This is a genomic window from Streptomyces sp. NPDC000878, from assembly GCF_053599695.1.
The window spans coordinates 227,005-282,380 of record NZ_JBSFMT010000002.1 but is presented as its reverse complement, the minus strand read 5'-3'; the positions used below and the strand labels follow the sequence as shown (position 1 = coordinate 282,380).

Sequence of the window (55,376 nt, the reverse complement as noted above, 5' to 3'; positions counted from 1 at the left end):
GACCCGCTCGCCCTCGCTGTAGAAGACGGTGACGTAGTCGCCCTCGATGACCGTGCCCGGGCCGTGCGGTTCGTCGAAGCGGACGGTGCGGCCGTCGCGGGCGACGAACTCGTAGACGTGGTGCAGTGTCGTGTGCACGGAGGTGTCGCCGGAGCCGCCGCTCGTGGTCGTGTACGTCCGCAGGCAGCGCGCCTCGGCGGTCAGTCCGCTGTTCCAGGCGCGGCGCATCCGCAGCACCCGGCGGATCACGAACGTCGCCATCAGGACGGCCATCGCGATGATGAACGTCGGCCCCCCGTAGAACATCAAGTCCATAGTGGTTCCCCGTTTCTCGGTACTGCTCCCCGTACGCCTCACCTGGTCCTGTGGGCGTACGGGGAACGTACCCGTGGGGGGTCGGGGATTTACTCAAGGAATGCTCAGAACGTGACGTCCGAGCAGGCGTAGAAGGCGTTGGCCGTGTCCGCGATCGTCCACACCGCGACGATCACATGCCGGCCGCTGAGCCCGGACGGCACTGTGCCCGTGTGCGAGAGCGTGGACGGTGGGCGCTGGTTGTTGTAGGGGACCGTGAGGAACGGGGTGAGGTTGAGGTCCGAACGGGCGAGGGCGTGGTTCTGGTTCCAGCCCGACTTCGTGACGTAGTACTTGAAGTCGGTCGTGGCGTGCATGGCGGTGAACTGCCAGCGGAAGGTGTAGCTCTGACCGCCCGTCACCTTCGTCGCCGGCCAGGTGCCGCCGGACGGGGTCTTCGGCTGGTTGAGCGCGCCGAAGTTGGTGTGGTTGGCCGAGCAGATCTGACCGTCGGCGGGTCCGGCCGCCGGGAAGCCCTTGGGGCCCTCGACGCTCTGCGGCTCCCACTGGATGTCGCCGCAGCCCGTCACGGTGCCGTTCTGACAGAGCTTCTGCCTGCTGATGGGAAGGTCGGTGTAGCCGTGGCCGGTGGCGCCCCCGGTGGTGAGGACGAGGGCGCCGGTGGTGGCCAGGCCGACTACAGAGGCGTACACCTTGGTTTTCCTGGGATTCCTGGTCTTTTTGTGCATGCTGCCGCTCCTGCTGAACGTGGGGGAGGTTCATGTGAGGCGTGCAGGTCTAGACCAAGTCCCAGATTATTACCACCTCTTGAGCATGTCCAGACCAATCACGGCCCCGGCTCACTCCGCCCCGCGCAGAACGCGACCGTCAGGTCCTTCACCAGCGCCTTGCGTTCGTAGTCGTCCAGTTCGACCAGGCCCCGCATGGTCAGCCGGGTCACCGTGTCCTCCACCGAGTCGACGACCGAGGTGAGCGCGGCGGCCCGGTGCTGGGCGTCCAGGGCGGCGATACGGCGGCGGGTCATCGCGGCGGCGACCTCGGGGGCGTACTCGACCCGGACCGGCAGTACGGAGAACACCTCCAGGCCGACCGGCGCCGTGTCCGCCGCGACCACCCGGGTCAGCGCCTCCCCGGCCACCTCCATCGCCCGCCGGCCCGCGCCCGGCATCTCCACCGGCACCCGCACGAGCGCCGCCTCGACGCACTCGCGCAGATACGTCTCGTGGTCCTCGACGCCGAGCGTGGCCCGCGCGGTGTCCCGCACCCGCCACACCACCAGGACGACGACCCGCAGCGCGACCCCGCTCGCGTCGGCCGCCGGCATCGGCTCGCCGCGCCAGTGCCGCAGCCGTACGTCGACCCGGTTGCGCAGGAGCAGCGGGTTGACCCACAGCAGGCCGGTGCGCCGGACCGTTCCCCGGTAGCGGCCGAACAGGCCGAGCACCCAGGCCCGTCCGGTCCGCCCGCGCGCCAGCCCGCCGAAGCCGAACAGCCCGAGAGCGCCCGCTCCGGCGTACGCCGCCCACTGGGCGGGACCGGGACCGGCGCCCGCGTAGGTCGTCGGCAGCCGCAGCGCCTCCACCGCGAGGGGCGGCAGCGCGCCCGCCCACCAGGAGGTGAGCACGCCCCCGGCCACCCCGGTGACGCCGGCGAGCACGCCCACCGCGCCCGGCAGCACCCGCGCCGGGCGCTCCACCAGGTCGGGGTCGACCGCCGGAACCGCCGGGCGCGGTCTGGCCGGTGCGGGTCTGCGGACGCGCGGCTGCTCGCCCGTACCCTGTCTGCGGCCCACGACGGCCGGCCGCAGCGGCATCGACACCGGGTCGGGTTCGTCGCGGAACAGCAGGTGGACGGGGATCTCGGTGGTGGCCTCGTTCTGGATGAGCCGGGCGGGCCGGGGGCCGTGGGGGCCGTTGTCCGGGGGTCCCTCGGGTTCCGGTGTGTGTTCGGTCGTCGTACTCATTTGTGCCTCCAGCCTCCGCGCCAGATGCGTTTCATGCGTTGCTTCATGCGCTGCCGCATGCGTCGCCGCGTCACGACAGTGGTTACCGGCCAACCCCGTATATGCCGGGGCAGGTGTCACAAGGAGAAGAGGCGGCGCCAGGTCTCCGGGCCCGGGTAGCCGTCGGCCGCGCCGCCCCGCCAGCCCTGGGCGCGCTGGAAGGCCTGCACCGCGCGCCGGTCCGCCTCGCTCCAGCGGGTGCTGGGTTTGCTCGGGTAGTACCGGCCGTACCCCTTCTTCACCAGCTGTTTTCCGAGCTGGACGACGTACGGGCTGCTGGAGCCCGGCCGGAACACGCCCCGCCCGGGGAACACGGGGACCGCCTTGCCGGCGGCGGGCGGGCCGGGCGTGCCGACCGTCCCGGGGACCGGTTCCGGGGCCGCGGGAGCCGCGCCGCCCCCGACGATGTCCCGGCCTGTTCCGCTCACCAGCAGCGCCCAGGTGCGCGGGCCCGGGAGGCCGTCCGCCGCCGAGCCCTTCCAGCCCTGGGCCTGCTGGAAAGCCCTGGTCGCCCGGCGGTCCGCGTCCGACCAGCGCGGGCCGGGACCCGAGCTGTAGAAGCGGGAACCGCCGCGCTCCATGAGCATTCTGCCCAGTTGTGTGACGTACGTGTTGCTGGCGCCGGGGCCGAAGAACCCCGCACCCGGGAACCTGCTCGCCACGTCAGGGGCGGCGCCGGGCGCCGCGCCCGTCGTGCCGCCCGTGTCACCCGTACCCCCCGTACTCCCCGTACCGCCGGAGTCGCTCCCGTCTCCGGTGCCGCCGGTGTTCGCGGCGAGGCCCTTGTAGCGATAGGCCTGATAGCGGTCCGAGTGGCTCCAGTAGGCGTACGGAGTGGCCTGTCTGCGGGCGTGCGGGCGGGTCTCCTCGTAGGCGATGTAATAGGTGTGCGTGTAGTCCGTCCAGCCGCCGAAAATGACGACGTGCGAGCCCTTCTGGGGGTCCGACGGATTGTGGAACAGGAGAATGTCGCCGGGTTGCAGATCCTCCTTGGGAATCCGCACGCCGTACTTGTCGAGGCTGCCCGTCCATTCGTTCCCGGCGAGATTCCAGGCCATGGAGACGAAGCCCGAGCAGTCCTGCCGGTAACCGTCTCCCCAGTACGCGCCCATGCTGTACGGGACCCGCGCCGCGACCCAGGTCCTGGCCCGGTTGATGATCTCCGCGCGGGTGGTCGCCCGGAGCTTGTCCGGGGTCGGTTTCCCGGTCGGGCCGTGCAGCGGGGCCTTGCCGCCCTGCGGGGTCTCGGGCTCGTCACCTGCGGGTACGCCCGGACGGTGGGGGGCGTGCGGGGCCGCCGCGGCCGGCAGGGCGTGGCCGGCGCCGAGCACGGTGGAGGCCGCCGCGGCCACGACGAGGGTCCGTCTGACCGCCGTACGGGCGGGTCCTGAACCCGTTCCCGAGACCGGTCCGGAATACGGTCCGACGCCCCTCCAGTGAACACATCCGGGGCATTCGCAGTCGCTCGCGGGATCGAATTCCTCGAATACCGGAGTCGCCATGCGATTCCCCTCACACTCCAGGCGATGACTTGCGCGCTTCTGCACGTCCGCAGTTTCTCAACTGTCACCCGCTGTCGCATGTTGACGGTCCGAATGATGTACAGGACCGATACGCGGACCGGGGCCGGTCCTGACCACTCGCCGGTGTCGGGTAGGGTTGCCGACGTCACCGCGCGCCGCTAGCTCAGTTGGTTAGAGCAGCTGACTCTTAATCAGCGGGTCCGGGGTTCGAGTCCCTGGCGGCGCACAGACACACGGCAGGCCCTCCGCTCAGGCGGGGGGCCTGTTCGCATCGCCTTGGATTCCGCACGGACCAAGGAGTCGATACGGAAACACTCCGGCACCATCCGTGCACATCCGGTCCCAACCACACCAACCGGACTCAACAGCCGTCACAATAAGCGCGTATGACCGGTAAACACCGTGTTTCGCATCTTGCGATCTTGCTGAACGGCGTAGAACCTTGGGTTTCAAGATGCTGCGGATACGCGGCAGTTGGGGGCGGACCGGTTGCACTGGCGCGGGGATGGGGCCCCGCCCATGAACAGATGCCGAGGGGGGCATCATGCAACCGGAAGGGCACTGTTCCATGTCTATAGAGTGTGGACGATGTGGCGGCAGTGGTCCATTGCTGATGCGTTTGTGAAGGCCGAGGGGGGCCCAGCAGGCGTTAGGAACCGACAGACACGCGGTGATCTGCGTGTGGGGGGTATGACTCATGACGTCGACGCCGACGGGCGCCCGGCATAACTTCGACGCGTCACAGACGACCCAGCTCAGGGTGCCGTCACATCAGACCGGCGGATTCCGCCGTATCAAGAAGACCCTGCCGAAGTACGACTACGAGCACTACAGCCGGCTGGCCGGGCCCCTCACACAACCTGACCCGAACAAGCCCTACACGGTCAAGTACCGATCCCTGCTCTCGCAGGAGCCGCACCGTGTCCGGGCCGCGCTGATGCTGGGCGCCGCACCGCTGCTCTCCGTCGTCCTGCTCGTCTGGCTGCTCCAGCCCGCGCACTGGACCGAACGCGACTATCCGGCCTACGACTTCCTGCCCGCGCTCGACATCGTGATGCTCGTGTCGATCGGTCTGATCGAGCTGTTCCGCTGCCTGAACGTGCTGTCGAACGCGCACGCCACCCTGGTCGCCCGCGACCCGGTCCCGGTGGTGCCCGAGACCGGCACGAGAGTCGCCTTCCTCACCTCCTTCGTGCCCGGCAAGGAGCCGCTGGACATGGTGACGAAGACGCTCGAAGCCGCGGTGCGGATCCGGCACCGCGGCCTCATGCATGTCTGGCTGCTGGACGAGGGCGACGACGCCGATGTGAAGGCGGTCTGCGAGCGCCTCGGCGTGCACCACTTCTCCCGCAAGGGCATCGCGAAGTGGAACATGCCCAAGGGCCCGCACCGCGCCAAGACCAAGCACGGCAACTACAACGCCTGGCTCGACGCGCACGGCGACGACTACGACTTCTTCGCCTCCGTCGACACCGACCACGTGCCGCTGCCCAACTACCTGGAGCGGATGCTCGGCTTCTTCCGCGACCCGAACATCGGCTTCGTCATCGGCCCGCAGGTGTACGGGAACTACGACAACTTCGTCACCAAGGCCGCCGAGTCGCAGCAGTTCCTCTTCCACGCGCTGATCCAGCGGGCCGGCAACCGCTACGGCTCGCCGATGTTCGTGGGGACCAGCAACGCCGTACGCATCAAGGCGCTGAAGCAGATCGGCGGGCTGTACGACTCGATCACCGAGGACATGGCGACCGGCTTCGAGATCCACCGCCACAGGAACCCGGCGACGGGCAAGAAGTGGCGCTCGGTCTACACGCCGGACGTGCTCGCGGTCGGTGAGGGTCCCAGTGCCTGGACGGACTTCTTCACCCAGCAGATGCGCTGGTCGCGGGGGACGTACGAGACGATCCTCACGCAGTACTGGAAGGGCTTCTACTCGCTGCCGCCGAGCAAGCTCTTCAACTACACGATGATGATCATCTTCTACCCGATGTCCGCCCTCAACTGGATCCTGGCGGCGCTGAGCTGTGCGCTGTTCCTGGGCCTGGGCGCCTCGGGCGTGAACATCGACCCGACCGTGTGGCTGATGCTCTACGGCAACGCCTCGGCGCTGCAGATCGGCCTGTACATCTGGAACCGCCGGCACAACGTCTCCCCGCACGAGCCCGAGGGCTCCGGCGGTGTGGCGGGCATGGTCATGTCGGCACTGTCCGCACCGCTCTACGCGAAGGCCCTGATCGACTCGGCGCTGCGGCGCAAGAGCAAGTTCGTGGTCACGCCCAAGGGCGACTCGGCGAGCCCGGACCGCTGGTTCGGGACGTTCCGCTACCACTGGTACTTCATCCTGATCTTCGGCGGCTCGATCGGCGCCGGTTTCGCCTTCGGGCACTCGCACCCGGCGATGATCATCTGGGCGACGTTCGCGACGACGATCACCGCGACGCCGATCTTCGTCTGGCGGCACATGCTGCGCCAGGAGAAGAAGAAGCTCGCCGCCCGACCGGCCGAGCCGCAGGATGCCGCGCCCTCGCCGCAGCCGTTCGTGCCGTCCCAGCCGACGTCACAGGCGCCACACTCATCGCACGCCCCACACGCCCCCCACTCCACCCATGCGCCGCAGCACAAGCCCCAGTGGGCCGCATCCGGCGGGACGGGCGGGGGCAGCGTAGGGAGCGAGGGCAACGACCAGACCATGCAGATCGCCCTTGGTGGACTTGGGGGACGTAAGGAATGAAAGACCGTGCAGGCCACCGCCGCGCCCGTCGTCTCGCGATAGGCACGGCGGTGGTCCTCGCGTTGGCGGGGATGAACGGGCCGTGGGTCTACCGCTTCAGTAACGAGAAATACCACGACTACAAGATCAACAGACCGGAGTACAAGGCCGAGAACGGCAAGTGGGAGGTGGTGAACTTCCCGGAGGAGTACCGGCAGAACACCATCCACGCGGCCCTGCTGCACACCGGCAAGGTGCTGCTCGTCGCGGGCTCCGGCAACAACGCGGACAACTTCGACGCGAAGAAGTTCGACACCCGTATCTGGGACCCGGTCAAGGGCACGATCAAGAAGATCCCGACCCCTGCCGACCTGTTCTGCACCGGCCACACGCAGTTGTCCAACGGCAACCTGCTGATCGCGGGCGGCACGAAGCGGTACGAGAAGCTGAAGGGTGACGTCACCAAGGCCGGTGGCCTGATGGTGGTGCACAACGAGAACCCGGACAAGCCGATCACCCTGCCCGCGGGCACCAAGTTCACCGGCAAGGAGAACGGCAAGACGTTCGTGTCGAAGGACCCGGTCGTCGTCGAGCGGGCGACGAAGGTCTTCGACAAGGCGACGGGCCAGTTCCTGCGCAACGACCCGGGGCTCGGCCGGATCTACGTCGAGGCGCAGAAGAAGGGCGCCAAGTACGAGACCGGTACACAGGACAACTACCGCGTGCAGGGCCTGTCGGGCGCCGACTCCCGCAACACGTACGGCATCGCCGAGAAGATCGCCCTGGACAAGAAGGACTTCCAGGGCATCCGGGACGCCTACGAGTTCGACCCGGTCGCCGAGAAGTACATCAAGGTCGACCCGATGAACGAGGCCCGCTGGTACCCGACGCTCACCACCATGTCGGACGGCAAGATCCTCAGCCTCTCCGGCCTGGACGAGATCGGCCAGCTGGTGCCGGGCAAGAACGAGATGTACGACCCGAAGACCAAGAAGTGGACGTACACCAACGGCATCATGCAGTTCCCGACGTACCCGGCGATCTCCCTGATGCAGAACGGCAAGATGTTCTACTCGGGCGCGAACGCCGGCTACGGCCCGGCCGACAAGGGCCGTGACCCCGGCATCTGGGACGTGGCGACCAACAAGTTCACCAAGCTCAAGGGGCTGAGCGACGCCAACATGCTGGAGACCGCCGGCACGGTGCTGCTGCCGCCCGCGCAGGACGAGAAGTACATGGTGATCGGGGGCGGCGGGGTCGGCGAGTCGGAGCTGTCGAGCAAGAAGACCCGGCTGATCAACCTCCTCGCGCCCGACCCGAGCTTCACGGACGGCCCGTCCCTGGAGAAGGGCACGCGCTATCCGCAGTACTCGATCCTCCCGGACGACACGGTCCTGATCTCGGGCGGCTCGGAGGACTACCGGGGCCGTGGCGCCTCCAACATCCTCCAGGCCCATATGTACGACGCGAAGACCGGCAAGCTGGACAGGGTCGCCGATCCGCTGGTGGGCCGGAACTACCACTCGGGGTCGATCCTGCTGCCCGACGGCCGTGTGATGTTCTTCGGCTCGGACTCGCTGTACGCGGACAAGGCCAACACCAAGCCGGGCAAGTTCGAGCAGCGCATCGAGATCTACACGCCGCCGTACCTGTACCGCGACGCGCAGCCCTCGCTGACGGGGGGTCCGCAGACGATCGCCCGCGGCGCGTCCGGGACGTTCACGTCCCAGCACGCGGCCACGATCAAGTCGGCCCGCCTGATCCGCCCGAGCGCCTCGACGCACGTCACGGACGTCGACCAGCGGTCCATCGCCCTGGACCTGAAGAAGACGAAGGACAGCATCACGGTGACGGTCCCGAAGAACCGGAATCTGGTGGAGTCGGGGTGGTACATGCTGTTCGTGACGGATGACCAGGGGACGCCCAGTAAGGCGCAGTGGGTCAAGGTGCCTTGATCCAGGGGGTGGTGGTGGTGCGTTGTCGGCTGCGGGTGCGTCGTGGCTGGTCGCGCCCACGCGGCGGTAGCCGCAAATTCGATACAGCCCCGCGCCCCTAGGTGAGTTCTCGGCGCCCCTTGTTCAGAGGGGGCGCCGATCGTTTTTAGGGGCGCGGGGAACTGCGCGACCAGCCCCCACCGGCCCGCAGCCGACAACACACCGCCACCCCCAGCCCCTTAGTCGGGCCCAGGCACACACGGCAGCCGCACCGTGAACACCGCCCCGCTGCCAGGCGTACTCGCAACGGAGACAGTCCCCCCGTGCGCTTCGACAAACTGCCGCACGATGGACAGCCCGAGCCCACTACCCCCCGTACGCCTGCTGCGCGACTTCTCCGCGCGCCAGAACCGTTCGAAGACCTGGGGCAGGTCTTCAGGGGCGATCCCGGCCCCCGTGTCGCGCACGGTCAGGACCGCCTCGTCCGCCGTCTGCCGCGCGCCAAGCGTGACCGTACCCCCCGCCGGAGTGTGCCTCAGCGCGTTGGAGACAAGGTTGCCCAACACCTGCCGCATACGCACCGGGTCGGCGTCGATCCAGAGCCCGGGATCGGCATCCGCCCCCAGATACACAGCCCCCGCTTCGGCGCGGCTGCGATGCGCGGCGGCGACCTGGCCGAGCAACTCGTCCGCGGCCAGCGGCTCCCGGTGCAGCCGCAGGGTGCCGGCGTCGCCCGCGGAGAGGTCGCGCAGGTCGTCGATGATGTACTGGAGTTGCAGCGCCTCGTCGTGCAGGGAGGCGATGAGGCCGGGGTCGGGGTCGAGCAGTCCGTCGCGGGTGACTTCGAGCCACCCGCGGATATTGGTCAGCGGGGTGCGCAGTTCGTGGGCGATGTCGCTGACCATGGCCTTGCGCTGGGCCTCCAGCTGTTCCCGGCGCGCGGTCAGGTCGTTGAAGGCGGCGGCCAGGAAGCCCGTCTCGTCCTTGGTCGTGACGGCGACCCGTGCGTGCTGCTCGGGCGGCTGCCGGGCGGCGACGGTCAGGGCGCGCAGGGGGCGGACGAGCCGGACGGCGACGAGGGCGGTCAGCGCGATCGTGACGGCCAGGACAAGACCGGAGACTCCGACGATCTTGGCCTTGTTGGCGGGTGAGAGGTCGAAGCCCGACCGCTGTTGCTCGCGGTCGCCGAGGTAGAGGGTCGCCGGTGGGGCGACGTAGGGGTCGAGCTGGGTGCGGCGCGCCGTGTCGAGACAGTTCTGCGTCTGCTCGTCGACGACCGTCCTGTCGGACATCCCGGGAACGACGTCGTCGCCGAACAGTGCCTGCAAAGCGGGGTCCACCCTGGGCGGCTGCTCGAAGTCACCCTGGAGGCAGCCGGACATCAGCTTCCTGAGGGCCACCAGCGCCGTGCGCTCGCTGGGCATCACCGCCTTGTCCGTCTCGTCGGCGCACCGCGAGAACCCGGACTCCGGGCCGTCGTCGGTGATGACCACCGTACGGCCGCTGGGCATCCGGCTGGTACGGCCACTGCCGCCGAACGTGACCAGGCACTTCACCCGCCGCTGCGCCACCCTGCTCACCTGCTCCGCCTCGGCGCGGGACAGCCGAAAGGGCCCCACCGCCCGCGGGTCGATGCCGGCGAGCTGGGCACCGGGCTCGGTGTAGGTGTCCGTACGCAGCGGGTCGACGGTGGCCGAGGCGCGGGCGGGCAGCGCGGTGCCGGCTGCGGCGGAGTCGGCGATGAGCCGTCCGCCCGATGTGGTCAGGGCGATACGCCGGTCCAGGGTGCGCGACAGTGTGTGCACGGTGGACGCGATGCCGTCCCAGTCGGGATGGGCCGCGGCGTAGCCGCTGAGCCGGCGCAGGATGTCGGAGTCGTCGGAGAGCACCTGACCGCGTTCCTCCTGGATGGCCCGGGTGGTGAGCTGCACGGCCAGCCACGCGGTGGCGCCGACGGACAGTACGGCGATCGCCACGGAGGTGAGCAGCAGCCGTACCAGCAGACTCTTGTGCCAGGGGATGCGGGGAGCGGGCGTAACGCCGTCCGGGCGGGTCATGCGGGACCCTTTCCGTCTACGAGCTTGTAGCCGACCCCGAACACCGTCAGCAGCCGTGCGGGGGTGCGCGGGTCGGGCTCGATCTTCTTGCGCAGGTTGAGGATGTGCATGTCGATCGCGCGCTCGGTGGAGGCCCGGTCGTGACCGCGGGTGTGTTCCAGCAACTGGCGGCGCGAGAAGACCCGTTCGGGCTCGGCGACCATGGCGTTCAGGATGGCGAACTCACCCGGGGTGCAGCCGATCTCCGCGCCGTCGCAGGTGACCTCGTGCCGTACGGGATCGACCGTGATGCCCCCGACACGCAGTACGGGGGAGTCCTCGACGGGGTGCAGGGTGCGGCGCAGCACGATGCGGATGCGGGCCAGCAGCTCGCGGGGACTGTACGGCTTCGTCATGTAGTCGTCGGCGCCGAGGTCGAGGCCGAGCAGCAGATCGTCCTCGGCGGAGCGGGCCGTGAGCATCAGCACCGGGATGTCCGCGTCCCGGCGCAGCACACGGCAGACGCCGAAGCCGTCGAGGCCCGGCAGCATGACATCGAGGATCACCAGGTCGGGCCGGTGGTTGCGGGCCTCGTCGAGAGCGGCCCGTCCGTCGGAGACGACGACGGCCGTATGGCCTTCCCTGACCAGGAGCCGGCGGATCAACTCGGCCTGCATACCGTCGTCTTCGGCGACCAGAATATTTGCGCACACGCAGGTGACCTTAGGTGTGCAGAGGCGTCGTCAGCACGGTGGACGGCCCTCCTGCGGTCCTTCCCACACCCTGACCACTTCCTGATATCCGCACTCCACGCTGGCCCCATGCACAGCGGAGAATCCATACATCCCACGGGCCCGCCCCGCCGCGTCCCGCCCCGCCGCGTCCTCCCGGCCCGGTCCGCCCTGGTACTGCTGTCCGTCTCGGTGTGCCTGCTGGCCGGCTGCGCCACCGGGGCGTCGGACGCGAAGAACCCCGCCGGGGACCCGGTGAAGACGCCCGTGCGGGCCGCCGGGGCGGCGACGGGGCCCCGGCTGGACCTGCACGCCACCGACGGGCAGGAGCATGTCCCGGTCACCACCGGCGGCCGGGTCACGGCCGAAGGGGGCACGATCACCGAGGTGTCCCTGTCCACCGGGGACGGCCAGGCGGTGCCGGGTGAACGGTCCCAGGACAGGAGGAGCTGGGCTCCCTCGGCCGAACTGAAGCACGGGACGGCCTACCGGCTGACCGCAGAGGCCACCGGCGCCGACGGCCGACGGGTGAGCAGGACCGTGAAGTTCAGGACCCTTGCCGAGGCCGACCGGTTCACCGGCACGTACATCCCGGAGAACGGCTCCACGGTGGGCGTGGGCATGCCGGTCTCGTTCACCTTCGACAGAGCGATCACCGACAGGAAGGCCGTCGAGTCCGCCGTCGAGGTCGGTTCCGACAGCGGGCAGACCGTCGTGGGCCACTGGTTCGGCGGGCAGCGCCTCGACTTCCGGCCACGAGAGTACTGGAAGCCGAACTCGACGGTCACCGTCAGGATCCGCCTCGCCGGAGTGAAGGGGGCCGCCGACGCGTACGGCGAACAGGACCGGACGCTCCGGTTCAAGGTCGGGCGCGGTCAGGTCTCCACCGTGGACGCCGCCGCGCACACCATGAAGGTCGTCCGGGACGGCACCACCGTAAGGAACATACCGATCACCGCGGGCGCCGCCTCGTCGCCCACCTGGAACGGGCGGATGGTCATCTCCGAGAAGCTGATCTCGACGCGCATGAACGGCGCCACGGTCGGTTTCGCCGGCCAGTACAACATCCCCGACGTCCCGCACGCGATGCGGCTGTCCACCTCGGGCACCTTCATCCACGGCAACTACTGGGGGGACGACTCCGTCTTCGGCCGGTCCAACATCAGCCACGGCTGTGTGGGGCTCAACGACGCCAAGGGCGGCGGCGACTCCGGGCAGGACGCCGCATGGTTCTACGACAACTCCCTCATCGGCGACGTCGTCGTGGTGAAGAACTCCGACGACAAGGTGATCGCCCCCGACAACGGACTCAACGGCTGGAACATGCCGTGGAGCGAGTGGACGGCGGGGTCGGCGCGATGAGGCATGCGATACGGCACGAGACACGGCATGTGGTGAGGCCTCCGGGGAGGGAACTCGTCTCCGCCGTGGGCTCCCGTCTGCCGGTTCCCGCCGCGGTCCTGGCCCTGACCCTCGCCCTCGCCGGGTGCGGCGGCCCCGGCGCCGGGACGGCGGCGGGGGGCGTCCCCTCGGCCGCTGCCGCCGGTGCGCGGGATGTCCGGGCTGTCGCGCCCGGCACGGCCGACGCCGGATCCGGGCCGGGCGCGGCCGGCGAAAGGGGCACGGACACCCCGGCCCCGAGCGCTTCCGCGCCGGCCGGCCTGCCGGGCCTCGGCCCCCGGACGCTCGCCGAGATCCCCGACAACGCCCGGCAGGTCCTCGTCGTCACCGGGAAGGCCAAGAACTCCCCGAAGTCGCAGGTGGTGCTGTACCGGCGCACCGACGACAGCGGCTGGACCGCCGGGCGGACCTGGGACGCCCACAACGCGCTCAAGGGCTGGACCGACGACCATCACGCGGGCGATCTGCACTCACCCGTCGGTGTGTTCACCCTCAGCGACGCGGGCGGACTCCTCCCCGACCCGGGCACGAAGCTCCCCTACGACCAGTCCGGCAGCTTCACCATCGGCGGCACCGGATTCGAGGGCGAGCCGCTCGCCGGCTCCTTCGACTACGTGGTCGCGATCGACTACAACCGCCGGCCGGGCACGTCCCCGCTCGACTGGACCCGCCCGCTGGGCGCGGACCGAGGCGGCGGCATCTGGCTGCACGTCGACCACGGGGGACCCACCCACGGCTGCGTGAGCCTGACGGAGCAGCACATGAAGGAACTGCTGCGCACGCTCGACCCGGCGCTGCACCCGGTGGTCGTGATGGGGGACCGCACGTCCCTCGAACGGTGACGACCGGGTCTCGCCCGGGGCGGTGTTCGACCACCGCCCCGGGCGAGTTCCCGTCATTCGTGCCCCGGACAGACCCTAGTGGTCACCCGCTCGAGTGGTCACCCGCTCGCCTTCGCGAGCTTCAGCGCGTAGTCGACCCACCACTGCCCGGCCTTGGGCCCGCCCTTGCACTCCCCGTCGGACTCCCCGGGCCGCTTGACCCACAGATACGCGTCGACCAAGGGGTCCGCCGTCTTCACGGTCGGTGTCTCGCCCAGTGAACGCCCGGGCGGATTGCACCAGTTCTCGTCCGGCTTGCCCCCGGTGTAGGGGCCGTTCCCGTTGCGGGACGTGTCCACCACGAAGTGCTTGCCGTTGACCTTCGCCGACAACTCCTTGCCGTACGCGATGGATTCGGCCGTCGAGTAGAAGTTGGACACGTTGACGGAGAACCCGTCCGCCTTCTCGATCCCCGCCCACTGGAGCGGCTCGAAGATCTGGTCGGGATGGCCCCATCCCGCGTTCCCCGCGTCCAGATACACCTTCGTGTTCTTCAGCGCGGACAGCGTGTCGATCGCCCCGCTCAGCAGGTCGTACCGCTCCTCGTGGAACTCGTCCTGGGTGCAGCCGTCCACGAGGTGGAGGACCGCGTCCGGTTCGAGGATCACCGTGGCCGCGCGGTCGCCGATGCCCTTGGCGACGCCGTCGATCCAGGCGCGGTAGCTGTCGCCGTCGGCAGCACCTCCGCTGGAGTACTGGCCGCAGTCGCGGTGCGGGATGTTGTAGAGGACGAGGAGTGCGGAGCGGTCCGCCTTCTGCGCGGCCTCCGTGAAGCCACGGGCCTCCGCTTCCGGGTTCTCGGGGCTGATCCACTCCCCGGTCGGCTGCTCGGCGATCTTCCGGATCTGCTCGGCGTCCGTGGTCTTGTCCTGCTTGACGTACGCGGCGACCTGTTCCGCCGCGTTGCCGTCCGGGTTCACCCAGAACGGGTTGGTGCCCTTGGGCTGTTGGGTGATCAGTGCTTCCGGCTTCTTGGCCGGGTCGTCGTCGTCCCCGTCGTCGGAGGAGCCGGAACAACCGGTGAGCAGCAGTGCCGCCCCCAGCACCGCCATGGACGCCCTCCCCCAGGACGCCCCCTTACTGCCGAACATCGAACTCCCCCTCGGGTGCACTGTCCTGGTCCCCCCTGGATGCAGTGGCGTAAGCCTCAATCCTGACATACACGGCCGGGGCCCACGAGTTCACCAGTACCTTGTCGGCTACCTGTTACACCCTGTTCGGTCGGGGTGGAAACGCGACTGCCGAAGGCCTGGCCACCAGGGGCGGAGCAGGGCATAGAACTATCTACGACCTGCGTGGATAACTCAGAGCCACGGACCGGAACTTGGCGTCATTCCCCCTCTAGGCCTGGACGCACATCCGTTCTACAGTCATCACAGACGGCCCCAGCCCCCGGCCAGTGATTCACCGTCCGCAATGAGGGACGGCATCGAACCTCCCGCGCCGGTCGCCGGGTTACTCCCGCAGCCCGTGCGCGCGCGGTCGAGGCCTGCCCGGTCGACGGCTTTGGGGGGAGCGGGTCGTCGACCGGGCAGGGCAGGGAGGGCGGGGCAGGTGTATCGCGCCCCTTGAGGGGCGCGGGGAACTGCGCGACCAGCCACGGCGAACCCGCAGAGTCTCACCGCGCAGCCGGCGGAGCGCTTACGCGCCCGTGAGATACGCCGACACGACCACGTTGGCCGTGTAGGTGCGGGTGGCGTGGTCGAACGTACCGCCGCAGGTGATGAGCCGGAGTTCCGCGCGGCCCGACTGCCGTGTGCCGTACGCCTGTTGGGCGTCGAAGCTGTCGCGGTGCAGGACCCGTACGTCGTCGACGGTGAACTCGGCGACCTTGCCGTCGGCGCGGGTGACCCGGATCGTCGCGCCCGGGCGCAGGGTGCTGACCTTGTAGAAGACGGCGGGCCGGGTCTCGGTGTCGACGTGTCCGACGAGGAGAGCGGTGCCGGCGGCGCCGGGCCGGGTGCCGGAGCCGTACCAGCCCACGACGCCCGCCTGGTCGAAGGGCGGTGGGTCGATCGCGCCGAGCCGGTCGAGGCCACGGGCCACCACCGGGGCCTGCACGCCCAGTTCGGGTATGTCGACGCGCTGCGGCAGGGCGCCGCTCAACGGCTGGTGCGCGGGCGGGAGTTCGGGGTCCGGGGGGCGGCCGACCGCAGCGATGTCACCGGTGGTCGGCGCGGCTGTGCCATGGCGTACGTCGGTCACCTCGCGGCCCCACAGCCACAGCCCGAGGAGCAGCAGCGCCCAGGCCACGCCGGTGGTCAGGCGCCCGGTGCCGGAGGACCGTTCACGGTCGTCGGACATGGCGGCTAGTCCGTCCCACGGTCCCGGCGGACACTGCGCACCGCCACGACGACCGCCGCCACGCCCGCGAGGACCAGCCCGACCACGGCCTGCCGGGTACCGGGACCGGCGCCCCGCGCGTCGGCGGCCAGCTGTTCGGCCGCGCCACCGCCACCGGCGGGCACGGGGGCGACGGGCGAGGCGGGAACAGGAACGGGAGCCGAAGCGGCCTCGGAGGGCTTCTCGGGCGTCTTGGCCGCCTCAGGTCTGTCGGACTTCTCGGTGACGGTGATCGTGCCCTTCACCTTGCCGTTCCGCCCGTCGCAGCCGACGGTGACGTTGTACGTGCCCGGGACCAGCGAGGAACGGACGCGGGACCCTCCGACGAGCGCCCCGCCCTGCCCCTCCCCCGCGAGCAGCACATCGGCGACGAACGCCTCCGACTTCGCGGTCCCCGTCTTCCCCGTACAGCCGCGCACGACCAGCCGTACGTCGCTGCCGGGGGCCGGGGACGCCGGGGTCACCGTGACGCCCCCGTCGGCGGCGTACGCCAAGGGTGCGGGGGTGAGCGCGGCGGCGACCGCGGCACCGGCACAGAGAGTGAGCCACATGGAACCCATCGTGAACCTCCAGACACCTGGAGACTCCTCCTCCGGACGCCGGTCCGCATCTCCGGAGCGGGTACGGCTGCTCCGTACGGGTGCCGAAGGGTTTGGACGGCCGCGCCGGCCGGCTCAGATCCGGTCGACGAGGTCCGCGATGGAGTCGACGATCTCGGACGGGCGGTACGGGAAGTTCTCGATCTGGCCGGGTCCGGTCAGGCCGGTGAGCACCAGGAAGGTCCGCATCCCGGCCTCGATGCCGGCCAGGACGTCGGTGTCCATCCGGTCGCCGATCATCGCGCTGGTCTCGGAGTGCGCGCCGATCGCGTTCAGCCCGGTGCGCATCATCAGGGGGTTCGGCTTGCCCGCGAAGTACGGCTTCCTGCCGGTCGCCTTCGTGATCAGCGCGGCGACGGCACCGGTCGCGGGCAGCGGGCCCTCGGCGGAGGGGCCGGTCTCGTCCGGGTTGGTGGCGATGAAACGGGCGCCGCCCTCGATCAGGCGTACGGCCTTGGTCATGGCCTCGAAGGAGTACGTGCGGGTCTCGCCGAGGACGACGTAGTCGGGCTCGTGGTCGGTGAGGATGTAGCCGATGTCGTGCAGGGCGGTGGTCAGCCCGGCCTCGCCGATGACGTACGCCGTCCCGCCGGGCCGCTGGTCGTCGAGGAACTTGGCGGTGGCGAGCGCCGAGGTCCAGATGTTGTCGACGGGCACGTCCAGGCCCATGCGGCGCAGGCGGGCGTGCAGGTCGCGCGGGGTGTAGATCGAGTTGTTGGTGAGCACCAGGAAGGGCTTGCCCGACTCACGCAGCTTCTTGACGAAGGCGTCGGCGCCGGGGATCGGTACGCCCTCGTGAATGAGCACACCGTCCATGTCGGTGAGCCACGAGTCGATGGGCTTGCGGTCTGCCATGTCCGGTCTCCTGCTCCTGCACTGCGTTGCCATGCGCTGCGTTGCGCTACGTTGCCTGCGCTGCCGTACGCGCGTACGAGATGCCGCGTGCGTCCAGCCTGTCACAGTCCGGATCTTGGGGGAATGGCCGGTTTACGTGCGTCCCACGCCTCGGAACCGGGTCAGCAGCAGGACTCCGCCGCCGGTCAGCAGCAGCGCGAGCGCGATGCCCGCGAGGCGGATACCGGCGGCGCGCCGCCCGGTGCCGGCCAGCTCACCGTCGTAGGGCGGCGGGGCGGACGAGTCGGGCTGTACGCCGGGTACTGTCGCCGCCGGTCCGGGGGCGACGACCCGGAAGCGGTAGTCGTTGGACTGCCCGACCCAGTCGCCGTCATCGGCGTGCCGCTGGACGACGGCGGCGTTGACGACGACGTCGTTGGCCACCGCCCCGGCGCCGATCGCGAGCCGCACCCGCACGGAGAGGGTGCGCCCGGGCCCGACGGTGAACCCGGGGAACCCGGCACCGTCGAAAACCCCGATGGTCTCGTCGGCGTCGGTGGCCTCGAACCGCACGGGGTAGGGGCGGGGGCGGTTCCCGTCGTAGAACTCCAGCCGCGTCTGAGCCGCCGTCAGGGCACGGCGCGCGTCGACGAGTACGAGGACGGGGTGGATGTCCGTGCAGGGGTGAGCGGTGTTGTTGGTGAGGTCCAGCCGCCAGGTCCGCTGCGCACCACCGGCTTCGTAGGCGGCGGGGGCGTCGTGGATGCGGGTGGTGAGGGGGAAGGTGTGGTCGGTGGGGGTGGTGGGGGCACAGGTGGCCGCGTGCGCGGGGCCGGACAGGGCGGGGGCGGTGAGGAGGGCGGTGACGATCACACAGGTACACAGTCGCATGAACACATGACCATGCCGGGGAGACTGGAGTAGTAGGCGGCACCGCTCCGAACGGCCGCACGAATGCGCCTGATCGGCGCAGGCTTTCAGGTTCGCAGTTTTTCGGCTGCGGGCCGGTGGGGGCTGGTCGCGCAGTTCCCCGCGCCCCTAAAAGACGGGCCGCATCCAATCTGCGGCTCCACCGACGGAGGCGTTTGCACGGGCGCGGGCCCGCATCTGACCTGCGGCTCCACCGGCGGAGGCGCTTTTAGGGGCGCGGGGAACTGCGCGACCAGCCCCCCACGGACCCGCAGACGAACAACAACCCCTACTCCGCCCGTCCGAACAGCGGTGCAAGGAGCAGCTGGGCCGCCCCCACCGCAACCCCGCGCGCCCCGCCAGGGGCAACCCCTACAGGCACCGCCTCATCTACACCCTCACGCCGGGCACGCCCGGCAAGAACCGCCCCCACCCCCCGCACAAACCGCCCCGGCTCCGCCGCAACCGCGCGCCCGCCCAACAACACCCGGTCGATATCGAGCAACCCCACCAGATTCGCGGCGCCAGCCCCCAGCACTCGCGCCGCCTCCTCCAGCTCCCCCCGAGCCACCGCCCCCAGACACAGCGCCTCGATGCACCCCCGGTCACCGCATCCACACAGCGGTCCGTCCAGTTGGATGACCTGGTGCCCGAACTCACCCGCACCCGTCCGCGCCCCCCGGTGCAGCGCCCCGCCGATCACCAGACCCGCCCCGAGACCCGTACCGAGGTGCAGGTACGCGAAGGAGCCGCCCTCGCCGCCGACCGCCAGCCCGAGCGCGGCGGCGTTGGTGTCCTTGTCGACGGCGACCGGCACCCCGAGCCGCCGCGCGAGCGCGTCCCGCAGCGGGAATCCGTCCCACTCGGGGAACCCGGTGACCCGGTGCAGCACCCCCCGCGTGTGATCGAGCGGCCCGGGGAGCGCCACACCGACCCCGACGACGTTCTCCGGCCCACCGTCGAGCAGCGCCTCGACCTCCCCGGCCACCCTCTCCACCACCACGTCCGCACCCGCGCCGAGGTCCAGCGGAGCCAGCCGCTCCCCCACCACCGCGCCCGTGAGGTCGACCAGCAGCGTCCGTACCTCGTCGCGGTCCAGATGCACCCCCACCGCGTGCCCCGCCCCCGGCACCAGGCACAGCACCGTGCGCGGCTTGCCGCCCGTCGAGGCGCGGTGGCCCGCCTCGGCGGCCAGGCCCTCGGCGCGCAGCCGGGCGGTGATCTTGCTGACCGCCTGGGGGGTCAGCCCGGTCCGCTCGGCCAGTTCGAGGCGGCTGATGCCGTCCGGGCCGGCCGTCCGGAGCAGGTCGAGCACCAGCGCGGTGTTGTGGCTGCGCAGGGCAAGCAGATTCGCCCCGGGAGCCGTGGCGATGCCGGTGGCGGTCGTGGCGGTCATGGCCGCGCTCGTCCTGTTCACATGAACCATTCTCCCCGCTGCTTGCACTTTGGCAACAGCGTTGCCAAAGTGGACGGCATGACTGGTACGACAGGCACCCCCGGCACTAGTGGAACCCCAGGCCCGAGCGGCACCCCCCTCCGCATCGGCCTCGTCGGCTACGGCCTCGCGGGCTCCGTCTTCCACGCCCCGCTGATCGCCGCCGCCGAGGGCCTCGTCCTCGACACGGTCGTCACCGCGAACCCCGAGCGGCAGGCACAGGCCCGCGCCGGGTTCCCTGACGTCCGGGTCGCGGCGAGCCCCGACGACCTGTTCGCCCGCGCCGACGAACTGGACCTGGTCGTCATCGCGTCCCCGAACAAGACGCACGTCCCGCTGGCGACCACCGCCCTCAAGGCCGGCCTCCCGGTCGTGGTCGACAAGCCGGTCGCGGGCACGGCCGCCGAGGCGCGTGAGCTGGCCGCCCTCGCCGACCAGCAGGGACTGCTCCTCTCCGTCTTCCAGAACCGCCGCTGGGATCATGACTTCCGGACGCTCCGCAAGCTGATCGCCGAGGGCGAGCTGGGTGACGTGTGGCGGTTCGAGTCACGGTTCGAGCGGTGGCGCCCGCAGACCAAGGGCGGCTGGCGCGAGTCCGGCGACCCGGCGGAGTTCGGCGGACTGCTCTACGACCTCGGCAGTCACGTCGTCGACCAGGCACTCGTCCTCTTCGGGCCCGTCGCCTCCGTGTACGCCGAGACGGACATCCGCCGCGAGGGCGCCGAGACCGACGACGACACGTTCATCGCCCTCACCCACAAGAGTGGCGTCCGCACCCACCTCCACGTCTCCGCGACCACCGCCCAACTCGGCCCGCGCTTCCGGGTGTTGGGCTCGCGGGCCGGGTACGTGAAGTACGGCCTCGATCCGCAGGAGGCCGCCCTGAAGGAGGGCGGGCGCCCCGGGGACGCCGGCTGGGGGCTCGAACCCGAGAGCATGTGGGGGCGCGTCGGATCCGGCGAGTCCCCGCTCACGGGTGGCGGGCGACCGGAGCCGACGCTGCCGGGGGCGTACGAGAAGTACTACTCGGCGATCGCCGCCGCCCTGCGCGACGGTGGCCCCAACCCGGTGACCGCCCTGGAGGCGGCAGCCGCGCTCGACGTACTGGAAGCAGCCCGGCGTTCCGCGAACGAGAAGGTGACGGTGACCCTGCGATGACCAGTCAGAAGACCGGCGGCCACAAGGCGGGCGGACAGCCCTCGCTCGGCCCGCGCATCGCGCCCGAACTCACCCCGAGCGTCGAGGAACTCGAAGCACAGGAACGGCACTTGGTGTTCCGGCAGTTCGGTCCCGACGACGCGTGGGCGCTGGGCTCGCTGCTGGTGGAGCTGGCCCGGGAGCGGCAGGCGCCGGTGGCGGTCGACATCCACCGGGCCGGTCAGCAGCTCTTCCACGCCGCCCTGCCCGGCGCGACCCCCGACAACGACGCCTGGATCGACCGCAAGCGCCGGGTGGTGGAGCGCTACGGCGCCTCCTCCTACCTGGTGGGCGCCCGGTTCCGCGCCAAGGGCACGACGTTCGAGGACGACTCGCGCCTCGACCCCGACACGTACGCGGCCCACGGCGGCTCCTTCCCGATCACCGTCGAGGGCGTCGGCGTGATCGGGTCGGTGACGGTGTCGGGGCTGCCCCAACTCCAGGACCACCGGCTGGTGGTGGAGGCGCTGGAGACGTTCCTCAAGGTGTAGCCACCGTGCGGCGAGGCTCGTGCGCCGGGAATTATCCCGAGGGACCCTCCGGTTGGGACTGCAATGACCTCTCTGACATCCCTCAAGGAAACCCTCGGCCGGTACGGCATCTGGAGTTTCGCGCTGCGTTCGGAGGACCCCGAGGGGCTCACCGAGCGTGCCGAGGCCACCGCCGAACTGGAGGAACTGGGCTTCGGCGCCCTCTGGTTGGGCGGCAGCCCGGGCGTACGGCACGCCGTTCCGCTGGTCGAGGCGACCTCGCGGCTCGTCGTGGCGACCGGCATCCAGAGCATCTGGCAGTACGGGGCCACCGAAACGGCGTCGGAGTTCGCGGAGTTGGAGGCGGCCCACCCCGGCCGCTTCCTGCTCGGCCTCGGGGTGAGCCACGCCCCGCTGACGGAGCAGTACCGTCGCCCGTACGCCACGATGGTCGAGTACCTGGACGCCCTGGACGCGGCCGGACAGCCCGCGGAACGCCGGGTGCTGGCCGCGCTCGGCCCGAAGATGCTGAGGCTCTCCCGGGACCGCGCGGCCGGCTCGCACCCGTACCTCGTGACCCCCGAACACACCGCCCAGGCCCGCGAGGAACTGGGCGAAACCCCGCTGCTGGCACCGGAGTTGAAGGTCGTCCTGGACACGGACCCGGACCGGGCCCGCGCGACGGCTCGCGCCACCCTCGCCATGTACCTGACCCTGCCGAACTACACCGGCAATTTCCTGCGTATCGGCTTCACCGAGGACGACCTCAAGGACGGCGGCAGCGACCGGCTGGTCGACGCGGTGTTCGCCTGGGGCGACGAGACCCGGATCCGCGAGCGGATCGACGCCTTCCGCACCGCGGGCGCGGACCACGTCACCCTCCAGGTCATCGAGGACCGGTCCCGTGACGCCCTCCCCCGCGACGGCTGGCGCCGCCTGGCCACCCTGCTGAAGTAGCCGGGAAGACGCGAGAGGGATGCAAAGGATGCAAGGGATGTAGGGGACGCGAGGGATGTAAGGGGCCGGAGGGGATCTGCACAGGCTCTGGGGCCATGGCGTTTCCTCCGGACGCATCCGGTCGTTGGTCTGCACGTGTCATCGGGCGGGATCCAGGAGTCCGGGGACACGCATGCGAACGGAGAAGTCCCGTGCGATTGACCGATATCCACCGTTGCGAGATCCGGCCCGGACGGCTCGTGACCTGGACCCTGCATCCGACGACCGTCGAAGGCGTGGCCGAACTGCCGGACGACGCCCGCCCACCCGCGTACGTACAGGAGGCCCACGTCCGGACCGCGCGGTCGGTGCGCGAGGACGGCCTGTTCGTGCCGACCTGGCTCGGCACGGCCTTCGACATCCCCGGGCGGGTCGATCTCGACGTCCTCCAGGGCGCGTTGCGGGCCTGGACGCTGCGCCACGAGACGCTGCGCAGCGGTTTCCGCTGGACCGACCCGGGCCCGCGCAGCCCTCTCGGCGACGAACTGCGGCGCTTCACCCTCGCCCCCGACGCCGTCGTCCTGCACCGCGAGGACGTCGGCGACTTCCAGGACGGGGCGGCGCTGCCGCGCTATCTGCAGGACCGGTTCGACATCGCGGCGGACGCGCTGACCTGGCCGAACTTCATCTACAGCGCGGTCGTCAGGGACGACAGCACCAGCATCTACATGGCGTTCGACCACACCAACGTCGACTCGTACTCGATCTTCCGCATCCCGCACGAGATCCACCAGCTCTACACGGCCGGCCTCGACGGCAGGACGGTGGACTCGGCGCCGGTCGCCAGTTACGTCGACTTCTGCGCGACCGAACGTACGCACGCCGACGGGATCGACGAGACGCACGCGATCGTCGCCGACTGGCGGAAGTTCATCGCCCGCTGCGACGGCAAGCTGCCGAACTTCCCCGTCGACCTCGGCCTCGACCCCGAAGGGCCGCTGCCCACACAGAAGTTGATGCGGGAGTGGCTCACGGACGACGCGGACGCGGCGGCGTTCGAGGCGTACTGCCGTCCGTACGGCGGCAGCATGATCGGCGTCCTCGCGGCCACCGCCCTGATCGTCCGCGAGATCAGCGGACAGCAGGTCTACCGCACGGTCGTGCCGTTCCACACCCGGGCCAGGTCCGAGTGGTCGGACTCGGTGGGCTGGTACGTGGGCGGCGCGCCGCTGGAGATCCCGGTGGGCCAGGTGTCGGACTTCGACGGCGCCCTGGACCTGGTCCGCACCGCGCTGCGGGCCAAGCGGCCCCTGTCGAGGATGCCCATCGCCCGGGTGCTGAAGCTGCTGGGCTCCGACTTCCGGCCCACCTCACCGGACCTGTACTCGATCGTCTCGTTCGTGGACACCCGGGGCGTCGAGGGCTCGGAGCACTGGCAGGACCTGAACGCGTACGGCCTGATCCGGGTGTCGTACGGCGACCAGGTCTGCGCCTGGATCACCCGCCTCCACGAGGGCCTCCAGTTCGCGGCCCGCTACCCGGACACGGACGTGGCACAGAAGAACATGCGGTTGTACGTCAGCAGACTGAGGGACCTGATCAAGTCGGTGGCGCGGGACGCGCCCACCGCCAGGGGCGCGGGGAACTGCGCGACCAGCCCCCACCGGCCCGCGGCCGACAAACTACCCATCAGCACCCTTACGCGTCCTTGAACTCCTGCCGCTGACGCCCAAGCCCTTCGATCTCCAGCTCAACCACATCCCCGGCCCGAAGAAACGGCTTGGGCTCGGGCGCCCCCAACGCAACCCCCGCCGGCGTACCCGTATTGATGACGTCCCCCGGATACAAGGTCATGAACTGACTGACGTACCGCACGACTTCGGCAACCCCGAAGATCTGCTCCGCGGTCGTCCCGTCCTGCTTCAACTCCCCGTTCACCCACAACCGCAGAGCAAGCCCCTGCGGATCCGCCACCTCGTCCGCGGTCACCAGCCACGGCCCCAGCGGGTTGAACGTCTCGCAGTTCTTCCCCTTGTCCCACGTCCCGCCCCGCTCCAGCTGGAACTCCCGCTCGGACACGTCGTGCGCGACCGCGTACCCCGCGACATGCGCGAGCGCCTCCTCGTGCGAGCCGAGGTAGCGGGCCGTACGTCCGATGACAACCGCCAGCTCCACCTCCCAGTCGGTCTTCGTCGAGGCGCGCGGCACGAGCACCGTGTCGTACGGCCCGACGACCGTGTCCGCCGCCTTGAAGAAGATCACCGGCTCGGCGGGCGGCTCGGCGCCGGTCTCCCGGGCGTGGTCGTGGTAGTTGAGCCCGATGCACACGATCTTGCCGACGCCGGTCAGCGGCGGCCCGATCCGCAGCCCGGTCGGGTCCAGCGCGGGCAGCTCACCGGCGTCGGCGGCGGCCCGGATCCGGCCGAGCGCCGCGTCGTCGGCGAGCAGCGGCCCGTCGATGTCCGGGACGACCCCCGACAGATCCCGCAGGGTTCCCTCGGCGTCGAGCAGCGCGGGCCGCTCCGCACCCGCCGTACCGACTCGCAGCAGCTTCATGGTCGCTCTCTCCCTCGGTCAGCCCTCGGTCACCAGTCATCGGAGGACTGGTCGATCCTCCAAGGTCAGCGTGCCGTCCGCAATACCCGGTTCACGTACTGGACTGTGTGCCGGCCCGCGCACCGGCCTGCGGCACGAGCTGCCAGCGGTACAGCACCGCCCGCTCGACGGCACTCCACGTCGTACTGGTCACCATGTACAGCGCGGCGGCCAGGGGCATCACGGCCACGGAGAAGAGCGTGAAGAAGGACATGAACGGCATGAACTTGGTGGCGGAGGCGAGCCCGGGCACCGCCTCACCACCACTGGCGTCCACGGACACCGGGTTGACGGCCATCACGCGCTTCATCCGCCGGTAGTTGAAGGTGGCGACGGCGGCGACGAGGACGAACAGCCCGACGTAGACGAGCCCGGCGGCCCCGAAGATCCCGTCACCGCCGAGCGCGTCGGCCCACCGGTCACCGAGGGGCGCGGCGAAGAGCCGGTGGGTGAGGAGTCCGTTGGCCTCGCCGCCGATCTCCGGGTTGGAGAAGAGGTGGTAGAGCAGGAAGAACGCGGGCAGCTGGAACAGGCTCGGGAAGCATCCCGACAGCGGCGAGACCTTCTCCTCGGCGTGCAGTGCCATGACGGCCTGCTGAAGCTTCTTCGGGTCCTTCGCGTGCCGCTTCCGCAGCTCGGCGACCTTCGGCTGCAACGCGGCGCGCGCCCGCTGTCCGCGCGCCGCCGCACGGGACAGGGGGTGCACGAGGAGTCGTACGAACGCGGTGAACAGGACGATCGCGGCGGCGGCCGAGGAGGTGTGGAAGAGGGGCTGGAGCAGGTCGGCGAGATGGCCGACCAGACTGGCGAAAGCGGACAGGAACGCGGACATGGATGAGCCCTCCGAGGGTCTCGTCGTGCCGGGGATTTCCGTGGATACGGGGTACGGAGATCGGCATGACGGCCCGCGCGGGGGCAGGTGTGCTGAGGGGTGTGCTGTGCCCTACGCGGTGGCCGTCGGGAGGGCGAGTCCCGGGGCGCGGGGGCGGGTGCGGCCTCGGGCGTCGGGGTCCCGTTGCGGCAGGAAGGCGGTACGGCGGGCCCGGTCGCGGATGGCCGTACGGACCCGGGTGGGCGGGACGGCGGGGGCGCAGCGCGAGGCGATGAGCGAGCAGGCGGCGAACGCGGACCCGGCCGCGGCGGTCGCCGCGAGGGCGACGGCGGCGGAGAGGCTGCCGGAGTCGAGCAGCACGACCTCGACGAGGAGCAGGAACAGCGCGGCAGCGGCACGCGGATTCACCCGGACGACCGGACCACAGCTCCGGATCATGCCCACGCCCCCCTCTCGTGCTCCTCATTGCTTTTGGTACGGCTGTCTGCCTGCTGTTCGTTATACAGGATGCCCGGGTTTCGGCTCAGCGGGGCCGCATCGACGTGAGCAGGCCCCAGACCACCAGACGGTAACGGGACGTGTACTCCGGGGTGCAGGTGGTGAGGGTGAGGTAGTAGCCGGGGGTGCGGTAGCCGTGGGCCGGCCTGACGGTGGAGCGGGGTACGGCCCTGATCACGCCGTCGTCCCGGGCGGAGGTCTGGGGAAGCGTGCGGTCGACGGTGTACGAGTAGACCGCGTCGGCCGTCTCGACCTGGACGGCGTCGCCGCGCCGCAGCCGGTTGATGTACCGGAAGGGCTCGCCATGGGTGTTGCGGTGTCCGGCGAGGGCGAAGTTCCCGGCCTGGCCCGGCTGTTGGGTGGCGGGGTAGTGGCCGACGTACCCCTTGTTGAGGACGCGCGCCTTGCTGACGCCCTCGGCGACGGGGACGCGGAGGCCGAGGCGGGGGATGCTGAGGATGGCGTACGCCTGGGACCAACTGGGGGTGGAGGAGCGGGAGTTGGTGAGGCGGGTGGTGCCGGACGACTCGGGGGCGCTGGAGGAGTTGGAGGAGCCGGAGGAGCCGGGTGGCTGCTGGGCGGAGTCGGCGGAACCGGAATCGGAGCCGGAGCCGCTCTTCGGGAGGCCGGGTTCCTCCCACTCCCGCTCCAGGGCCCGCACCTCCCGCTGGGCTCCCTGCCCGGCCTGGTGGTTGGTCCACCACAGCTGGTGCACGACGAGAAGCGCGAGGACGGTACCGAGGGTGACGAGGAGTTCGCCGCTGGTCCACAGCGCGCGGCGGCGGAAGGCGCGGCGGCGGAGCGTGCGGTGCCGCACCACAGGAGCCCGAGCCCACATGCGTACGCCCCCTTCGCGCCACCCGCACGAGTCGGCCGCACCATAGGGCAGACCCCGCCAAGTCACCAGGCCTGCGCCCACCCGTGCCCGGACTCTGTCCGTCCGCTCCCTGTGAGCCCCCTTTGTCCAGTGGTTTTAGAAAGGGGTGTCACAACTCTCGACAACCTCGCCCACCGCGCCTGATGCTTCCTGATGGCATGAACGGGACAGGTCATTTCCGGACGGAGAAGCCATGATCCGACGCAGATCTCTGCTGGCCGCGGCAGGAGGCGCTGTCCTCGGCAGTGCCCTGGCGACGGGCACCGCGCGAGCCGACGCGACCATCTCGGTCAACCCCGGGACCGGGTACGGGACTTGGGAGGGCTGGGGCACCTCGCTCGCCTGGTGGGCGAATGTGTTCGGCGCCCGGGACGACTTCGCGGACCTCTTCTTCACCACCAAGTCGGTGACGTACAACGGGACTTCGCTGCCCGGTCTGGGCCTGAACATCGCCCGCTACAACCTCGGCGCGTGCAGCTGGAACACGGTGAACGGCGAGAGCATGGTGGCGTCGGCCAACATCCCGGCGTACAAGCAGATCGAGGGCTACTGGCAGGACTGGAACAACGAGGACCCCACGTCCTCGGCCTGGGACTGGTCGGCGGACGCGACCCAGCGGGCGGCGCTGACGAAGGCGGTCAGCCGGGGTGCGACCACCGAGCTGTTCGCCAACTCGCCGATGTGGTGGATGTGTTCGAACCACAACCCGTCGGGCGCCTCGGGCGGCGGCAACAACCTCCAGACCTGGAACTACCGCCAGCACGCCTCGCATCTGGCGGCCGTGGCGCTGTACGCGAAGAACAACTGGGGCGTGAACTTCGCGACCGTGGACCCGTTCAACGAGCCCGCGGCGAGCTGGTGGACGGCCACCGGTACGCAGGAGGGCTGCCACATGGACGCGTCGGTGCAGGCGGCCGTACTCCCGTACATGCGAAGCGAGTTGGACACCCGTGGCCTGACGGGCGTGAAGATCTCGGCCTCGGACGAGACGAACTACGACGTGGCCCGCTCGACCTGGGCGGCCTTCGGATCGTCGACGAAGGCCCTGGTGAACCAGGTGAACGTGCACGGCTACCAGGGGTCCGGTGGCCGCCGCGACCTTCTCTACACGGACGTGGTGACGACGTCCGGCAAGAAGCTGTGGAACTCGGAGACGGGCGACGGCGACGGCACCGGTCTGACCCTGGCGTCGAACCTCTGCTACGACTTCCGCTGGCTGCACCCCACGGCCTGGGTCTACTGGCAGGTCATGGACCCGACGGCGGGCTGGGCGATGATCGCCTACAACCCGAGCACCCTCCAGCCGACGACGGTCCAGACGAAGCACTATGTGATGGCCCAGTTCAGCCGGCACATCCGCCCCGGCATGACGATCCTCGACACGGGCGTCAGTTACGCGGTGGCGGCGTACGACGCGAGCGCGAAGCGGCTGGTGATCGTGGCCGTGAACACCTCCACCTCGGCCCAGACGCTGACCTTCAACCTCGCCAACTTCACGACGGTGACGGGCGGTTCGGGCGGCCTGGTCCCGCGCTGGAACACGGTGACGGGAGGCGGCGGCGACCTCTACACGGCCCGCTCGGACACGTATCTGAGCGGGAAGTCGGTGGCGGTGTCGTTCGCGGCGGGGGCGGTGCAGACGTTGCAGGTGGACGGGGTGACGATCTGAGTTGCTGAGGAGTCGCCGAGGAGTTGTTCGGTAGTTGCTCAGTCGTCGCCGAGGAGGGGCGGGCGCCGGGACGGTGCCCGCCCCTCCTCGGCGGACCCTCTCCTGGCTGCCACTCTTCTTTGTCGGTCGTCGGCAGTACGGTGATCCCATGCGCCCCGACACGCCTGCGGAAAACGTCGACCACGTCGCCGAAGCGGCCCGCCTGGAGCGGACCGCCGGTCTCTATCCCGAGGACGCCGAACACCTGCTCCTGCAGGCCTCGGCCCACTTGGAACTGGCCGGCGACCGCCCCGCCGCGACAGCCCTGTACGACAGCCTGCTCCAATCCCCCGGCTCCCTGGAGAACCCCCATCTCGTCCGGGCCCTGAAGGCCTCGAACCTGTGGGAGTACGGCCACGAGGCGGAGGCCCGGGCGATCATCGACGGCGTCCGCGCCGAGGCCCCGCGCGACCCGGCCCCCTGGGTGATCGTCGCGGAGTCCCTGGAATCGCACGACGAGCTGGAGGCGGCGCAGGAGACGTTCACGGAAGCGGCCCGTCTGCTGGTGTCGGACGCGCAGGAACCCCCGTACTCGACGCACCCGTTGTTGTACGGCCGCCACAGGGTCCGCCGCATGCTGGGCGTGCCGCACGACGAGTGGGACACCCTGGCGGACACGCTGCACTCGTCGTCGGTGTCGCTGGACGAGCTGCACGACCCGAAGCGGGTCTGGTCCCTGGGCTCGGACAACCCGGCGGAGCTGGAGGCGGAGATCTCGCGGCTGCGGGCGGAACTGGGCGCGTTCAGGGAGGAGCTGTCCCGCCCGTTCCCGGTGGCGGTGCTGCACTGGCCGGCGGACGAACTGGCGGAGCTGGTGGAGGCGTATCCGGACCTGGCGGAGGAGTACCCCTCGCACGAGGAGCACCTCGCGACGATAGAGGCCTCGCTCCGGGAACTGGCGGCCTCCGGCACGGCGAACCTGGGGATCGTCACGGGGACGGTGCCTTCTTATGAGGCGTTCGCGGCCTCGGAGGGGGCGTCTCCGGGGGAGGGGGAGCTGCTGCCGCAGTACGCGACGACTCTGGCGGCCCGGGGGAAGGCCGTGGGGTGGCCTCCTCAGCGGGGGACGGTCTGCTGGTGCGGGTCGGGGGCTGTGTACGAGGGGTGTCATGGGCGGCTGGGGATGTAGGGGGCGGTAGGAGGACGGCTCAGGACCGGTGGGGTGGGGGGACTGGTCGTTTTGAAGCGTTCGCCTCATGGCGGACAGGATCGCTCCGAACGATCCGAACGAGTGGACTCGCCGGTACGCGATCGGAAGCGGGCCTTCACCACGAGGTGCCGATGGTGATGTTGCCGTCCGAGCCCGTGACTGGAAGAGGCACCCACCGATGCGACGTACCCCCCACCGCCGGATGCTCGCCGCAGCGCTGTTCGTGGCGTGCGCGCTGGTCCCGATGGCAACGGCTCCCGCCACGGCCGTCCAGGCCGGCCAAGCCGCGCGGGCCGCACAGGTTGACCGGCACGACCCGGACGACTGCCCGCCGGGCGGTCTCGGCCCCGAGGTGACCGCCCGGCTGGACAAGGCGATCGAGGACGTCCGGCGGGAGGCCGCTATCCCCGGTGTCGTCGTCGGGGTGTGGATGCCCGGCAAGGGAAGCTACGTGCGTGCGACCGGTGTCGCCGACACCGCCACCCGCCGGCCGATGACCACCGACGGCTTCGTACGGATCGGCAGCGAGACCAAGACCTTCACGGTCACCGCGTTGCTCGAACTCGTCGACGACGGCCGGATCCGGCTGGACGACCCGATCTCCCGTTACGTCCACGGCGTACCGGACGGCCGCCGGATCACGCTGCGTCAGCTCGCGGGGATGCGCAGCGGCCTGTTCCCCTACACCTCCGATCCGGGCTTCGTCCAGGACCTGCTGAGCGACCCGCAGCGCTCCTTCACACCCCGGGAAGTGCTCGCGTACGGCTTCAGGCACAAGAACACCTTCGCGCCGGGGAAGCAGTTCGAGTACTCCAACACCAACCTCGTCCTGCTCGGCCTGGTGATCGAGAAGGTCAGCGGTCAGCGGCTCGCCGACTTCATCGACACGCGGGTGCTGCGGCCGGGGCGCCTGCACCACACGCTGTTCCCGCAGGGCGCCGAGTTCCCCGAGCCGCATCCGCGCGGCTACACGGACCAGACGCTGAGCGGCGCGACCGCCGACGCCACGGACTGGAACCCCAGCTGGGCCTGGGCGGCCGGGGCGATGATCTCCGACCTGTACGACCTGCGTCGCTGGGCGGACATCGTCGCCACCGGGAAACTGCTCAGCCCCGAGACCCAGGCCCAGCGGCTCAGGACACTGCCGACCGGACTCCCCGGCCTCAGCTACGGCCTCGGCATCTTCAAGGCCAACGGGTGGATCGGGCACAACGGCTCCATCCCGGGCTACGAGACCGTGACCGTCTATCTGCCCGCGAAGAAGGCCACGCTGGTCATCATGATCAACACGGACTCCCTCAGTGGGGGCCAGGAACCGTCCACGCTCCTCGCCCGGGCGATCACGGGGATCATCACACCGGACAACGTCTACGACGGTTCGGTGTCCCCGCGCTAGGTCTTCTCCGTGCCAGGTCTCGGGGCTGCGGTTCGGTGAAGCTCATTCCTTGGTGAAGGTGCCGAGGCCGGTCGTGTCGAGGTTCTCGACCCGGACCTTGTCGGCGCGTCCGTCGGACCCGACGCCGAAGGTCACGCCGGACAGCCCGACGGCGTTCTCGCCCGTGGTGTGGTAGCTGAAGGTGTCGCCGTCGTAGTGCCGCAGGGTGAACCTCTGTTTCTTCGGCCCCAGTCGCATGACGAGGTCGTCGCCCTGGGCACTGACGGTCATCGGGCCGTAGAAGTCGTTGGCGTACGTTCCGGTGTACGCGCCGTCCGCCCTGGCCGGTGCGGGCCGTGGCGGAGGCTTGGTGTAGTCGGTCTCGGAGCGGTCGCCCGCCGCCGCCCCCTGGATGAGCGGGCCGATGAACGTCAGCCAGTCGACCGTGGGCCCGCCCGTCTGCGCGGTGTCGAGGAACGTACTGGTGATCGCCTCGGGTACGCCGACGGGCGCGCCGTTGGTCAGGACGACGATGCCGAGGTTCTCCGAGGGCAGCAGCGTGACGCTGGTGGCCGCGCCCAGCGCGAAGGCGCCGGAGTGGCCGAGCTTCAGCCTGCCCTGGTCGTCGTAGCCGACGTTCCACCCGAGCCCGTAGAACCCGGTCCTGCCCGCCGGCGCGTGCGGCGGCTCGGAGACGATGTGCGGCAGGTGGGTCTCGTCCAGCGCGTCGCCGTCGACGACCCGCCGCCCCTCGAACTCGCCGTTGCCGAGCTGCAGGCGCAGCCACTTCGTCATGTCCCGGACGGTGGAGCTGGCGCCGCCCGCCGGGCTCTGGGCGTCGGCGTCCCGTACGGACTCGGCCTGCCAGGTGTCGCCCTGCTTCACATGGGTGACGGCCTTGTTCGCGGCCTTCTCGTAGTCGGCGAAGGAGGAGCTGGTGGAGTCCATGCCCAGCGGCCGGTACAGCTTGTCGGCGGACAGGTTCTCCCAGCTGGTGCCCGCCGCCCGCGCGACGGCGACCGCGGCTTCGGTCAGCCCGAAGTTGGTGTACGCGTAGCTGGCACGGAACGGCGTCAGCGGTTCGTAACGCAGCCGCTCCAGGATGTACGAGCGGTCGTAGCCGAGGTCCTCCAGCAGGTCCCCGGCGTGGTCGGGCAGCCCGCTGCGGTGCGAGAACAGGTCGGCGAGCGTGACGTGGCGGGTGACCCAGGGGTCCTTGAGGGCGAAGCCGGGACTGTGCTCGACGACCGGGTCGTCCCAGCCGACGGTCTTCTCTCCCACGGCCGCGGCGACCACCGTCGATGCGACCGGCTTGGAGACCGAGGCGAGCTGGAAGACGGTGTCGGCGCCGACCTTGCCCTCCGCGCCTGCCTTCCGTTCGCCGAAGCCCTTCAGATACAGCACCTCGTCGTCATGGACCACGCCGACGGCGACCCCCGGCACACCGGTCCTGCGCATGGCGTCCCGTACGACTCCGTCGAGCCGGTCCACCGCGGCGTCGACCTTGGCCCGCGTGAGACGCGGCGGCGGCTGGGCCGGCGGAACGGTGGGCAGCGGCGACGTCCGGGCGACCGCCGCCCTGTGGACGGTGGCGGAGGTGTCGGCACCCGTGCAGCCACCGCCGGCCAGGGCCGCGGTCAGGCCCAGTGCGGCAGCGGAGCGAAGGCGCCGGGCGTGCGCCTGGTCGAGGCGGGACATGTCTTCCAGTGAAGGCCCCGCCCCGACGGCTGTCGCATCGGCGGGCCATTCGGGGGACGCGCCGTGAGAGAACTCATGAGAGTGCCGCTTGCTCGCACGGGCTCCGGCCGCGCCGTGAAGACGCAGGTGCCGGACCCCTTACGCCGGACACCACCACAGAAACGAACAGAACGTGCCCGGCTCACCTTCTCGCAGGGCAACCGCCCGAACGAATGCCCGCCTCACTCGACCTGGTCCTTCTCGAGCGAACTGGCCCTTGTCTCAGGCGCTCTGGTCCGTTGGCGCTGCTCATTCCACCCCAGGATCTCGATGAACAGCACGCGCCACTACGGTGGTCCGATGGCGTCGATCAAGCAGTTCCAGGTCACCTTCGACTGCGCGGAACCCGAGCGCCTCGCTCGGTTCTGGTGCGAGGTGTTGGGGTACGTCGTACCGCCGCCACCGGAGGGGTTCGCCACTTGGGACGATTTCAAGCGCTCGCTGCCACCTGAGCAGCAGGACGCGTGGTTTGCCTGCATTGATCCCTCAGGCGTGGGCCCGCGACTGTACTTCCAGCGCGTCCCCGAAGGAAAGGCCGCCAAGAACCGGCTGCATCTTGACGTGCGGGTCGGCACCGGACTCGTGGGTGAGGAACGCCTCGCCGCACTTGAGGCCGAGTGCGCACGACTGATCCCGCTCGGCGCGGTACACGTGCAAACGCTCTATGACGGCACCGATGCGTGCATCCCGATGCAGGACATCGAGGGCAACGAGTTCTGTATCGACTGAGAGCGGCGGCCACCGGACTGGCGGGGCCGCCTGGAGTGGTCCAAGTTGGGGGAGGTTGAGGGAGCCGACGACGGCTGTCGTGTCTCACTTGCCCTGAGCAGCGGGACGCCTGGCCTGCGGGCTATGTACCGCCGGAGCGATGAGCGCGCCAGAGGCGTCTGAGAGCTTCGAGCTCAATCCGAGGGAAGCGCTCGCCCCACGTACCTCGATAGCCGCTCTCACCGTAAGTCCGAGCCACCTCATCAAAGCAGCGGATCACGGCTCGCCCCAGCGCGTCGATGCCGAGCCGGCCCGACCAGATCTCGGTGCCCTTGTTGTCGGGGGCACGGCCGTCGCCCAGTTCCAGCAGCCGGATCCAAACGTCATCAGCCTGCCGATAGAAGATCCAACGGTAGGCGGTGGGTTCGGCCTCGAACTGCGCGCGGGTCTCCACTTCGCCGGTGAGGAGTCGAGCGACGGCCGTCAGCAGATCCTCCGGAGCGTTGGTGATGTAGGAGACGCTGAGTTCGGCCTTCGCGTGGTGGTCTTCGACGGTGCAGGTGGCCCACCCGCGCCCGTCGAGCACCCAGGTCATACGCATACCGGTCGTCATGGCCGCTCACCACCGAGAAACCGACGGACGCCAGCCGCGGGGACGGTCATCTGCTCACCGGCCTCCAGCCAAGTGGTGGGTGCCCGAGGCAGCCCAGCAGCCGGAGGACTCCGGCCAGGGGCGCAACGTCCACGTCAGCCCGACGCACCCGCCCGACGGGAGTACGACCGACACCGCGAGGCCAACGTCGTCGGCCTCGGCCTCCCGACTCCGCCCAACTCCACCCATGAGCGGAACGCTAGGCCAGCAGCACGTTCGGCGTCACTCGGATTCACGTCTGGACGACCGGGAGCACTGGTGACGCTCAGTGGTGAAAGCTGTCCCCCGATGAGTCTGGCCACCTGCTGGAGTCTGCCTTTCGACGAGAGCAGTCGCGTACCCAGGGTTGATCTTGAGTGAGTGGGAGTCGGTCATGTCTGTAGGGATCTTCGCGGGGATCACAGTGCGCAACTACGCGAGCGCTTTGGAGTGGTATAAGCAGTTGTTCGGCGCGGAGCCGGCCTTCTACCCCAACGCCGTAGAAGCGGTGTGGCAGTTGGCCGAGGACCGCTACATGTACATCATCGAAGACGCCGAGCGGGCCGGCGGCGCGGTGAGCATGGTCTGGCTGGACGACCCCGGTTCCGAGGTCGCACGGATCGCCGAGCGAGGTCTGCGACCGGTGGAGGTGGAGCGGCACGGCGATGTGTGCAAGTGGGTGTTTCGCGACTCCGACGGCAATGAGACGGGGGTCGGGGGCGAGGTCTCACGGTCGAAGTAGGCAGGAAGCTGTCCTGCCCGTTCCGGATGGCGGAACTGCACTGGCCAGCGGCAGAACTCGCGGAGCTGGTGGCTGCCCATCCAGGGCAAACAGCTCACCTTGACTGGCCTCACTACTTGGCCGGTTCCAGTCACGTGCAGGCCTTGAAGGGCTGCATCCGAGTGCATAGCCTCTGACACCGGCGCATGCGGTGGGAACCACGCGTCGACGTCAACGAGCCTTCCTCAAAATCTCCTGCTCGCTCATCACCACCCGCTCAAAGTCACCGCATTGACAGTTGTTAGGGTCATGACATGACGACCAGGGCTGACGCGATCGTTTCGGGAGACATACGCACGCGGGCGGAGATCAGGCAGGTATTCGGAGGAAGCGGGCAGGGTGGCATATGCTCCTCCGTTGAAAAGCAGAGCGTCAACCTCTATTCGGACCCCACTGTCGGAGAAGTCAATGGGTATTACGACGGTTGGCTGGCAGAAGAAGACGAACTGGGGCCCATTTTCGAGTACACGGGGGCAGGGAAGTCCGGCAATCAGACGTTCGCCGGAGCCGCAGGCTCAGGCAACCGAGCAATCCTCCGCCACGCTGAACAGGACCGCACGTTACGAGTTTTCACACAGGTCGGCTTAGTGCCCAATAGCGGCACCAAGACTCATGAGTACATCGGGGAATTCACTCTGGATGCACTGGAACCTTATGTGTGGCGCAGAGTGCACGGCGAGGACAGCAAGGAACGCAATGTAATTGTTTTTCGCCTTCGACCGGATGGAGAATTCCAACGGTCATCAAAGAACCTGATCCCGGCCGCGACAGAGACCACGTGGGAACTGGTCCCCTTCGAGGTGGTTACGGCGGCCAATCTTCACACTGATCCTGCGACTACCGGCGCACTGGAAGGTTCCAGCAAGCCCAGGAAAAAGGCGAGCTCCCTACGAAAAGCTGCAGCGAATGCCGCCACCAGCGGCACGTTCGTCGCATCAGAGAAATTCAACAAGAAGATGAGTCTCCGCTCGTCGGCCGCAGCCCACATCGCCGTGCGCCATGAAGCCGAGTTGACCAGTACCTACATGGCCTATCTCAGAGCCGTCGGGCGCAAGACTGGCGCCTTCCAAATCAAAGTCAAGGGCCTTACATCCACCCTAAAGACAGACCTCTATGACGCAACGGAGCATGTGCTCTACGAAGCTAAGGGTTCTAGCGCACGCGAGGAAGTAAGGATGGCCCTAGGTCAAATTCTGGACTACAGCCGCTACGTGCAAACCGAGGACCATCCCGAGCCACCCAAGCGCGTTATCCTTCTCCCCGCAAAGCCCGACCTGGACATGTTTGACCTGTGCGAATCGTACGGGGTGGAAATAGTTTACAGATCGGAAAATGGCAGCTTCATCGGAGAATCAGTACCAGTCGAATAAATCCTTGAACATCCTTAAGCCGTTCCCCCTCACGGACCTTCCAGCATCTTAAGCGGCTGTCCTGCGGGAGTCATACGCCATCGACGTGAAATGACGCCAAGACGAGTGGCTCCCGCATACGGCACGAGGTCTAGAGGATTCATCCACGCATCAGAGAAGTGAATGTTCAAGTGCAGCGCGAGAGCCAATAGAATGTCCTGAGATGCATCTGTATCTATTTGCACCAACAGAGACCCTGGCTCGGGCGAGCGTTCAAGAAGGTGACTACGAGGATTCTGCCATTGCAGGTGACCCTTACCTAGCACCCACACGCTATCAGGCCATTCGACTGGCGGCCTAGTTTGACACCATTCCATAAGATGATTACCGATGGTCTCCAATTTAAGTCCATCAAAAGCGATGACGATCCCAGAGGTTGGGAAGAAGTCGTAGGTTTTCCCGTAAGCCGATGTCTTTCGCGGCACAAAACCGGGTGTCGGGCGATACGAATCCTTCGACATGCGCCGCAGCTTACTGATCTTGCTGCACGCGTCCAAGAGTTTCTCCTTATCCAGTTTGGTCTTCACTTCGACAACACCATAAACGCACTCGTTCGGAAGGATCCGATACCCGTTCAGGGTTGTAAAAGGCGGAGTTCCTCGATCCGCGAGAACGATGTCACACTGGGGGGAGGTTTCACCTGAAGCCGTGACAATCTCGGCATTGTGTACCGTTTCCACATGGGACGGTAAATAGCTAGCGAGAAACTCGCGAACAAGAGCTTCTCTAGAAGTTCCCGCTTCGCCGTTGTGGCTGAAATTTCTTGACTGCTCGAAGTCTGCACGCATCCGCATGGCAACTGAGCTGAGGATTCTTCCAAGTTTCTCTTGAGGCATGAAACAACTCTAGGGCAGTGCAACAAGCCACTGCAGCTGTGGCAGACAAGTCGTACTCTCCCCCATCCAGCAGGCGGCCATCGCCTGCGCACTGTCAGCGCCCTCTGTTACACATGGGCACAGCTGATGAGCGATCAAGGGAGCCAGAGTGTCTGAGTTGGGGGATTTCGCGCAGCCTGCCGTGGGTCTGTACGAGGAGCTCATCACGGTGCGCTTCGAGCAGAAGCTGAAGGAGTTCGCGAGTCTCGGGTGGCGTCCCGTGAGCGACACAGTGGGAGACGAGTCCGTTCCCTATGTCCTGTCAAGACACATCGCCCGGACGGTGCGCCGCGTGCTGCAGAACATCCCCGCTGAGGAGCGGGTATACGCGACGAACCACATCTTGGACTCCATCAGCACTCTTGAGGGAGCACTGGAGTGGGTGGAATTGGTGGCAGAGGGACCACGCCAACTCCTGGCGCTGACCAAGCAAGAGGCCCCCGGCGTCTTCGCCGTACGCCCCGGCATCCCGCTCTCCGACACCGCGCTCATCACCAACTCACCCGATGACCCCAGCCTCGGCTTCGAGTTGCGTGCCGAACTCGCCACCGCTGATCGCGTCGACCTGCTCTGCGCCTTCGTGAAATGGCACGGCCTGCGCATCATCGAGCAGTCTCTACAAGCCGCCCGTGAGCGGGACGTGCCGATACGTGTCATCACGACGACCTACATCGGGGCGACTGAGCGACGCGCACTGGACCGGCTGGTGCAGGAGTTCAACGCCGAGGTCAAGGTCAACTACGAGACGAGGTCGACTCGACTCCACGCCAAGGCCTGGTTGTTCCGGCGGAAGAGCGGTTACGACACGGCGTACGTCGGCAGCTCCAACCTCTCCAAGGCCGCGCTGCTCGATGGGCTTGAGTGGAACGTCCGGCTGTCGTCCATCGCCACACCCGACGTACTGCGAAAGTTCGATGCGACGTTCGAGTCCTACTGGAGCGACCCGTCCTTCGAGCTGTACGACCCGGACACCGACGGCGCTCGACTCCAGGAAGCATTGGCGATCGCCGGGGGCACCTCGAATACCTCGGCCGCGGATCGCAGAATTACTCTGTCTGGTCTCGAAGTACGCCCCTACGCCCATCAACGCGACATGTTGGAGCGCCTCGAAGTCGAGCGCGAGGTGCATGACCGGCACCAGAATCTTCTGGTCGCGGCGACAGGCACTGGCAAGACGGTGATGGCCGCGCTGGACTACAAGCAACTCCGCAAGAAGCATGGTCGTGACCTGCGACTGCTGTTCGTCGCTCATCGCAAGGAGATCCTCCAGCAGTCCCTCCGGACCTACCAAGACGTCTTGGTAGACGCGAACTTCGGCGAATCCCTGCACAGCAGGGAGATTCCGGAGCGCTGGACGCATGTCTTCGCCAGCGTGCAGTCACTGAACACGCGCGCACTGGAGCGGCTCGCTGCTGATCACTTCGATGTGATCGTGATCGATGAGTTCCACCACGGGACTTCGCCGACGTACCGGAAGATCCTCGATCACTTCGAGCCGCTGGAGCTGCTTGGGCTGACCGCAACCCCCGAGCGCATGGACGGCAAGAATATCCAGGACGAGTTCTTCGATGGGCGCATCGCTGCCGAGATGCGGCTGTGGGAGGCCTTGGAGAATGACCTACTCAGCCCCTTCCACTACCTCGGCATCAGCGACAACACCGATCTGAGCGCGGTGAAGTGGCATCGCGGGGCGTACGACGCAAGTGAGATGAACGACGTGCTGTCCGCCAACCACGCGCGTGCGCTGCTGATCTTGAAAGCCGTCGAGGAGAAAATCGCCGATCCAAGCGCCATGCACGCCTTGGGCTTCTGCGTTTCTGTCAAGCACGCGCGATTGATGGCAGAGTCCTTCCGTAAGGCCGGCCTCAACTCCGTGGCCCTGTCTGCTGGAACCCCTGCCGATGAGCGTAGGCAGGCACTGGCCGACCTCGCGTCCGGGGCGTTGCAGGTGATCTTCTCGGTCGACCTCTTCAACGAAGGCCTCGACATCCCCGACGTAGACACCCTGCTCCTGCTGCGCCCCACCTCCAGCGCAACGGTGTTTTTGCAGCAGCTCGGCCGAGGTCTCCGGCGTACCGAGAACAAAGCGGTGTTGACCGTGCTCGACTTCATCGGCCAGCACCGTAAGGAGTTCCGCTTCGAGAACCAGTTCCGCGCCCTGACGAATCTGACCCGCAAGCGGCTCCTGGACAACATCGAGCATGACTTCCCGCAGCTCCCGTCCGGCTGCCAGATCATCCTTGAGGAGAAGGCCAAGAAAACCATCATCGCCAACATCAAGGACCAGATCGGCGTCAACGTCACTGCCCTGGCACGCGAGGTGGCTGACTACGCCGAACTGAAGCTCAGCCGGTACCTGGACGAGAGTGGACGCGAGCTCAAAGAGCTCTACCGGGGCAACGGGAACTCTTGGACAGGCCTACTCCGCCGTTCCGGCCTCCTGAAGGGAGAGGCTCCGGAAGGTGAGGACGCGCTCCTCAAACGCGTCTCCGCGTTCCTGCACGTGGACGACCCGGTCCGGGTTGCTGCGTACACGCGGATGCTGGAGGACAACGCCCCTGCCTACAGCACCCTCGACGAGCAGGGACAGGCGTATGCCCGCATGCTCTTCTTCCAGTTGTGGCCACTCGGCGGCATTGTCCGCAAGGGGTACGCCAATTACGACGCCGGATTTGCGACCCTGCGCAAGCAGCACGCTTTCCGAAGCGAGCTGCGCCAAGTGCTGGAGCACAACCTCGCCCACACCGAACACGTGCCGATCTCTCTCTTGGGCTTGGGCGGTCCGAGTGGCGTCCCCCTCACCGTGCACGCCTCGTACAGCCGCGAGGAGATCCTGCCTGCGCTGGGGCAGTCGTACATCGGGGGCTTCATGCCGGCCGATTTCCGCGAGGGTGTGAAGTGGTGCGACTCGATCAAGACGGACGCTCTCCTCATCACGCTGGAGAAGGACGAGAAGGACTTCTCGCCGCAGACCCGGTACCACGACTACGCGCAGAGCGAGACCCAGTTCCATTGGGAGTCCCAGAACCAGACGTCAGAGACCTCCCCCACCGGTCTTCGCTATCAGCGCCATGTCACTGAAGGCAGCCACGTCCTGCTCTTCGTACGCCGCTACAAGAGCACTGACATAGGCGGTGCCCAGCCGTGGATACTGCTCGGCCCTGCGGAGTACGAGAAGCACACGGGTAGCAAGCCGATGGCGATCACGTGGAAGCTAAAGCACGAGATCCCGGCGGACGTCTGGACGTACTCGACGATCAAAGCGGGGTAGCGCCTCACATCGAGCCGCCCACCACCCCCGATTCCGCTTCCGCTTCGAAGTGCATCTGCGCACGGTCCAACGCATCATCCGCATCGCGGCCGTGCGCCCGGAGCCAGTGGAGGAGGTCAGCAATCGCACCGATCGCTGCCTCCTCCGCCAAGGCTGCGCTCAGCCGACCCGCGTTGCCTGTGGGCAACAGCTTCCCCTCGCTGTAGAGGTCGATCACCTCCTCCGCTCTTGTTACGTGAGGCCCTCCGCGGTGGCCGTTGGGCGAGGTCAGCGTGGTGGGGAGCTCGCACCACGTCATCTTGCGGTCAGCGAGGAGTTGCACGCCCCAACGGTCAGCAATGCAGGTAATGAGCTCCATCCCTCGCCCGGATTCGGAGTTGACGCCCTGGTTGAGGAGCGTGGGCAGAGCGCGGGTGTCAGGGTCGTGGACCTCGATCCGAAGACGGGTGTCCTTCATGGAGACCGTGAGGGTGGTGGGGGTGCCGGGACCGACGTGCGTGATCACGTTGGAGACGAGTTCGCTGACGCAGAGTTGGGCTGCGTCGATGAGCTCGGCCAAGCCCCAGAGTCCGAGGTGGATGCGAAGTACGCGTCGTAGTCCTGCGACTTCCTCCGGCTCTGCCAGAAAGTGAAGGTCCCAAGGCTTCCTTGGCATGCAGGTGCTGCAGTCCATGCTCAACTCCTTCTCACTCCCACCGAGTTACACAGCGCACTCGGCCGCACACTTAGAGTTGCATTGGAACTCTCAAAATGGAACTCTCACAGAGGTTGAGAAGGAGCGCACCGCTAAATCTCGCGCCCCCAGCGCACACCGCCTTGCCGACCCGCGCAGGCAACCAGGACGATCTGATGGATCGACACGAAGGGCTTGTAGGCATGCCGATTGGACCCACCACGCGAAGGCGCCAACTGGGCGCGGACCTGCGCCGTCTACGCGAACTCAAGAGTCTGACCCTTGAGGAAGCAGGCGCTCGCGTCGGCATCTCAAAGGCGACGCTGAGCCGCTACGAGACGAAGGAAGGCACGGTCAAGTGGCCGGCCGTAGACGCGCTTTGCCGCGAATACGGGGCTACCGACGAAGAGCGGCTGGCCCTGGTCGAGCTCGCGAAGGGGGCGAGGATCCAAGGTTGGTGGCGGTCACTTGCCGACCCCATCCCCGACTCCATGAACCTCATGCTCACGCTTGAGGACGAGGTCGTACGCGAGGATCACTACGCCTGCATGTACATCCCTGGGCTACTCCAGACCCGCAAGTACGCCGAAGCCGTTCACCGGGCTTCGGAGGTTCAGTGCGCGGAGCGGGAAGTGCAGCACATGGTGGACATTCGCATGAAGCGACAGGAGCTCCTTGAGAGGGAGGAGCCGCCGCACATCTGGTCTGTGATCGACGAAGCCGCCGTCCGACGCAGCGTCGGGGGGCGTGAGGTCATGGGCGAACAGCTGCGACACCTGCTCACCATGTGCGGGCGCCCGAACATCACCGTCCAAGTGCTCCCCTTCTCAACAGGAGCCCATGCGGCGGCAGTTGGCAGCTTCGCCGTCCTGCGCGGGCCGCAGCCCGACCTGGATGTGGTCTACGTGGATCTCCTCGGCGGCGGACTCTTCATGGAGAAGCACCAGGAACTGGACCGCTATAGGTTGGCGTTCGAGTACCTGAGCGCACAGGCGCTCGACCTTGAGTCTTCGGCCGCACTCATCGCCCGTATAAGCAAGGAGACGTGATGACCGCACCGCCCGCGCCCGCTCTTTCGTGGTTCAAGTCCTCTTACAGCGGGGGAAGTGGGACAGAGTGCGTTGAGTGCGCGCGGATGGCGGACGGCACTCTCGTACGCGACTCAAAACTTGCCAGAGGTCCTGTAGTTGCTGTTCGAGGTCAGGCGTGGCAGATGTTCATAGGAGCGTTGAGAAGCTTGACGGTTGATGCCATAAGGTCCCTCTGATTCACCAGAGTTCGATGGATCTGACACTCACGAAGTAGTCCCGGCCGCCGTGGCGGGACTACTTTCCTGCCCTTCTTGCCCCCGCTCACTGGCGCCTGGAGACTGTTGCCGCATAACCTGCCGCCGTGGCAGACGGTTTACCACTGCTGGCGGCGGTGGCAGTAAGAAGGTGTGTGAGAGTGGATGTTGACGGCGCCGCGCGAATGCGAGCGGGCGCAGCTCGGCCGTGATCCCACTCCCAGTGCGGCCATTGTGGACAGCCAGAGTTTTCGGGCACAGCCACTCCGGATCAAAAAGATCCGTCGAGTAACGGGTACGCAGCCCGCACACCCCAGCCCCCGAAAGTGCGCCACCACCCCGCTACCAGGTGACATGCCCGCTGACAGGCTTTTCAGACGCCCTCTAGCAAGTTAGGAATTTTCGTCCTCAGCCATCGCGACGTACAAAGGTGTACCGATGACGATGTCGAGTTCTTCTTTTTCAGCAGCGTGGGTGCCGTAGAGTAGACGACGCGCAAGGAACTCACAGTTGACAGCCGGGCTCCTCATCCCTCTGGAGAAGTCGAGGACGTCGATGAGACCTTGCTGCTCATTCCATGGTCCATCCAGAACTCTCCTCCGCGAGTCGGGAGGCACGATGTGCCAGTCCTCCCGGGCTTCGCGCAGCAGCTGGAAGAGAGGCGGCAGCATGGAATAAGACCCTGAGATGTGTTCAGTTGGGGTGCTGTGTCCTAGAAGATGGCGCGCCGATCCGATCAGTGCGACGACTGTGCGAGCCTGCCGCCCGGTCATGAATACTGGGCCTGTCACGGTTTCATATCCGGCGATCTGAAGCCCGAGTTCGCCCCGAAACCAGGACGTTGGCTCCGTCATCCACCCGATGTTGTACTCCCGGTCGAGGTACCCCTCAACAACGTCCAGCCTTCCGTACATGCTCGGCTCAGGGTTTGCCGCCTTCTGCACCGCAAGGCTCAGCAACTTCAGATCCACCTTTGCCTCGGCGGCCAACTGATGGAGCAGCTTCTGGGGGATCTGCTGAAACAGCATGTCCACCTTACTCCCGGAGACATACACGTAATAGCGCACGTCGCCCCAATCGGACATTGTGGACGCTATCGCCGGGCGTCGCGCTTCAGCGCGGCCTTCTTTACGCGCCCAGGGCGACGCCGATCTTTCCAGCGACTTCCGGATGGCCGAGATATCTCTCGATGGAGTGCGGCTCATCACCATTGTCGACTTTGATGTTTTGGACACTGCCCCAGCCACGCGTCTGAAGAAGCGGATGCCCCAAGGCGACGATGTCGCTGACATCATAGGTGGTCAGCCAGTCGACATCGATGTTGCGAGGGCCTGGAGGCTGAAGGTTCTTGAAGACCGCATCTAGCCCTAGCGGCGAGCCCGCCGTCACCCAGAGCTTGGTGCGCTGACATAGGTTCTGATCGGACAGTAGATCGCATGCCACCACCGTGCCCAGGCTGTGCGAGACGAGCACGATGGGCCCATCGTCCGGTATGGCCTCCTTCACCATCTCAAAAATATCGCCGCGCGCCTTAGCCAGATACACCGCCACATCGCGCAAGTACGAGGAGATGATCTCCTGGTCGACGCGCGTATGACGGGATAGCGCCGTCAGTACACGGCGGGTGACGCCCCAGGCCAGCACCCGCTCACTCAGACTTTCAAGTTCGATTCGGCCGGCATCGGCAGTCGCAGCGCCTTCGATGGAGGCCATTCCGGAAGCTTCAGCGGAAACCCTCATGTCTTGCAGGAGTTGCCGTTCGAGGATTCCCACGTCTTGCGGCATGTACGGGTGAAGCGGGGCTGCGTCATCGAAGTTGTCCGTCATCGACTCAAGTTCCAACGGGTTGCGGGCCAGGTTCCTTGTGATCCCATAGAGCAAGTTGGCGTAGAAAGGGAACACCACTGGATTGGTGTCAACGACGGGCCCCGTCTTCAAACCTGCCTTTGCCAAGCCGGAAGCGAGGCCTGCCAACCACTTCCGCTTGAGTTCATCGGGGTCCTTGAACTCCTGACGGCGTCCATGAACAAACACAAGTGTCGCGTTCATTTGCCCGCTCCCTCATTCAACGCTTCTTTAACCAACAGTCGCTGTTTCGGCGAGAGTTCCGCTTCCTGCAGCTTCCTCACTATGCGGCTCACTCTGGCCCCTTCGTTCCAGCTCATTTCGCGCCCCTGTACATCACGCGCCTCTACGCCTCCGTGATGGAGGGCCACCATCTCCCACTGGTCGTTAAGCACCGGAGCGCCAGATGAACCACGCCGGGTGTCGCTGGTGTAGCGCAACCACTGATCGTCTTCAGAGACCAGGCGATTGTCTCGAATGCCCAGCTTCTTGCGCTCACCCCCCGGGTGGTGAATCACGTTCAGAGGCTCGGCCTTGAGAATTTTTCCCTGCTGCTCGATGAGCCGTACGAAGCCGCGGTCTTCACTCAGTGGTTCAGCGATCGCAACAACTGTGAAGTCCAAGTCTTCTTTCGGGACGGTGAAGAAGAAGATCTCGGGGGCGAACTGGTAGTCGGTGCTCACCACCGGGTCCCCTTCGTCGTCATAGTCGTATCCCAGCTGCACTCCCATGCTGGCTGCCAGATCGCTGTCCGGCACAACGTGGTTATTCGTGAGCAGCAAGCGACGGGAAATCATCACACCGGTGCCCTCGGCAGTTATCGGCTCGTGTGGCAGGCAAGTGACAACTCGACCCACTGAACGGGCGGTTGTTAGAGCTCTGCTGAAGAAGCTGAGCCACACAGAGTCGTCACCATCAACTATGACCTCAAGTTCTATGTTATAAGTGGACAGCCGCTCGCGACGCTGGTCGATCTCTGGTTGAGTGTTAGCGAGGTCAAGGTTCCGTTCGCGCAGGGCTGCTGCTACTGAAAGTTCGTCACCCCTGCTCTGTTCCCAGCGCTGTCGTATTTTGTCTCGGGGAACGTCTCTGCCCGCCATAGTTTTCACCACCCGGCACGAATGATCAGGCTGGGGAATGGCTGATACTGCCCTACTTCCAGAGTGCCGCGCGAGCGGTCGGTGCCGCAACTCGGAATGCATTCAGCTAGCCATCGTCACTGACACTCAGCGGACTACGGCACTCACTGTCTCGGGTGCTTCCGAAGCCGTTTCGTAGCCCTCGGCTGCCGCCGCAAGCTCCGGGGCCCCGGCGCCTCCCCCCAACCTCAAGTGAGGCAGTGCTCCCATCGCAGTGGAGGTTTCCCCTCTGTTCCACGCAAGTGGCTCTCCGTGGTGACCTCTTCGCCGCCAATCCAGTAAGTGTGGGCGCGCTCGCTGATGTGGACCCGCACCGTGCTGATGTCAGGTTGGCCCACATCCCGCCAAGCCACGAGCGCCTGCTCGACGTCGTCCCAAAGGCCGACAGGACCGCCCTGGCGGACCATCCAGCCAGAGGCTTCCTCCGTGAAGGCCGCGAAGGACTCCCGCTCGGGATCGAAGAGGTACAGCAACTGAGCACCATCACTGCTCGTTGCGCGGACGAACTGAGCGCCTGGTGCGGCAAGTTGGGCAAGGAAGGCTGGCATCCACTCGTCCAACACACGCGGCGGCACCTTCGTACGGCGTTCAGTGTCCGGGTACGCCGTACGGGCCGACAAGTCCCCCGCCAGCGGTGTGGCGGCCTGCGAGCGGGCCTGCATGAAGGATGAGCGGCCGATGATTCGTCCCGTCGCCGAGCCGTCCTCGTTCACGGTGACCTTGGCCAGGCCGGTGCCGTAGGGCCAGGATCCGACCGTGGCGAGGATGATTCCGCCGGGCTTGGTCTGGCGGACCCAGGTGTAGGGGATGCGGCGTACGGCGCAGGTCGCGATGATCCGGTCGTACGGAGCACGGGCCGGGTGGCCGAGGAGGCCATCGCCGGTCACCGTCCAGGTGGAGTAGCCGGCCTCTTCGAGGGCCGCGTCCGCGCGGGCGGCGACCTGCGGGTCGACCTCGACCGTGGTGACGTTGTCCTCGCCAAGGCGGTGGCACATCAACGCGGTGGAGTAACCGGTGCCGGTGCCGATCTCCAGAACCATGTGACCGTCTTGCGTGTTCAGGTCCTCAAGCATGCCGACCACGGTCACGGGTGTGGTGGAGGAGGATGTGGGGACCCCTGTGACGGGCCCGGCGGCTTGGTCGGCGGTCAGGTGGCCGTCGAGTTGCGTGGCGAGCGACTGATCGTCATAGGCGATCTCCAGCCACTCCTTCGGGTCCGCGCCGATGGCGGTCACCGGGCGCCAGTATCCGGCCTCGGACGGGAGGAACACCCCCGGATTGAGGAACAGTTCACGGGGGACAGCTTCGACCGCGGCTCGCCATTCCGGGCTCTTGAGAGCCCCGGCCGACTCCAACTGGTCGGCGAGCGTCCGTCGCTGCGGGGCGCTATGGGGCAAGGACATCGACGTCTCCTTGAACGAGCAGATCAGCGAACGCAGCTGCCATCTCCAGCCCTGTTCTCTCCTCCAACCATCCCCACTGGCCGTTGGGGTTCAGCTCCAGCCAGTGGAGTTCGCCGGCGTGGTCGACGGCGAGATCGAAGGAACCTGAGGCGAGTCCGAAATGGTCGAGGTACGCGAACAGGCTTTTCTCCAGGTGGTCCGGCAGGTCCACCACGCTGTAGGTGAGCGCACTGTAGTCCCGGCGCCAGTCCAGGAGGCCGGAGTCGATCCGGACGGCGAACACGCGCCGTCCGACGATCAGCACCCTCAGGTCCGCGGCCTTGTCCACACGCGCCTGGAACAGGTGTGGGGTGACTCTGAGGGTGTCATCCAGCTCTTCGGCCTGGACCGGCTCCGCCCATGATGTGAGGCCGACGCCGTCTCGTTGGTACGGGGTCCATCGCAGCGCTTTGCAGATCACCTGGCCATGGTCCCGGATGAAACGGCGAGCCTCGGCCGGGTCGTTCGTCACGAGTGTCGGTGGCACCACGAGGCCCATCCGGTGGGCGAGCGCGAGTTGCGCGGGCTTGTAGTCAGCGGCAGCGTTCCTGAGCGGGTGGTTGACCCACAGGCAGTTTCGTAAGGCGTGGAGGGTGCCGCCGAGTCCGTAGCGAACTTGGGCAGCTGACCACTCCGCGTCGGCATCCGGAAGATGGCCAAACCCGGGCCAGACTGGCCGGCGCCAGTACACGGCTCGTACGCGCTCAAGGTCCACGGTCCTCGACCGGGTGCGGAGTTGACCTGCCATCGGGGTCGGGGTCGGACCGACGCCGAACCGTGCCGAGATCGTCAGGTCCGTGCCGATGTCCGCCGGGTCGAAGCGAACCACGGGCACGCTCAGGCGGTTGAGGTGGGTGATCACCATGTCGGTGGTGACGTCGCTCGCCTCGGTGACCACCAGCACGGGCTTTTCCTCCGTCATGGCTGTCAGTCCTGCTGACTGTCCTGGTCGTGGCCCTGGTCGGGCTGCGAGTCAAGGTTGGTGGCGGTGGACGTGGCTGTCGCGGAACTGGTGCCGTGCTTGCCCATCTCCACCACCTCACCCCGGTGGTCGCGGAATACACCGGTCTGCGTCGAGGGGTCGATCGTGACCGTCGCGAACGGCAGCTCCATCGTTGCCGGATAGGGAGCCAATCGGCTGACACCCCAGGGGCGGACGAGGGTGAGCTGATCCGGGGCAGTGTTCGCAGCCATGTTCTTCTCCTTCTACGCCAGCTCCACGCCAGTTCCACGCCTGGCAGTCGCGATCGATTCGTGACAGTCAGTGAACATCGGAGTCCGTGAGGAACGGCATGAAAAACAGCACTCGCTCCGTCCGCGCGGGACCGGAAAAACTGGCTCGCCCTTTACCCGCGCCAGGATGAGGAGAAGGACACGCCACTACCGTGGGCGCTGTGGCGGCCAATGAGCAGCTCAGGAAACGCATGCGTGAACTCGACCTCACCCAGGAAGAGTTGGCGGAGGCAATGAACGCTGCGATCGCGCAGGTGACCGGCAGGTACGGCACGGTCTCCGTCCGTACGATCCACAACCTCGTAGCCGGGAATACTCGGTGGCCGCAGGCCAAACAGCGCCTGGCGTTGGAGGCAGTATTCGGGTGTGGCGCGGTCGAGCTGGGGTTCGCCCCTCATGCTCGATCCTTAGCCGGCCACCCGACGCCCGCCAGCACTCAGCGACACGAGGAGGAGCCCGTGCTCCGCCGGATATTCCTCACGACCAGCGGCTCCGCCACCATCGCCCCCTTCTTCTCTCCCCCTGCTGTGAGCAGCTCGGGACGGATGGGCCAGTCGGACGTGAACCGGCTCGCCGCCCAGTTCGCGCTGATCGTCGCCAACGACAACACCACCGGCGGGACGCGGGAGGCCGAACAGACCGCGCTCGCCTGGTCCCGGCGCGCGATGCACCTCCAGAAAACGCGACCGGCTTCCCAACGCGTACGTGGCCAGTTGTACGGTCTCGCCTCGGCCTTCAGCGGTTCCGCGCTGTGGGCCGCCATCGACGGCGGGCGCCTGGATCAGGCCCAGCGGCATCTGAACGAGGCCGTCGCCCTCGCCGGCCTCTCGGGCGACCCCGCCATGCAATTCCGTGTCTGGGGCCATGCGGGCGCGTTGTACCGGCACCTGGGCCAATACGCCAGCGCCCTCACAGCCGCCGAGGCGGCAAAGCGGACCCGGACCGCTCGCGATCCGCTCTACGCATCGCTCGTACACGCACGCACCGCCGCCTACCACGCCGATCTGCGCGACCGCCAAGCCGCCCTGCGCTGCCTGGGCCACGCCGAGGCAGCGCTCGATCGGGCGGACGCAGACGCCCCACGCCCGACATGGCTGCGGTTCTACGACTCGGCCGAGTTCCATCTCCTGGCCCTCATCACAACCACCACGCTCGGGTTGTGGGAAGAAGCGGAGGCACACGCCCACCACACACTCGCGAGGCTGCGGCCCGATATGAAGCGCAATCGGGCCCTCGCCCACGCCTACCTCGCGCACGATCAACTCGGCCAGCGTGAACCGGAACTCGCCGTCGCCACAGCACACAAGATCCCCGCCCAGGCACGTCACGGACGCACCGCACGCCTGCTGGACTCCTTCGGGCAGCGCCTGCATGCACTCGCCCCCGACGCCCCCGCCACCCGAGAATGGTTCGAAAAGGAGCTTCTGTGAGCCTGGAGCTGCGGCATTACACCGATGTCGAGCCCGTGCGACAAGCAATCGTGGACATCCACGTCGAGGTCCGTCAGCGCGACCTGGGCCTCACCGGTTCCTTCTACTCCGCCGAACGCTTCAACGAGCGCCTGACAGGGCACAGTTCGGCCCCTGGTTGGGAAGCGGTCATCGCGTACGACGGGACCGAGCCCGCAGGGTTCGCGTACGTCACTCCGCTCGGCCCCAACACCCGCTGGTGGCAGGCCATGACCGCCCCGCTGCCCGACGGGTACACGACCGAGACAGGCAAGCGCACCCTGGCGCTGAACGAGATCGTGGTCCGGCGGCCGTGGCGCGGCACGGGCCTCGCGCAGCGCATCCATGAGGAACTCCTGGCCGACAGACAAGAAGACCGCGTCACGCTGCTGGTCAACCCGAAGGCGGGAGACGGCAAGGTCCAAGCTGTCTACGGGCGTTGGGGGTACGAGGAGATCGGCGAACAGCAACCGTTCGCCGACTCCCCCGTGTTCGCCTCGATGACACGTGATCCACTGCACCGCGCATGACGTTTGCCGGTGTGAGGTATGCCGTACGACGTCGAGCCGTTCTTCGCCCGCGGTCAACACCTGGAGGAATCAAACGATGACGAGTTCGATCCCGTGGCAGCAGCGCCTGTCCACCGGCACGGAACACGTCCAGAACGAAGTCGTCAGCCTCTACCAGCAAACGCGGCACAGCAAGGCCTACGTACCCGCCATGATCTGGGGCACCCTCCAGACCGAGGCGTACGCGACCGTGATCCTCCGTAAGGTCGTCGACTTCCTCGACATCCCCGACGATGTGCCCGCGGGCGTCGCCAAGCGCATGGAGCGTCAGCAGGTGCTGTACGACGGTGAGCACCGCTACGACGTGATCCTCGGTGAGCAGGCGCTGTACACGTACGTCGGGGGGCCTGAGGTGATGCGTGGACAGCTCGAACGCCTTCTCCGCGAGATCGACCTTCCCTCCCTCACCCTCGGCATCCTCCCCGCCAGCGCCGACGTCGGCATGGTCCCCACGCACGGCTTCAACATGTACGACGACAGCCGAGCCCACTACGAACTCGTCTCCACCGGCGTGGACATCACCGACCCGGCCGAACTCGCCCTGCACAACAAGGCGTTCGGCCTTCTCAGCAGCGCCGCCTATTACGGAGACAATGCCAAGGAGCTGATCGAGAAGGCGCTGGCCTTCTGGAACGTTGGTTGACGGATGGTTCGTTGTCGGCCCTGAAGGGGGTGTACGTCGGCGCCTGCCGCTCGGGCGCCTTCCCCGACCCCGCACCCGCCCCCTCAGCGATCCCGGCCGCCCCCAGCCGCTCGTACCCAGGTCCATACACGCGCCCAGCGCTGCGAGCCGTCCCCCCGGAGATGGATCACCCGGGTGTAGTGAAGCCCCAGCCCCACCGCCGACACCCCGGTGTTCCGCACCCGGTAGACCAGATTCGCGGCGATCACGGCGCTGAGGACCGTCAGCAGGAAGCCGTCGTTTCCCGCGCCCTCGGAGTCCGTGGTGATCCCGTAGACGGTCATGGCCGCGAAGGGGACCGTGGCCACGGCGGACATCCAGGCCAGCCCGCGAAAGAACTGTTGGCGCCGCAGCGTCTCCCCGGCGTCGAGGACACGGATGGTGACGTTCTGGCTGGGCCAGGTCTGCCTCACCTGTTCCGGGCGCTCTTGATGCTCATTGACCCGGTTGCCTTCCGGGCTGATTGTCGGCCCGGGGCAAGGTCGGACAGGTCTCGCTGCCAGTCGTCGAGGTCCTGTTGGAAGAGGTACGTGGCCCGCGTTTCATCTCGTCGCGAGTGCACAACACGCACCAACCTATGATCCGTACGCCCCGCCCCACCCGGAAGGCCCCCAATGCCCGCCCCCAGCCTCCTAGCCGTCTTCGCCCACCCCGACGACGAGTCCCTGTTCTCCGGCGGCACCCTCGCCCGCCACGCAACCTCCGGAGCCCGCACCGCAGTAGTCACCGCCACCTGGGCCCCAACCACCCCCCGCGCCGCCGAGCTAGCCGAAGCCCTCCGCCTCCTCGGCGCCGGCGCACCCCGGATGCTCGGCTACGCCGACTCCCGTGTCCCGCAGTCCGCCCCGGGCAGCGCGCGCTTCCTCGACGCGCCGCTCGACGAGGCGGTGGGTCAAGTGGTCGCGCATATCCGGGAGTTCCGGCCGGAGATCGTGGTCACCCATGACGCGTACGGCGGACTGACCGGTCACGAGGATCATGTGCACACGCACCGGGTGACCCTGATCGCCGTCCACGCGGCCGGACTTGAGCGGCTCTACCCGGGCGCCGGTGAGCCCTGGCAGCCGAGCGCCCTGTACCTGGCCACGCACCCGCACTCCGCCACGGCCGCGTGGGGCGGACATCTGGCCCCCACCGGCAAGGCCATGCTCACCGTGCCGGACGAGACGGTCACCGCGACCGTTGACGTCAGGCCCTGGCTGGAGCGGAAGGTCGCCGCGGTGCTGGTCCACCGTACGGAGGTGGAACGGGGAGCGGCCCCCGGGCTGATCGCCGGGCTCTCCGCCGCCGAACGGGAACTGCTGCTGTCCACCGAGTGGTACATCCGCCACGACCCTGTCTCCGCAGTGGCGGCACAGACAGGGCTCGTGGTCTGAGTAGTTCTGAGTAGTACCGGGGGCCGTGACTGTCGTGATCCGCGAACCGGTGACGCGCCGGTCAGGGGTCAGGTGGACGTGAGGGGACGGACAGTGGTTTTCGGGGCAGGCGAGGGGGCGGGGACGGCGCCGTGGCGGCGTTGGCGGCGGCTGTACTCGGTGATGGCCTGCCACAGGTCGCGTCGGTCCACGTCGGGCCAGTAGCCGGGGGTGAAGTACAGCTCTGCGTAGGTGGCGTGCCAGGGAAGGAAGTTGGAGGTGCGCTGTTCGTTGCCGGTGCGCCACAACAGGTCGACGTCCGGCATGTCGGGGTGGGGCAGATGGCGGGCGAAGTCGTCCTCGCCGATGAGGTGGGGGTCTACTTCACCTTCTCGGGCTGCCTGGGCGAGTGCCGCGGCGGTCCGGGTGATCTCGTCGCGGCCTCCGTAGTTGATGCACACGGTGAGCGTCATACCGGTGCGGGCGCGGGTGCGGCGCTCTTGGCGCATGAGGGCTTGGACGAGGTCCTCGGGCAGTCTGCCGGGCTGTCCCGACCAGCGCTGGCGTACGTCGAGGTCACGGATGGGGCCCTCGTCGAGTTCGCTTTGGAACGCGTCCAGGATCACCGCGATTTCCTCTGTGCCGCGTTTCCAGTTCTCGGTGGAGAACGCGTAGAGGGTGAGGTTGCGCAGGCCGATGTCCATAGCGCCGTAGACGGTTTCGCGCAGGGCGAGGATGCCGGCGCGGTGGCCCTCGGAGCGGGACAGGCCGCGCTGCTCGGCCCAGCGGCCGTTGCCGTCCATGATGACCGCCAGGTGGGAGGGCATCCGGTCGGCGGCGATCTGCGGGGGCCGGGCGCCGCTGGGGTGCGGTGGCGGGGGCCGGAGTCCGGTGTCGTCGGCGGCCGGGCTCGGACCCCTCGGGGCCATCGGCGCCATCGGGGTCATCGCGGGTGGTCGGGGACCCGGCACGGTCAGGGGGGTCAGGCTCCAGGCCATGGCCGAACGGAGGCGGGCGGGGGCCAGCACGCGGGCGCGGGCCACGACGGAGGGGCGCGGGGCGCGTTTCAGCAGGGCGGGGCCGGCCGCGTCGATGACGTCGAGTTGGGCGCGCATCAGGTCTGCCGCCGTGTCGAGCACGATGGCGGCGCCCGGGTGCATTCCTCTCGTCATGGCGGGCCTGGTCAACCATCGGCGGGCCAGAGCCGTCAGCTCGGCGGTCAAGGCCGCTACGGCCGGGCTCCAACGGCCATGGGTCAGGTCCGATTCGGCGCCGGGGAAGGAGTCCAGGGCCTCCTGTGGCAGGAGCAGATGTCCCTGGACGAGGTCGGCACTCAGGTCGGTGAGGATGTCGGTGAGCTGGGCGCCGTCGATGAAGTGGTTGTAATCGGCTTGCCGGTCCAGCCGTAGCGTCATCGGCGCGCCGGCCTGCTCGAACAGCTGCCGTACCTGGTCGACCCAGGGCACCAGTCCCTCGCTGCACCAGGCCCGCCACGCAACCCAGTCGGGGAGACGCAGACCGCGGGCGTCGTCTCGCGTCACGGCCATCGCGCCTTGCAGGCTGGTCAGGTCCAGACGCCACCGCCCCGCCGTGTCCACCAAGGCGTACCGGATCGGATCAGTGCTCGTGCCCGCCGCCAGGTCGTGCTTCAGCGCCCTGGTCCACGCCTCGACACGGGCCGCGCGCTCGGCCGGCCCCACATCTGGTTGGTCCGCCAGGTCGTCGAGGACACTGGCAGCCGTCCACAACGCCCAGCACGCCGGGCGCAGGATGGCCGGCATGAGCTGGATGAGGGCGTGGATCGCGGGATCGTGCGCTCGTGTGGTGCGGCGACACAGCCGGTACGCCGCACGCAGGACGGGGTCTTCGCCCATCAGTGCACGGGTGGTGGCTCGGCCGCGCCGCACGTGCGTGGCCGTGTCGAGGGGTGCGGGGGTGGGCCGCGGTTTCGTGCGCATCTCGGGACGTGGACCTCAGGGACGTCAGGGTGTTTCCGTGTCGGACACCGAAGCCGATGGCGCGGCGGTTCGACGCGGCGCGGGAAGGGGGAAGCCGCCGTTTCCCGGCTCGGGATCAGGAGGCTGTGTCTTGACGGGCAGGGTGCTGCGGGTGCTGCGGCGAAAGCCCACCAGGGCGATCAGGGCCGCTCCCGCGAACCAGGCGAGCTGGATGGCCAGATGGCACGGCACCGGGCTGGTGGAGAATCCCGCCGCCGTGCTGGCCTGCATGGCTCCGTAGGAGGGCAGGTAGCGCATGACCGGGTTGTCGGCCCCGGAACTCGTGACCGGGTTCTGCAGCGCGAGGTCGATGATGCTGGTCATCACGATGGCGAACATGCCCTCGACCTCTCGGCGCAGCACCGAGCCGAAGCCGACGCCGAGGGCGCCGTAGGTGAGCCCGGCGCAAAACAGCGCGGCGGCGAGCAGCAGCGGCTGCCGGGGTGTCCACGCCAGGCAGGTGACCGCGGTGGCGTAGGCGGCGACCGCAGCCGAGATCAGAGCCAGTGCGGTGACCTTGGCCAGGACGAGGTGGGCGCGGGGAAAGCCGGCCATCGCCAGTCGGCGGTCGAAGCGGTTGCCGGAGAAGGTTGCGGCGAACATCATGAAACCGGTGATCAGGGTGACCGCGTTGAGCGCGCCGCTGATCTCGGTCAGTTCGTTGCCGTGGGGCGCCAGCGTCTCCCCGGTGGCGCGCAGCCGCATGGGTGCCGGGGTGTCGGGCATCGCCAGGTAGGCCAGGGTCGTCCACAGGGGGACGAACAGGGTCACGAGGACCATGGCGAACCGGTTGCGGCTGTGTTCGGTCAGTGCGAATCCGGTGGCGAGAGCGAACCGGGTCAGGTGAAACCTCACGTGGCCACCGCCTGGTCCGGGCGGAGTACCCCGGCGTCCAGACGCCACAACTCGTCCAGGCGCTCGGTGTCGTACGCCAGGTGGGAGACGACCAGGACCGAACGTCCCGCATCACGCAGCCGCACGGCGAGATCCCAGAATCGCTGGTAG

52 protein-coding genes and 1 tRNA gene (2 of these 53 only partly in view) are annotated in these 55,376 nt (G+C 68.0%); 22 read left to right on the top strand and 31 right to left on the bottom strand.

What is annotated here, in order from left to right:
* The 4 genes from ACWDR4_RS03005 to ACWDR4_RS02990 all read right to left on the bottom strand — a co-directional run.
* Positions 1-315: the 5' portion of a hypothetical protein gene (locus tag ACWDR4_RS03005; RefSeq protein WP_450403091.1), read on the bottom strand. The gene continues 228 nt to the left of window position 1, outside the view; only the first 315 of its 543 coding nucleotides appear in the window; its start codon is at positions 313-315; its stop codon lies off the left edge, out of view.
* Between the two features lie 104 nt (positions 316-419).
* Positions 420-1,043 (bottom strand): lytic polysaccharide monooxygenase auxiliary activity family 9 protein, encoded by a 624-nt coding sequence (locus ACWDR4_RS03000; protein WP_450403089.1) that lies wholly within the window; start codon positions 1,041-1,043, stop codon positions 420-422.
* Between the two features lie 98 nt (positions 1,044-1,141).
* Complete coding sequence (locus ACWDR4_RS02995) at positions 1,142-2,278, bottom strand: SPFH domain-containing protein (protein ID WP_450403087.1); 1,137 nt, start codon at positions 2,276-2,278, stop codon at positions 1,142-1,144.
* Positions 2,279-2,394: 116 nt separating this feature from the next.
* A complete protein-coding gene (locus ACWDR4_RS02990; protein ID WP_450403084.1) occupies positions 2,395-3,819 on the bottom strand; it encodes a peptidoglycan-binding protein in 1,425 nt (474 codons plus the stop codon).
* Positions 3,820-3,992: 173 nt separating this feature from the next.
* On the opposite strand from ACWDR4_RS02990, the gene ACWDR4_RS02985 reads away from it, so the two are divergent.
* From ACWDR4_RS02985 to ACWDR4_RS02975, 3 genes are all read left to right on the top strand, one after another.
* Positions 3,993-4,066, top strand: a tRNA-Lys gene (locus ACWDR4_RS02985).
* 471 nt (positions 4,067-4,537) lie between these two features.
* A complete protein-coding gene (locus tag ACWDR4_RS02980; protein WP_450403082.1) occupies positions 4,538-6,571 on the top strand; it encodes a glycosyltransferase family 2 protein in 2,034 nt (677 codons plus the stop codon).
* On the top strand, positions 6,568-8,505 hold the full coding sequence (locus tag ACWDR4_RS02975) for a galactose oxidase-like domain-containing protein (RefSeq protein ID WP_450403080.1): 1,938 nt from the start codon (positions 6,568-6,570) through the stop codon (positions 8,503-8,505). The genes ACWDR4_RS02980 and ACWDR4_RS02975 overlap by 4 nt, the downstream gene beginning before the upstream one ends.
* A 218-nt stretch (positions 8,506-8,723) precedes the next feature.
* Here ACWDR4_RS02975 and ACWDR4_RS02970 read toward each other — a convergent pair whose 3' ends face one another.
* Together ACWDR4_RS02970 and ACWDR4_RS02965 are read right to left on the bottom strand one after the other, a co-directional pair.
* Positions 8,724-10,541 carry a sensor histidine kinase gene (locus ACWDR4_RS02970; protein ID WP_450403078.1) on the bottom strand — a complete coding sequence of 606 codons (1,818 nt, stop codon included), beginning with the start codon at positions 10,539-10,541 and terminating at the stop codon, positions 8,724-8,726.
* Positions 10,538-11,233 (bottom strand): response regulator, encoded by a 696-nt coding sequence (locus ACWDR4_RS02965; protein WP_450403075.1) that lies wholly within the window; start codon positions 11,231-11,233, stop codon positions 10,538-10,540. Before ACWDR4_RS02965 ends, ACWDR4_RS02970 begins: the two co-directional genes overlap by 4 nt.
* Positions 11,234-11,341: 108 nt before the next feature.
* Between ACWDR4_RS02965 and ACWDR4_RS02960 the strand changes: the two genes are divergently transcribed.
* Positions 11,342-12,613 carry a L,D-transpeptidase gene (locus ACWDR4_RS02960; RefSeq protein ID WP_450403073.1) on the top strand — a complete coding sequence of 424 codons (1,272 nt, stop codon included), beginning with the start codon at positions 11,342-11,344 and terminating at the stop codon, positions 12,611-12,613.
* Positions 12,610-13,494: a L,D-transpeptidase family protein gene (locus ACWDR4_RS02955; RefSeq protein WP_450403355.1), complete on the top strand. Its 885-nt coding sequence runs from the start codon at positions 12,610-12,612 to the stop codon at positions 13,492-13,494. The genes ACWDR4_RS02960 and ACWDR4_RS02955 overlap by 4 nt, the downstream gene beginning before the upstream one ends.
* Positions 13,495-13,592: 98 nt before the next feature.
* Here the strand turns inward: ACWDR4_RS02955 and ACWDR4_RS02950 are convergent, their stop codons facing one another.
* The 6 genes from ACWDR4_RS02950 to ACWDR4_RS02925 form a co-directional block, all read right to left on the bottom strand.
* Entirely contained in the window at positions 13,593-14,624 is a 1,032-nt protein-coding gene (locus ACWDR4_RS02950; protein ID WP_450403071.1) for a glycoside hydrolase family 6 protein, read from the bottom strand.
* Positions 14,625-15,174: 550 nt separating this feature from the next.
* Positions 15,175-15,837 (bottom strand): class F sortase, encoded by a 663-nt coding sequence (locus ACWDR4_RS02945; protein WP_450403069.1) that lies wholly within the window; start codon positions 15,835-15,837, stop codon positions 15,175-15,177.
* Positions 15,838-15,842: 5 nt separating this feature from the next.
* The gene (locus tag ACWDR4_RS02940) at positions 15,843-16,436 is read right to left on the bottom strand and encodes a hypothetical protein (protein ID WP_450403066.1); all 594 of its coding nucleotides are present in this window, start codon (positions 16,434-16,436) and stop codon (positions 15,843-15,845) included.
* A gap of 114 nt (positions 16,437-16,550) precedes the next feature.
* Positions 16,551-17,330 (bottom strand): HAD-IIA family hydrolase, encoded by a 780-nt coding sequence (locus ACWDR4_RS02935; protein WP_450403063.1) that lies wholly within the window; start codon positions 17,328-17,330, stop codon positions 16,551-16,553.
* Positions 17,331-17,462: 132 nt separating this feature from the next.
* A complete protein-coding gene (locus ACWDR4_RS02930; RefSeq protein ID WP_450403061.1) occupies positions 17,463-18,200 on the bottom strand; it encodes a hypothetical protein in 738 nt (245 codons plus the stop codon).
* 307 nt (positions 18,201-18,507) lie between these two features.
* Complete coding sequence (locus ACWDR4_RS02925; protein ID WP_450403059.1) at positions 18,508-19,614, bottom strand: ROK family transcriptional regulator; 1,107 nt, start codon at positions 19,612-19,614, stop codon at positions 18,508-18,510.
* Positions 19,615-19,692: 78 nt separating this feature from the next.
* Here ACWDR4_RS02925 and ACWDR4_RS02920 point away from each other — a divergent pair, with 78 nt between their 5' ends.
* The 4 genes from ACWDR4_RS02920 to ACWDR4_RS02905 all read left to right on the top strand — a co-directional run bounded on the left by ACWDR4_RS02920 (position 19,693) and on the right by ACWDR4_RS02905 (position 23,968).
* Positions 19,693-20,811, top strand: a complete 1,119-nt coding sequence (locus ACWDR4_RS02920; RefSeq protein WP_450403055.1) for a Gfo/Idh/MocA family oxidoreductase — start codon at positions 19,693-19,695, stop codon at positions 20,809-20,811.
* The gene (locus ACWDR4_RS02915; protein WP_450403052.1) at positions 20,808-21,341 is read left to right on the top strand and encodes a heme-degrading domain-containing protein; all 534 of its coding nucleotides are present in this window, start codon (positions 20,808-20,810) and stop codon (positions 21,339-21,341) included. The genes ACWDR4_RS02920 and ACWDR4_RS02915 overlap by 4 nt, the downstream gene beginning before the upstream one ends.
* A 63-nt stretch (positions 21,342-21,404) precedes the next feature.
* Positions 21,405-22,277: an LLM class F420-dependent oxidoreductase gene (locus tag ACWDR4_RS02910; protein WP_450403051.1), complete on the top strand. Its 873-nt coding sequence runs from the start codon at positions 21,405-21,407 to the stop codon at positions 22,275-22,277.
* A gap of 191 nt (positions 22,278-22,468) precedes the next feature.
* The gene (locus ACWDR4_RS02905) at positions 22,469-23,968 is read left to right on the top strand and encodes a condensation domain-containing protein (protein WP_450403049.1); all 1,500 of its coding nucleotides are present in this window, start codon (positions 22,469-22,471) and stop codon (positions 23,966-23,968) included.
* On the opposite strand, the gene ACWDR4_RS02900 is transcribed toward ACWDR4_RS02905, so the two are convergent.
* The 4 genes from ACWDR4_RS02900 to ACWDR4_RS02885 form a co-directional block, all read right to left on the bottom strand.
* The gene (locus tag ACWDR4_RS02900; protein WP_450403047.1) at positions 23,955-24,812 is read right to left on the bottom strand and encodes a fumarylacetoacetate hydrolase family protein; all 858 of its coding nucleotides are present in this window, start codon (positions 24,810-24,812) and stop codon (positions 23,955-23,957) included. The two genes, ACWDR4_RS02905 and ACWDR4_RS02900, sit on opposite strands and share 14 nt — an antisense overlap.
* 91 nt (positions 24,813-24,903) lie before the next feature.
* The gene (locus ACWDR4_RS02895) at positions 24,904-25,671 is read right to left on the bottom strand and encodes a YidC/Oxa1 family membrane protein insertase (protein ID WP_450403354.1); all 768 of its coding nucleotides are present in this window, start codon (positions 25,669-25,671) and stop codon (positions 24,904-24,906) included.
* A gap of 123 nt (positions 25,672-25,794) precedes the next feature.
* On the bottom strand, positions 25,795-26,121 hold the full coding sequence (locus tag ACWDR4_RS02890) for a DUF6412 domain-containing protein (protein ID WP_450403044.1): 327 nt from the start codon (positions 26,119-26,121) through the stop codon (positions 25,795-25,797).
* An 85-nt stretch (positions 26,122-26,206) separates the two neighbouring features.
* The gene (locus ACWDR4_RS02885; RefSeq protein WP_450403041.1) at positions 26,207-27,019 is read right to left on the bottom strand and encodes a class E sortase; all 813 of its coding nucleotides are present in this window, start codon (positions 27,017-27,019) and stop codon (positions 26,207-26,209) included.
* A 232-nt stretch (positions 27,020-27,251) separates the two neighbouring features.
* On the opposite strand from ACWDR4_RS02885, the gene ACWDR4_RS02880 reads away from it, so the two are divergent.
* From ACWDR4_RS02880 to ACWDR4_RS02870, 3 genes are all read left to right on the top strand, one after another.
* Positions 27,252-28,727, top strand: a complete 1,476-nt coding sequence (locus tag ACWDR4_RS02880) for a beta-1,6-galactanase (protein ID WP_450403039.1) — start codon at positions 27,252-27,254, stop codon at positions 28,725-28,727.
* 148 nt (positions 28,728-28,875) lie between these two features.
* The gene (locus ACWDR4_RS02875; RefSeq protein ID WP_450403035.1) at positions 28,876-29,895 is read left to right on the top strand and encodes a hypothetical protein; all 1,020 of its coding nucleotides are present in this window, start codon (positions 28,876-28,878) and stop codon (positions 29,893-29,895) included.
* Between the two features lie 199 nt (positions 29,896-30,094).
* On the top strand, positions 30,095-31,312 hold the full coding sequence (locus ACWDR4_RS02870) for a serine hydrolase domain-containing protein (protein ID WP_450403033.1): 1,218 nt from the start codon (positions 30,095-30,097) through the stop codon (positions 31,310-31,312).
* A gap of 42 nt (positions 31,313-31,354) precedes the next feature.
* Here the strand turns inward: ACWDR4_RS02870 and ACWDR4_RS02865 are convergent, their stop codons facing one another.
* Positions 31,355-32,989: a serine hydrolase gene (locus ACWDR4_RS02865; protein WP_450403032.1), complete on the bottom strand. Its 1,635-nt coding sequence runs from the start codon at positions 32,987-32,989 to the stop codon at positions 31,355-31,357.
* A 339-nt stretch (positions 32,990-33,328) separates the two neighbouring features.
* Here ACWDR4_RS02865 and ACWDR4_RS02860 point away from each other — a divergent pair, with 339 nt between their 5' ends.
* Positions 33,329-33,757, top strand: coding sequence for a VOC family protein (locus ACWDR4_RS02860; protein WP_450403030.1), 429 nt, complete (start codon positions 33,329-33,331; stop codon positions 33,755-33,757).
* A 121-nt stretch (positions 33,758-33,878) separates the two neighbouring features.
* Here the strand turns inward: ACWDR4_RS02860 and ACWDR4_RS02855 are convergent, their stop codons facing one another.
* Positions 33,879-34,349, bottom strand: coding sequence for a hypothetical protein (locus tag ACWDR4_RS02855; RefSeq protein WP_450403027.1), 471 nt, complete (start codon positions 34,347-34,349; stop codon positions 33,879-33,881).
* A 54-nt stretch (positions 34,350-34,403) separates the two neighbouring features.
* A complete protein-coding gene (locus ACWDR4_RS02850; protein ID WP_450403024.1) occupies positions 34,404-34,577 on the bottom strand; it encodes a DUF6228 family protein in 174 nt (57 codons plus the stop codon).
* Positions 34,578-34,761: 184 nt separating this feature from the next.
* On the opposite strand from ACWDR4_RS02850, the gene ACWDR4_RS02845 reads away from it, so the two are divergent.
* Both ACWDR4_RS02845 and ACWDR4_RS02840 read left to right on the top strand, forming a co-directional pair.
* Complete coding sequence (locus tag ACWDR4_RS02845; RefSeq protein WP_450403021.1) at positions 34,762-35,109, top strand: VOC family protein; 348 nt, start codon at positions 34,762-34,764, stop codon at positions 35,107-35,109.
* Positions 35,110-35,402: 293 nt separating this feature from the next.
* Entirely contained in the window at positions 35,403-36,518 is a 1,116-nt protein-coding gene (locus ACWDR4_RS02840; protein WP_450403018.1) for a hypothetical protein, read from the top strand.
* 29 nt (positions 36,519-36,547) lie between these two features.
* Here ACWDR4_RS02840 and ACWDR4_RS02835 read toward each other — a convergent pair whose 3' ends face one another.
* Positions 36,548-37,393 (bottom strand): DUF6602 domain-containing protein, encoded by an 846-nt coding sequence (locus ACWDR4_RS02835; RefSeq protein WP_450403016.1) that lies wholly within the window; start codon positions 37,391-37,393, stop codon positions 36,548-36,550.
* A 148-nt stretch (positions 37,394-37,541) separates the two neighbouring features.
* On the opposite strand from ACWDR4_RS02835, the gene ACWDR4_RS02830 reads away from it, so the two are divergent.
* A complete protein-coding gene (locus tag ACWDR4_RS02830) occupies positions 37,542-40,703 on the top strand; it encodes a DUF3427 domain-containing protein (protein WP_450403013.1) in 3,162 nt (1,053 codons plus the stop codon).
* Positions 40,704-40,707: 4 nt separating this feature from the next.
* Here ACWDR4_RS02830 and ACWDR4_RS02825 read toward each other — a convergent pair whose 3' ends face one another.
* A complete protein-coding gene (locus tag ACWDR4_RS02825) occupies positions 40,708-41,376 on the bottom strand; it encodes an ATP-binding protein (RefSeq protein WP_450403011.1) in 669 nt (222 codons plus the stop codon).
* Positions 41,377-41,579: 203 nt separating this feature from the next.
* Here ACWDR4_RS02825 and ACWDR4_RS02820 point away from each other — a divergent pair, with 203 nt between their 5' ends.
* Positions 41,580-42,425, top strand: coding sequence for a helix-turn-helix domain-containing protein (locus ACWDR4_RS02820; protein ID WP_450403352.1), 846 nt, complete (start codon positions 41,580-41,582; stop codon positions 42,423-42,425).
* On the top strand, positions 42,425-42,643 hold the full coding sequence (locus ACWDR4_RS02815) for a DUF397 domain-containing protein (protein WP_450403009.1): 219 nt from the start codon (positions 42,425-42,427) through the stop codon (positions 42,641-42,643). Before ACWDR4_RS02820 ends, ACWDR4_RS02815 begins: the two co-directional genes overlap by 1 nt.
* A gap of 410 nt (positions 42,644-43,053) precedes the next feature.
* Here the strand turns inward: ACWDR4_RS02815 and ACWDR4_RS02810 are convergent, their stop codons facing one another.
* The 6 genes from ACWDR4_RS02810 to tgmA all read right to left on the bottom strand — a co-directional run bounded on the left by ACWDR4_RS02810 (position 43,054) and on the right by tgmA (position 48,281).
* The gene (locus tag ACWDR4_RS02810; RefSeq protein WP_450403008.1) at positions 43,054-43,746 is read right to left on the bottom strand and encodes a DUF7019 family protein; all 693 of its coding nucleotides are present in this window, start codon (positions 43,744-43,746) and stop codon (positions 43,054-43,056) included.
* A 43-nt stretch (positions 43,747-43,789) separates the two neighbouring features.
* Positions 43,790-44,710 (bottom strand): hypothetical protein, encoded by a 921-nt coding sequence (locus ACWDR4_RS02805; protein WP_450403006.1) that lies wholly within the window; start codon positions 44,708-44,710, stop codon positions 43,790-43,792.
* A complete protein-coding gene (locus ACWDR4_RS02800) occupies positions 44,707-45,606 on the bottom strand; it encodes a trypsin-like serine peptidase (RefSeq protein WP_450403003.1) in 900 nt (299 codons plus the stop codon). The genes ACWDR4_RS02805 and ACWDR4_RS02800 overlap by 4 nt, the downstream gene beginning before the upstream one ends.
* A gap of 227 nt (positions 45,607-45,833) precedes the next feature.
* Positions 45,834-47,048, bottom strand: coding sequence for an ATP-grasp peptide maturase system methyltransferase (tgmC, locus tag ACWDR4_RS02795; RefSeq protein ID WP_450403000.1), 1,215 nt, complete (start codon positions 47,046-47,048; stop codon positions 45,834-45,836).
* Entirely contained in the window at positions 47,032-48,009 is a 978-nt protein-coding gene (gene tgmB / locus ACWDR4_RS02790) for an ATP-grasp ribosomal peptide maturase (RefSeq protein ID WP_450402997.1), read from the bottom strand. Before tgmB ends, tgmC begins: the two co-directional genes overlap by 17 nt.
* A gap of 5 nt (positions 48,010-48,014) precedes the next feature.
* Complete coding sequence (gene tgmA / locus ACWDR4_RS02785) at positions 48,015-48,281, bottom strand: putative ATP-grasp-modified RiPP (protein WP_450402994.1); 267 nt, start codon at positions 48,279-48,281, stop codon at positions 48,015-48,017.
* Positions 48,282-48,481: 200 nt separating this feature from the next.
* Between tgmA and ACWDR4_RS02780 the strand changes: the two genes are divergently transcribed.
* From ACWDR4_RS02780 to ACWDR4_RS02770, 3 genes are all read left to right on the top strand, one after another.
* On the top strand, positions 48,482-49,750 hold the full coding sequence (locus ACWDR4_RS02780; protein WP_450402991.1) for a helix-turn-helix domain-containing protein: 1,269 nt from the start codon (positions 48,482-48,484) through the stop codon (positions 49,748-49,750).
* Positions 49,747-50,298 carry an N-acetyltransferase gene (locus ACWDR4_RS02775; RefSeq protein ID WP_450402989.1) on the top strand — a complete coding sequence of 184 codons (552 nt, stop codon included), beginning with the start codon at positions 49,747-49,749 and terminating at the stop codon, positions 50,296-50,298. Before ACWDR4_RS02780 ends, ACWDR4_RS02775 begins: the two co-directional genes overlap by 4 nt.
* 76 nt (positions 50,299-50,374) lie before the next feature.
* The gene (locus tag ACWDR4_RS02770) at positions 50,375-50,980 is read left to right on the top strand and encodes a DUF5753 domain-containing protein (RefSeq protein WP_450402987.1); all 606 of its coding nucleotides are present in this window, start codon (positions 50,375-50,377) and stop codon (positions 50,978-50,980) included.
* Between the two features lie 83 nt (positions 50,981-51,063).
* On the opposite strand, the gene ACWDR4_RS02765 is transcribed toward ACWDR4_RS02770, so the two are convergent.
* Complete coding sequence (locus ACWDR4_RS02765; protein ID WP_450402985.1) at positions 51,064-51,432, bottom strand: hypothetical protein; 369 nt, start codon at positions 51,430-51,432, stop codon at positions 51,064-51,066.
* A gap of 201 nt (positions 51,433-51,633) precedes the next feature.
* On the opposite strand from ACWDR4_RS02765, the gene ACWDR4_RS02760 reads away from it, so the two are divergent.
* Positions 51,634-52,395: a PIG-L deacetylase family protein gene (locus ACWDR4_RS02760; protein WP_450402983.1), complete on the top strand. Its 762-nt coding sequence runs from the start codon at positions 51,634-51,636 to the stop codon at positions 52,393-52,395.
* 68 nt (positions 52,396-52,463) lie between these two features.
* On the opposite strand, the gene uppS is transcribed toward ACWDR4_RS02760, so the two are convergent.
* The 3 genes in view from uppS to ACWDR4_RS02745 are tightly spaced (at most 24 nt apart) and all read right to left on the bottom strand, a layout consistent with a single transcriptional unit that may run on beyond the window.
* Positions 52,464-54,332, bottom strand: coding sequence for a polyprenyl diphosphate synthase (gene uppS, locus ACWDR4_RS02755; RefSeq protein WP_450402980.1), 1,869 nt, complete (start codon positions 54,330-54,332; stop codon positions 52,464-52,466).
* Between the two features lie 24 nt (positions 54,333-54,356).
* Complete coding sequence (locus tag ACWDR4_RS02750) at positions 54,357-55,226, bottom strand: ABC transporter permease (protein WP_450402978.1); 870 nt, start codon at positions 55,224-55,226, stop codon at positions 54,357-54,359.
* Positions 55,223-55,376 carry the 3' end of an ABC transporter ATP-binding protein gene (locus ACWDR4_RS02745; protein ID WP_450402976.1) on the bottom strand. It continues 452 nt past the right edge of the window, so 154 of the gene's 606 nt are visible here — the last part of the coding sequence; its start codon lies beyond the right edge, outside the window — the gene reads right to left on this strand; its stop codon occupies positions 55,223-55,225. Before ACWDR4_RS02745 ends, ACWDR4_RS02750 begins: the two co-directional genes overlap by 4 nt.

Excerpts from the sequence above, each read along its gene's own strand:
- ACWDR4_RS03000 (WP_450403089.1), bottom strand. The coding sequence starts at position 1,043 with ATGCACAAAAAGACCAGGAATCCCAGGAAAACCAAGGTGTACGCCTCT.
- ACWDR4_RS02995 (WP_450403087.1), bottom strand. The coding sequence starts at position 2,278 with ATGAGTACGACGACCGAACACACACCGGAACCCGAGGGACCCCCGGAC.
- ACWDR4_RS02990 (WP_450403084.1), bottom strand. The coding sequence starts at position 3,819 with ATGGCGACTCCGGTATTCGAGGAATTCGATCCCGCGAGCGACTGCGAA.
- ACWDR4_RS02980 (WP_450403082.1), top strand. The coding sequence starts at position 4,538 with ATGACGTCGACGCCGACGGGCGCCCGGCATAACTTCGACGCGTCACAG.
- ACWDR4_RS02975 (WP_450403080.1), top strand. The coding sequence starts at position 6,568 with ATGAAAGACCGTGCAGGCCACCGCCGCGCCCGTCGTCTCGCGATAGGC.
- ACWDR4_RS02970 (WP_450403078.1), bottom strand. The coding sequence starts at position 10,541 with ATGACCCGCCCGGACGGCGTTACGCCCGCTCCCCGCATCCCCTGGCAC.
- ACWDR4_RS02960 (WP_450403073.1), top strand. The coding sequence starts at position 11,342 with ATGCACAGCGGAGAATCCATACATCCCACGGGCCCGCCCCGCCGCGTC.
- ACWDR4_RS02955 (WP_450403355.1), top strand. The coding sequence starts at position 12,610 with ATGAGGCATGCGATACGGCACGAGACACGGCATGTGGTGAGGCCTCCG.
- ACWDR4_RS02950 (WP_450403071.1), bottom strand. The coding sequence starts at position 14,624 with ATGTTCGGCAGTAAGGGGGCGTCCTGGGGGAGGGCGTCCATGGCGGTG.
- ACWDR4_RS02945 (WP_450403069.1), bottom strand. The coding sequence starts at position 15,837 with ATGTCCGACGACCGTGAACGGTCCTCCGGCACCGGGCGCCTGACCACC.
- ACWDR4_RS02940 (WP_450403066.1), bottom strand. The coding sequence starts at position 16,436 with ATGGGTTCCATGTGGCTCACTCTCTGTGCCGGTGCCGCGGTCGCCGCC.
- ACWDR4_RS02935 (WP_450403063.1), bottom strand. The coding sequence starts at position 17,330 with ATGGCAGACCGCAAGCCCATCGACTCGTGGCTCACCGACATGGACGGT.
- ACWDR4_RS02930 (WP_450403061.1), bottom strand. The coding sequence starts at position 18,200 with ATGCGACTGTGTACCTGTGTGATCGTCACCGCCCTCCTCACCGCCCCC.
- ACWDR4_RS02925 (WP_450403059.1), bottom strand. The coding sequence starts at position 19,614 with ATGACCGCCACGACCGCCACCGGCATCGCCACGGCTCCCGGGGCGAAT.
- ACWDR4_RS02920 (WP_450403055.1), top strand. The coding sequence starts at position 19,693 with ATGACTGGTACGACAGGCACCCCCGGCACTAGTGGAACCCCAGGCCCG.
- ACWDR4_RS02915 (WP_450403052.1), top strand. The coding sequence starts at position 20,808 with ATGACCAGTCAGAAGACCGGCGGCCACAAGGCGGGCGGACAGCCCTCG.
- ACWDR4_RS02910 (WP_450403051.1), top strand. The coding sequence starts at position 21,405 with ATGACCTCTCTGACATCCCTCAAGGAAACCCTCGGCCGGTACGGCATC.
- ACWDR4_RS02900 (WP_450403047.1), bottom strand. The coding sequence starts at position 24,812 with ATGAAGCTGCTGCGAGTCGGTACGGCGGGTGCGGAGCGGCCCGCGCTG.
- ACWDR4_RS02890 (WP_450403044.1), bottom strand. The coding sequence starts at position 26,121 with ATGATCCGGAGCTGTGGTCCGGTCGTCCGGGTGAATCCGCGTGCCGCT.
- ACWDR4_RS02885 (WP_450403041.1), bottom strand. The coding sequence starts at position 27,019 with ATGTGGGCTCGGGCTCCTGTGGTGCGGCACCGCACGCTCCGCCGCCGC.
- ACWDR4_RS02880 (WP_450403039.1), top strand. The coding sequence starts at position 27,252 with ATGATCCGACGCAGATCTCTGCTGGCCGCGGCAGGAGGCGCTGTCCTC.
- ACWDR4_RS02875 (WP_450403035.1), top strand. The coding sequence starts at position 28,876 with ATGCGCCCCGACACGCCTGCGGAAAACGTCGACCACGTCGCCGAAGCG.
- ACWDR4_RS02870 (WP_450403033.1), top strand. The coding sequence starts at position 30,095 with ATGCGACGTACCCCCCACCGCCGGATGCTCGCCGCAGCGCTGTTCGTG.
- ACWDR4_RS02865 (WP_450403032.1), bottom strand. The coding sequence starts at position 32,989 with ATGTCCCGCCTCGACCAGGCGCACGCCCGGCGCCTTCGCTCCGCTGCC.
- ACWDR4_RS02860 (WP_450403030.1), top strand. The coding sequence starts at position 33,329 with ATGGCGTCGATCAAGCAGTTCCAGGTCACCTTCGACTGCGCGGAACCC.
- ACWDR4_RS02855 (WP_450403027.1), bottom strand. The coding sequence starts at position 34,349 with ATGACGACCGGTATGCGTATGACCTGGGTGCTCGACGGGCGCGGGTGG.
- ACWDR4_RS02850 (WP_450403024.1), bottom strand. The coding sequence starts at position 34,577 with ATGGGTGGAGTTGGGCGGAGTCGGGAGGCCGAGGCCGACGACGTTGGC.
- ACWDR4_RS02845 (WP_450403021.1), top strand. The coding sequence starts at position 34,762 with ATGTCTGTAGGGATCTTCGCGGGGATCACAGTGCGCAACTACGCGAGC.
- ACWDR4_RS02840 (WP_450403018.1), top strand. The coding sequence starts at position 35,403 with ATGACGACCAGGGCTGACGCGATCGTTTCGGGAGACATACGCACGCGG.
- ACWDR4_RS02835 (WP_450403016.1), bottom strand. The coding sequence starts at position 37,393 with ATGCCTCAAGAGAAACTTGGAAGAATCCTCAGCTCAGTTGCCATGCGG.
- ACWDR4_RS02825 (WP_450403011.1), bottom strand. The coding sequence starts at position 41,376 with ATGGACTGCAGCACCTGCATGCCAAGGAAGCCTTGGGACCTTCACTTT.
- ACWDR4_RS02820 (WP_450403352.1), top strand. The coding sequence starts at position 41,580 with ATGCCGATTGGACCCACCACGCGAAGGCGCCAACTGGGCGCGGACCTG.
- ACWDR4_RS02815 (WP_450403009.1), top strand. The coding sequence starts at position 42,425 with ATGACCGCACCGCCCGCGCCCGCTCTTTCGTGGTTCAAGTCCTCTTAC.
- ACWDR4_RS02810 (WP_450403008.1), bottom strand. The coding sequence starts at position 43,746 with ATGTCCGATTGGGGCGACGTGCGCTATTACGTGTATGTCTCCGGGAGT.
- ACWDR4_RS02805 (WP_450403006.1), bottom strand. The coding sequence starts at position 44,710 with ATGAACGCGACACTTGTGTTTGTTCATGGACGCCGTCAGGAGTTCAAG.
- ACWDR4_RS02800 (WP_450403003.1), bottom strand. The coding sequence starts at position 45,606 with ATGGCGGGCAGAGACGTTCCCCGAGACAAAATACGACAGCGCTGGGAA.
- tgmC (WP_450403000.1), bottom strand. The coding sequence starts at position 47,048 with ATGTCCTTGCCCCATAGCGCCCCGCAGCGACGGACGCTCGCCGACCAG.
- tgmB (WP_450402997.1), bottom strand. The coding sequence starts at position 48,009 with ATGACGGAGGAAAAGCCCGTGCTGGTGGTCACCGAGGCGAGCGACGTC.
- tgmA (WP_450402994.1), bottom strand. The coding sequence starts at position 48,281 with ATGGCTGCGAACACTGCCCCGGATCAGCTCACCCTCGTCCGCCCCTGG.
- ACWDR4_RS02770 (WP_450402987.1), top strand. The coding sequence starts at position 50,375 with ATGACGAGTTCGATCCCGTGGCAGCAGCGCCTGTCCACCGGCACGGAA.
- ACWDR4_RS02760 (WP_450402983.1), top strand. The coding sequence starts at position 51,634 with ATGCCCGCCCCCAGCCTCCTAGCCGTCTTCGCCCACCCCGACGACGAG.
- uppS (WP_450402980.1), bottom strand. The coding sequence starts at position 54,332 with ATGCGCACGAAACCGCGGCCCACCCCCGCACCCCTCGACACGGCCACG.